The organism is Variovorax sp. UC74_104, from assembly GCF_044055375.1.
Lineage (GTDB): Bacteria > Pseudomonadota > Gammaproteobacteria > Burkholderiales > Burkholderiaceae_C > Variovorax.
In genome coordinates, this window is record NZ_CP171978.1 from 62237 (window position 1) to 117416 (window position 55180).

General features: G+C 67.8%; 54 protein-coding genes and 1 tRNA gene (2 of these 55 cut by a window edge). 28 read left to right on the plus strand and 27 right to left on the minus strand.

Annotated features, from left to right (window positions below; all coding sequences use genetic code 11):
* The 10 genes from ACHMXA_RS00245 to ACHMXA_RS00290 form a co-directional block, all read right to left on the minus strand.
* On the minus strand, positions 1 to 46 hold the start of the coding sequence (locus tag ACHMXA_RS00245; protein ID WP_395317580.1) for a hypothetical protein. 686 nt of this gene lie to the left of the window's left edge; the window shows 46 of its 732 coding nt (coding positions 1-46); the start codon lies at positions 44 to 46; the stop codon falls past the left edge of the window.
* Complete coding sequence (locus ACHMXA_RS00250; protein ID WP_395317581.1) at positions 36 to 1025, minus strand: stage II sporulation protein M; 990 nt, start codon at positions 1023 to 1025, stop codon at positions 36 to 38. Before ACHMXA_RS00250 ends, ACHMXA_RS00245 begins: the two co-directional genes overlap by 11 nt.
* A complete protein-coding gene (locus ACHMXA_RS00255; protein WP_395317582.1) occupies positions 1022 to 1762 on the minus strand; it encodes an RDD family protein in 741 nt (246 codons plus the stop codon). The genes ACHMXA_RS00250 and ACHMXA_RS00255 overlap by 4 nt, the downstream gene beginning before the upstream one ends.
* A 16-nt stretch (positions 1763 to 1778) precedes the next feature.
* A complete protein-coding gene (locus ACHMXA_RS00260; RefSeq protein WP_176668396.1) occupies positions 1779 to 2297 on the minus strand; it encodes an RDD family protein in 519 nt (172 codons plus the stop codon).
* Positions 2298 to 2369: 72 nt separating this feature from the next.
* Positions 2370 to 3377 (minus strand): FUSC family protein, encoded by a 1008-nt coding sequence (locus tag ACHMXA_RS00265; protein ID WP_395317583.1) that lies wholly within the window; start codon positions 3375 to 3377, stop codon positions 2370 to 2372.
* Positions 3377 to 3847 carry a MarR family winged helix-turn-helix transcriptional regulator gene (locus ACHMXA_RS00270; protein ID WP_395317584.1) on the minus strand — a complete coding sequence of 157 codons (471 nt, stop codon included), beginning with the start codon at positions 3845 to 3847 and terminating at the stop codon, positions 3377 to 3379. The genes ACHMXA_RS00265 and ACHMXA_RS00270 overlap by 1 nt, the downstream gene beginning before the upstream one ends.
* Positions 3848 to 3883: 36 nt before the next feature.
* The gene (locus ACHMXA_RS00275) at positions 3884 to 4624 is read right to left on the minus strand and encodes a DUF2242 domain-containing protein (protein ID WP_395317585.1); all 741 of its coding nucleotides are present in this window, start codon (positions 4622 to 4624) and stop codon (positions 3884 to 3886) included.
* Between the two features lie 95 nt (positions 4625 to 4719).
* On the minus strand, positions 4720 to 5382 hold the full coding sequence (locus ACHMXA_RS00280) for a nucleoside/nucleotide kinase family protein (RefSeq protein ID WP_395317586.1): 663 nt from the start codon (positions 5380 to 5382) through the stop codon (positions 4720 to 4722).
* Between the two features lie 64 nt (positions 5383 to 5446).
* Positions 5447 to 5968: an alpha-ketoglutarate-dependent dioxygenase AlkB family protein gene (locus tag ACHMXA_RS00285; RefSeq protein WP_395317587.1), complete on the minus strand. Its 522-nt coding sequence runs from the start codon at positions 5966 to 5968 to the stop codon at positions 5447 to 5449.
* A gap of 34 nt (positions 5969 to 6002) precedes the next feature.
* Complete coding sequence (locus ACHMXA_RS00290; protein ID WP_395317588.1) at positions 6003 to 7277, minus strand: Glu/Leu/Phe/Val dehydrogenase; 1275 nt, start codon at positions 7275 to 7277, stop codon at positions 6003 to 6005.
* A 285-nt stretch (positions 7278 to 7562) separates the two neighbouring features.
* Here ACHMXA_RS00290 and ACHMXA_RS00295 point away from each other — a divergent pair, with 285 nt between their 5' ends.
* Both ACHMXA_RS00295 and ACHMXA_RS00300 read left to right on the plus strand, forming a co-directional pair.
* On the plus strand, positions 7563 to 7988 hold the full coding sequence (locus tag ACHMXA_RS00295) for a hypothetical protein (protein ID WP_395317589.1): 426 nt from the start codon (positions 7563 to 7565) through the stop codon (positions 7986 to 7988).
* Positions 7989 to 8126: 138 nt separating this feature from the next.
* Positions 8127 to 8594 (plus strand): Lrp/AsnC ligand binding domain-containing protein, encoded by a 468-nt coding sequence (locus tag ACHMXA_RS00300; RefSeq protein WP_019657564.1) that lies wholly within the window; start codon positions 8127 to 8129, stop codon positions 8592 to 8594.
* A 111-nt stretch (positions 8595 to 8705) separates the two neighbouring features.
* Here ACHMXA_RS00300 and ACHMXA_RS00305 read toward each other — a convergent pair whose 3' ends face one another.
* Complete coding sequence (locus ACHMXA_RS00305; RefSeq protein WP_395321180.1) at positions 8706 to 9392, minus strand: YggS family pyridoxal phosphate-dependent enzyme; 687 nt, start codon at positions 9390 to 9392, stop codon at positions 8706 to 8708.
* A gap of 51 nt (positions 9393 to 9443) precedes the next feature.
* On the opposite strand from ACHMXA_RS00305, the gene ACHMXA_RS00310 reads away from it, so the two are divergent.
* The 3 genes from ACHMXA_RS00310 (at position 9444) to ACHMXA_RS00320 (ending at position 12742) form a co-directional block, all read left to right on the plus strand.
* Entirely contained in the window at positions 9444 to 10487 is a 1044-nt protein-coding gene (locus ACHMXA_RS00310; protein ID WP_126025783.1) for a type IV pilus twitching motility protein PilT, read from the plus strand.
* A gap of 136 nt (positions 10488 to 10623) precedes the next feature.
* A complete protein-coding gene (locus ACHMXA_RS00315) occupies positions 10624 to 11760 on the plus strand; it encodes a PilT/PilU family type 4a pilus ATPase (RefSeq protein ID WP_176668403.1) in 1137 nt (378 codons plus the stop codon).
* A 73-nt stretch (positions 11761 to 11833) separates the two neighbouring features.
* A complete protein-coding gene (locus ACHMXA_RS00320; protein ID WP_176668404.1) occupies positions 11834 to 12742 on the plus strand; it encodes an NAD(P)-dependent oxidoreductase in 909 nt (302 codons plus the stop codon).
* 54 nt (positions 12743 to 12796) lie between these two features.
* On the opposite strand, the gene ACHMXA_RS00325 is transcribed toward ACHMXA_RS00320, so the two are convergent.
* The 3 genes from ACHMXA_RS00325 to ACHMXA_RS00335 form a co-directional block, all read right to left on the minus strand.
* Complete coding sequence (locus ACHMXA_RS00325) at positions 12797 to 13615, minus strand: BON domain-containing protein (protein ID WP_395317590.1); 819 nt, start codon at positions 13613 to 13615, stop codon at positions 12797 to 12799.
* On the minus strand, positions 13612 to 14223 hold the full coding sequence (locus ACHMXA_RS00330; RefSeq protein WP_395317591.1) for an SIS domain-containing protein: 612 nt from the start codon (positions 14221 to 14223) through the stop codon (positions 13612 to 13614). Before ACHMXA_RS00330 ends, ACHMXA_RS00325 begins: the two co-directional genes overlap by 4 nt.
* An 86-nt stretch (positions 14224 to 14309) precedes the next feature.
* Positions 14310 to 14687 carry a YraN family protein gene (locus ACHMXA_RS00335; RefSeq protein ID WP_176668407.1) on the minus strand — a complete coding sequence of 126 codons (378 nt, stop codon included), beginning with the start codon at positions 14685 to 14687 and terminating at the stop codon, positions 14310 to 14312.
* Positions 14688 to 14760: 73 nt separating this feature from the next.
* Between ACHMXA_RS00335 and rsmI the strand changes: the two genes are divergently transcribed.
* Entirely contained in the window at positions 14761 to 15714 is a 954-nt protein-coding gene (gene rsmI, locus ACHMXA_RS00340) for a 16S rRNA (cytidine(1402)-2'-O)-methyltransferase (RefSeq protein WP_395317592.1), read from the plus strand.
* On the opposite strand, the gene ACHMXA_RS00345 is transcribed toward rsmI, so the two are convergent.
* The 7 genes from ACHMXA_RS00345 to ACHMXA_RS00375 form a co-directional block, all read right to left on the minus strand.
* Positions 15711 to 16439 (minus strand): glutathione S-transferase, encoded by a 729-nt coding sequence (locus ACHMXA_RS00345; protein WP_395317593.1) that lies wholly within the window; start codon positions 16437 to 16439, stop codon positions 15711 to 15713. The two genes, rsmI and ACHMXA_RS00345, sit on opposite strands and share 4 nt — an antisense overlap.
* 121 nt (positions 16440 to 16560) lie before the next feature.
* Positions 16561 to 17103, minus strand: a complete 543-nt coding sequence (locus ACHMXA_RS00350) for a hypothetical protein (RefSeq protein ID WP_395317594.1) — start codon at positions 17101 to 17103, stop codon at positions 16561 to 16563.
* Between the two features lie 11 nt (positions 17104 to 17114).
* The gene (locus tag ACHMXA_RS00355; RefSeq protein ID WP_395317595.1) at positions 17115 to 18953 is read right to left on the minus strand and encodes a LysM peptidoglycan-binding domain-containing protein; all 1839 of its coding nucleotides are present in this window, start codon (positions 18951 to 18953) and stop codon (positions 17115 to 17117) included.
* A 17-nt stretch (positions 18954 to 18970) separates the two neighbouring features.
* Positions 18971 to 21706: a type VI secretion system Vgr family protein gene (locus ACHMXA_RS00360; RefSeq protein ID WP_395317596.1), complete on the minus strand. Its 2736-nt coding sequence runs from the start codon at positions 21704 to 21706 to the stop codon at positions 18971 to 18973.
* A 960-nt stretch (positions 21707 to 22666) separates the two neighbouring features.
* Entirely contained in the window at positions 22667 to 22987 is a 321-nt protein-coding gene (locus tag ACHMXA_RS00365; protein WP_176668416.1) for an antibiotic biosynthesis monooxygenase, read from the minus strand.
* A gap of 40 nt (positions 22988 to 23027) precedes the next feature.
* On the minus strand, positions 23028 to 23819 hold the full coding sequence (locus tag ACHMXA_RS00370; protein WP_395317597.1) for an SDR family NAD(P)-dependent oxidoreductase: 792 nt from the start codon (positions 23817 to 23819) through the stop codon (positions 23028 to 23030).
* Positions 23820 to 23909: 90 nt separating this feature from the next.
* Positions 23910 to 24875: an alpha/beta fold hydrolase gene (locus ACHMXA_RS00375; protein WP_395321182.1), complete on the minus strand. Its 966-nt coding sequence runs from the start codon at positions 24873 to 24875 to the stop codon at positions 23910 to 23912.
* A 118-nt stretch (positions 24876 to 24993) separates the two neighbouring features.
* Between ACHMXA_RS00375 and ACHMXA_RS00380 the strand changes: the two genes are divergently transcribed.
* The 8 genes from ACHMXA_RS00380 (at position 24994) to ACHMXA_RS00415 (ending at position 35696) form a co-directional block, all read left to right on the plus strand.
* Complete coding sequence (locus ACHMXA_RS00380; RefSeq protein WP_176668419.1) at positions 24994 to 25920, plus strand: LysR family transcriptional regulator; 927 nt, start codon at positions 24994 to 24996, stop codon at positions 25918 to 25920.
* A gap of 182 nt (positions 25921 to 26102) precedes the next feature.
* Positions 26103 to 26456 (plus strand): cupin domain-containing protein, encoded by a 354-nt coding sequence (locus ACHMXA_RS00385; RefSeq protein ID WP_395317598.1) that lies wholly within the window; start codon positions 26103 to 26105, stop codon positions 26454 to 26456.
* A gap of 46 nt (positions 26457 to 26502) precedes the next feature.
* On the plus strand, positions 26503 to 27957 hold the full coding sequence (locus ACHMXA_RS00390) for an aldehyde dehydrogenase family protein (RefSeq protein WP_395317599.1): 1455 nt from the start codon (positions 26503 to 26505) through the stop codon (positions 27955 to 27957).
* A 79-nt stretch (positions 27958 to 28036) separates the two neighbouring features.
* Entirely contained in the window at positions 28037 to 29362 is a 1326-nt protein-coding gene (locus ACHMXA_RS00395; RefSeq protein ID WP_395317600.1) for an NAD(P)/FAD-dependent oxidoreductase, read from the plus strand.
* 11 nt (positions 29363 to 29373) lie between these two features.
* On the plus strand, positions 29374 to 30279 hold the full coding sequence (locus ACHMXA_RS00400) for a GNAT family N-acetyltransferase (protein WP_395317601.1): 906 nt from the start codon (positions 29374 to 29376) through the stop codon (positions 30277 to 30279).
* 48 nt (positions 30280 to 30327) lie between these two features.
* Positions 30328 to 31605: an NAD(P)/FAD-dependent oxidoreductase gene (locus tag ACHMXA_RS00405; protein ID WP_395317602.1), complete on the plus strand. Its 1278-nt coding sequence runs from the start codon at positions 30328 to 30330 to the stop codon at positions 31603 to 31605.
* 288 nt (positions 31606 to 31893) lie between these two features.
* The gene (locus tag ACHMXA_RS00410) at positions 31894 to 33402 is read left to right on the plus strand and encodes a diguanylate cyclase (protein WP_395317603.1); all 1509 of its coding nucleotides are present in this window, start codon (positions 31894 to 31896) and stop codon (positions 33400 to 33402) included.
* A gap of 209 nt (positions 33403 to 33611) precedes the next feature.
* Positions 33612 to 35696: a TonB-dependent siderophore receptor gene (locus ACHMXA_RS00415; protein ID WP_395317604.1), complete on the plus strand. Its 2085-nt coding sequence runs from the start codon at positions 33612 to 33614 to the stop codon at positions 35694 to 35696.
* Positions 35697 to 35851: 155 nt separating this feature from the next.
* Here the strand turns inward: ACHMXA_RS00415 and ACHMXA_RS00420 are convergent.
* Together ACHMXA_RS00420 and ACHMXA_RS00425 are read right to left on the minus strand one after the other, a co-directional pair.
* Positions 35852 to 35926, minus strand: a tRNA-Arg gene (locus tag ACHMXA_RS00420).
* Between the two features lie 43 nt (positions 35927 to 35969).
* Positions 35970 to 36644 carry a TetR family transcriptional regulator gene (locus tag ACHMXA_RS00425; protein ID WP_176668427.1) on the minus strand — a complete coding sequence of 225 codons (675 nt, stop codon included), beginning with the start codon at positions 36642 to 36644 and terminating at the stop codon, positions 35970 to 35972.
* Between the two features lie 178 nt (positions 36645 to 36822).
* Between ACHMXA_RS00425 and ACHMXA_RS00430 the strand changes: the two genes are divergently transcribed.
* From ACHMXA_RS00430 to ACHMXA_RS00445, 4 genes are all read left to right on the plus strand, one after another.
* Complete coding sequence (locus ACHMXA_RS00430; RefSeq protein ID WP_176668428.1) at positions 36823 to 38124, plus strand: efflux RND transporter periplasmic adaptor subunit; 1302 nt, start codon at positions 36823 to 36825, stop codon at positions 38122 to 38124.
* A gap of 18 nt (positions 38125 to 38142) precedes the next feature.
* A complete protein-coding gene (locus tag ACHMXA_RS00435; protein WP_395317605.1) occupies positions 38143 to 41310 on the plus strand; it encodes an efflux RND transporter permease subunit in 3168 nt (1055 codons plus the stop codon).
* Positions 41303 to 42745 carry an efflux transporter outer membrane subunit gene (locus ACHMXA_RS00440; RefSeq protein WP_395317606.1) on the plus strand — a complete coding sequence of 481 codons (1443 nt, stop codon included), beginning with the start codon at positions 41303 to 41305 and terminating at the stop codon, positions 42743 to 42745. The genes ACHMXA_RS00435 and ACHMXA_RS00440 overlap by 8 nt, the downstream gene beginning before the upstream one ends.
* Positions 42746 to 42865: 120 nt before the next feature.
* Positions 42866 to 43492, plus strand: coding sequence for a c-type cytochrome (locus ACHMXA_RS00445; protein ID WP_395317607.1), 627 nt, complete (start codon positions 42866 to 42868; stop codon positions 43490 to 43492).
* A gap of 56 nt (positions 43493 to 43548) precedes the next feature.
* Here ACHMXA_RS00445 and ACHMXA_RS00450 read toward each other — a convergent pair whose 3' ends face one another.
* From ACHMXA_RS00450 to ACHMXA_RS00460, 3 genes are read right to left on the minus strand one after another with little or no spacing between them, the layout of a single operon-like run.
* Positions 43549 to 44103 carry a DUF2946 family protein gene (locus tag ACHMXA_RS00450; protein ID WP_395317608.1) on the minus strand — a complete coding sequence of 185 codons (555 nt, stop codon included), beginning with the start codon at positions 44101 to 44103 and terminating at the stop codon, positions 43549 to 43551.
* A 4-nt stretch (positions 44104 to 44107) separates the two neighbouring features.
* On the minus strand, positions 44108 to 45133 hold the full coding sequence (locus tag ACHMXA_RS00455; RefSeq protein WP_395317609.1) for a YheT family hydrolase: 1026 nt from the start codon (positions 45131 to 45133) through the stop codon (positions 44108 to 44110).
* Between the two features lie 59 nt (positions 45134 to 45192).
* Complete coding sequence (locus tag ACHMXA_RS00460; RefSeq protein WP_395317610.1) at positions 45193 to 45645, minus strand: YybH family protein; 453 nt, start codon at positions 45643 to 45645, stop codon at positions 45193 to 45195.
* A 218-nt stretch (positions 45646 to 45863) separates the two neighbouring features.
* Here ACHMXA_RS00460 and rutA point away from each other — a divergent pair, with 218 nt between their 5' ends.
* The 6 genes from rutA to rutF are packed head-to-tail and all read left to right on the plus strand — an operon-like array spanning position 45864 to position 50200.
* The gene (gene rutA / locus ACHMXA_RS00465; RefSeq protein WP_395317611.1) at positions 45864 to 46976 is read left to right on the plus strand and encodes a pyrimidine utilization protein A; all 1113 of its coding nucleotides are present in this window, start codon (positions 45864 to 45866) and stop codon (positions 46974 to 46976) included.
* Between the two features lie 16 nt (positions 46977 to 46992).
* On the plus strand, positions 46993 to 47793 hold the full coding sequence (gene rutB / locus ACHMXA_RS00470) for a pyrimidine utilization protein B (protein ID WP_395317612.1): 801 nt from the start codon (positions 46993 to 46995) through the stop codon (positions 47791 to 47793).
* A gap of 37 nt (positions 47794 to 47830) precedes the next feature.
* Positions 47831 to 48223 carry a pyrimidine utilization protein C gene (gene rutC / locus ACHMXA_RS00475; protein ID WP_019657601.1) on the plus strand — a complete coding sequence of 131 codons (393 nt, stop codon included), beginning with the start codon at positions 47831 to 47833 and terminating at the stop codon, positions 48221 to 48223.
* 5 nt (positions 48224 to 48228) lie between these two features.
* Entirely contained in the window at positions 48229 to 49035 is an 807-nt protein-coding gene (gene rutD / locus ACHMXA_RS00480; RefSeq protein WP_395317613.1) for a pyrimidine utilization protein D, read from the plus strand.
* Entirely contained in the window at positions 49032 to 49628 is a 597-nt protein-coding gene (locus ACHMXA_RS00485) for a malonic semialdehyde reductase (protein ID WP_395317614.1), read from the plus strand. The genes rutD and ACHMXA_RS00485 overlap by 4 nt, the downstream gene beginning before the upstream one ends.
* A 14-nt stretch (positions 49629 to 49642) precedes the next feature.
* Entirely contained in the window at positions 49643 to 50200 is a 558-nt protein-coding gene (gene rutF, locus ACHMXA_RS00490; RefSeq protein WP_395317615.1) for an NADH-dependent FMN reductase RutF, read from the plus strand.
* 42 nt (positions 50201 to 50242) lie between these two features.
* Here the strand turns inward: rutF and rutR are convergent, their stop codons facing one another.
* Positions 50243 to 50947, minus strand: a complete 705-nt coding sequence (rutR, locus tag ACHMXA_RS00495) for an HTH-type transcriptional regulator RutR (protein WP_395317616.1) — start codon at positions 50945 to 50947, stop codon at positions 50243 to 50245.
* Positions 50948 to 51174: 227 nt separating this feature from the next.
* Between rutR and ACHMXA_RS00500 the strand changes: the two genes are divergently transcribed.
* From ACHMXA_RS00500 to ACHMXA_RS00515, 4 genes are all read left to right on the plus strand, one after another.
* Positions 51175 to 52176 (plus strand): isopenicillin N synthase family dioxygenase, encoded by a 1002-nt coding sequence (locus tag ACHMXA_RS00500; RefSeq protein WP_395317617.1) that lies wholly within the window; start codon positions 51175 to 51177, stop codon positions 52174 to 52176.
* 23 nt (positions 52177 to 52199) lie between these two features.
* The gene (locus ACHMXA_RS00505; protein WP_093079022.1) at positions 52200 to 52586 is read left to right on the plus strand and encodes a VOC family protein; all 387 of its coding nucleotides are present in this window, start codon (positions 52200 to 52202) and stop codon (positions 52584 to 52586) included.
* 72 nt (positions 52587 to 52658) lie between these two features.
* A complete protein-coding gene (locus ACHMXA_RS00510; RefSeq protein ID WP_395317618.1) occupies positions 52659 to 53765 on the plus strand; it encodes a BMP family ABC transporter substrate-binding protein in 1107 nt (368 codons plus the stop codon).
* A 25-nt stretch (positions 53766 to 53790) separates the two neighbouring features.
* Positions 53791 to 55180, plus strand: the 5' portion of a protein-coding gene (locus tag ACHMXA_RS00515; RefSeq protein WP_395317619.1) for an ABC transporter ATP-binding protein. 137 nt of this gene lie beyond the right edge of the window; 1390 of the gene's 1527 nt are visible here — the first part of the coding sequence; its start codon is at positions 53791 to 53793; its stop codon lies beyond the right edge, outside the window.

A 55180-nucleotide genomic window follows, 5' to 3' on the forward strand; every position in this document is an offset into this window, starting at 1 on the left:
CCATGGGCCGCGGCCGCAGCGCGATGGCGAGGCCGTCAACCTGCATCGTCGTCTCCCCGCTTCGCACTGGCGCGCGGCCGGCCCTGCCAGCCCAGGTAGGCCAGCACCAGCACCCAGCAGGCGCCGCCCACGCCGTACTTCACCGCCGGCGCGATCCAGCGCGCCGATGACCAGAACGCCTCGACCGCCGCGGCGGCCAGCAGCAGCCCGATGACGCCATAGACGATCACCACCGCATGGCGCGCCGCCAGCCGCAGCGCCTCGAGCCGCGTGTGCCGCCCCGGCGCCACCCACGAATAGCCGAGCCGCAGGCCCGCCGCGCCGGCCAGCACGATGGCGGTGAGCTCGAAGGCCGAGTGCGTGACCACGAAGGAGAGGAAGTTCCGGGCATGCCCCGCCCCGATCAGGTAGCCGCCCACGGCACCGATCTGCACCCCGTTGAACACCACCACCGCCGCGCTGCCCACGCCGGCGAAGATGCCCGCCGCGAAGCAGCGGAAGCCGATGCCGATGTTGTGCATGATGTAGAAGCCGAACATCTGCCAGTCGTCGCCCGCGCTGCGCGTGCGGCCCAACGACTCGGCGCTGTCGCTGTACATCGAGTCGAACTCCTGCACCGAGTTGGCGTCCAGCAGGTGCAGGATGAAGCCCGGGTCGCGCCAGGCCGCCCAGCCCGCCATCAGCAGCGGCAGCACGAACATCAGCGCGGAGACCAGCAGGTAGGCGCGATGGGCCCGCACGGCCTCGGGAAAATCGACCAGCGCGAGCCGCGCGAAGCGCGCGAGGCCGTAGTCATGCCGGCGGTAGATCAGCCGGTGCGCGCTCTGCGTGAGGCCCTGGAGCCGCTGCGTGAGATGGATCGGATAGGCGCGCGCCTGCGCCAGCGCGAGGTGCTCGCACACGCGGCGGTACAGCGTGGCAAGCCGGGCGCCGTCGAACTTGCGCTTGGTCTCGGCCACCCGGATGACGGCCTCGAGCTCGGCCCACAGGGGTGCGTAGGCGGCCTCGAAATCGAGCGGTGTCATCGCGCCGCCCTTCCCTGCGCATCGGCATTGGCGCCGGCACCTGCACCGGCGCGCCGGCCCAGCACCCACTGCGCCACGCCGAGCAGGCGCTGCGACGCGGAGGCGCCGGTGGCGTCGGGGCCCAGCACCGGCTCGGCGACGCGGGCGAGTTCGTCGAAGCGCTCCGGCGTGAGGCGCGTGGCGCGCCCCGCCCACGAGACGATGGCCATCTGCTCGCGCGCCGACAGCGGCCGCGCGGGCGCCTGCGGCTCGGCCGGCGGCAGGCTGCCGTGCAGGCTCACCTGGTCGCTGAACACCACCAGCGTGCCGGCGGCCAGGTCGCCCAGGCGCTTGCTGTCGTGGCGCCACAGCATCGACACGATGCCCGCGCCATAGAAGGAAGGAACGAAGTCGGCCGCGCGCAGCAGGTTGCGCGTGAGCGCGGCGGCGGGCGTGACGGGCAGGCCCGAGTCCATCACCACGCGCAGGCCCATCACGCGCTTGCCGGGCGTGGCCGCCGCGCGCGTGAGTTCGAACACTACCGGGTAGAACCACTCCAGGCAGAAGTAGGCGATCAGCAGGATGCCGAAACCCATCTTGCCGAGCATGCCGACGGTGATGGAGATCGCGACGAAGATGCCGAGCCGGATCGCGAAGTCGATGAGGTAGGCCAGCCCGCGCGCGACCAGCCCGGCCGGACGCAGCGAGAGCGCGATGCCTTCGGGGGTCTCGGCGGTGTAGAGCGTGTCGAGGCGCACTGCGGTCGCGCCCGGCTCAGGCTTGCAGCACGACGGTGTCGGCGATCTGATCGTGCAGGCAGCGGCGCGACGCGCGGAAGATGAAGAGGCAGTCGATCAGCACGTAGATGGGTCCGAGCAGCGGCCAGATGCTGGTGAAGAACAACGGGCCGTCGCGCAGCGCGAGGATGCGGCCGATCTGCGCGCGCGAACCGTCGGGCCGCGCGATGCGGATCTTGAACAGCGCCTTGCCGATGGTCTGGCCGCGGGTGGCCAGCAGGTAGCCGTGCAGCACGAGGTAGAGGACGACGCCGGAAGCCGCGCTGGAGATGCGCGGCTCCCACATGCCGAGGCCGTCGTCTTCCCAGAGATTGATGGGCGTGAATGTCGCAAGGAGCCAGATCGCCGCGATGGAAATGCCCGCGTCGAGCATCGCCGAGAGGAAGCGCGTGCCCCGCGATGCGAGCTCACCCGGCTGCGCGCCGCCGGGCGGCACCACGTCTTCCACATGGGATTGCGGAGGCGCGTAGCGCGCGTCCTGCGACTTGTCTTCCATGCCCGTCCCTCTCCGAAACGAATGAATTTTCGGAAGATTCTAGGACGTTCGATGTCGGCGGCGGCTGGAGGACTACGCCGGCGGGCGGGCGGCGATGACCGCCTGCAAGCGCCGCAGGTCGTCGAGCAACAGGTTCAGCGGCGCGGCCAGCAGCGCGTTCGATGCCTCGTGCCGCGACGAAGCCTGCGCAGCGCAGCGGGCCAGTTCGCCCAGGTCGTGAGGGGTGGACTGGCCCGCGAGCGCGTCGGCCATGCCGGCGATGGCCGCACCCGCCGCGCCTGCCGCTTGCGACACCTCGGCCTGCGCCCCAGGTGCCAGCCGCAACACGCGGTCGAGCACCGTGGCGTCCTGGAAGATGCGCGCCGCCAGCCTGGCCTTGTCGCGATAGCTGCCGCCGGTGCCGCCGCGGCGCCACCACCGGGCCTCCAGGTCGGCGCTGCCGGCCAGCGCGGCCAGGCGGCCCAGCGACGCGCGCGTGCCTGCCTGGATGCGCTCGATCTCCGCTGCATCGGTCGGCCGCCGCGACGCGGACACGCGCCTGCCGATGCCGCGCAGCAGCGCCGCGCAGCCCTCGTCGAAGCGCATGCCCGCGTGGTACTCCGACATCACCGTCGAGACCACCAGCGCCACGCCCACGCCGATGCCGATCTGCGCCAGGCGAAGCAGCGCCACCTGCAGCGCCGAATGGCCCGGAATACCGCCCGCCGACAGGATGATCAGCGCCGCCACGGGCGCGCTGCGCATGCCCGGCACGGACGCGCTGGCGAACGACAGCAGCATGACCAGGCCGAGCGTGGTCGCGAGCATCGGCGCGCCATGGTGATGCAGATAGACGCCGGCAAGCCCGACGAGCGCGCCGGCGGCGGTGCCGCGCACGCGGTCCCACCCTGCGTCGAGCGTGGAGCCGGCGCTGGGGCGCATGACGATCAGCACGCTCATCACGGCCCAGAAGCTCTCGGGCAGATGCAATGCCGTCGCCACGCCCCAGGCGATGGCGACGGCGGCCGCAAGCTGCGCGCCGGAGCGCCAGCGGCCATGCCGCCAGGGAGCGGCGAGGCGCTGCAGTGCGCTCGTGCCCATCATGACCCCGTAGTCTTCGCGTTACCGCCGAGCGCGGCCGAGATGCCGTCGATCAAGGCGCAGGCCTGCTGCAGCAGGGCGCGCTGGTCGGCATCGAGCGTGGCGCCGATCGCCTCGGCCAGCGCCGCCTCGCGCGTGCGCATGATCGCCTTCAGCCGGCGCGTGCCCTCCGCGGTGAGCGACAGCAGCCACTGGCGCCCGTCGCCCGGATGCGGCGCGCGGCCGATCCAGCCCTCGGCCTCCAGCTCGGCCAGCAGCCGCGTCAGCGACTGGAGCTTGACGCGCTCCAGCCCCGCCAGCGTCGTGGGCGTGCAAGGCCCATGCTGATGGAGCTGCCCCAGCACGCTGAGCTTGGCCACGCTGGGGCTGTCCGCCGCGGCACTGCCGCTTCGCAGTTGGCGGGCGAGCAGCGACACCGAGCCGCGAAGGCGAGAGGCGCATTGCGCCGGATCCGGGATGGTGGAAGCCATGCCCGGATTGTAAGACGTGTCTTGGTATCTGGAGCTTCAGCCCCGGTTAGGAGACGAAGTCACGGGATAGGTGACGGCGGGCGCCGGATCGGAGGCGGGCGCCGGTGCAGGCGACGGCGCGGTCGCCCCGGCCGGCGAGGCGACCGGCGTCTGCTCGGGCTTCGCCGCGGCCTCGTCCTGCGCTTCAGGGCCCGGGCCTTCGAGGAAGCGGTCGAGCAGCGCGAAGAAGCGGTCGTAGAAGCGCTCGTCGGTGAGCGTCTCGCTCGCCACCTTCACCATCGCGTCGTCGCTGCTGGTGAACGGCAGCGACAGCGAGCCGATCGCGCCCACGCCCAGGCTCGCCGAGTTGTTCACCTTCTTGAGCCCGTAGCGGTCCTGCAGCGCGGTGGCAAAGGCCACGGTGCTCCTGCCCGCCTTGCCGCTGCGGGTGCTTTCGCGCGCACAGACCACGCGGAACTCCACCTCCACGTGCACCTCGGCGGCCGGCTGGAAGCTCTTGCGCCCCGTCACGAGGTCGGAGTTGGCCGCCGTGATCATGTAGCCCTGGCTCAGCAGCGCACGGCGCGCCGCCTCGCAAGTTTCGGCCTCGGTGGCCTCGTAGTCGCGGGTGTGGGTGTTGGTGGAACTGAAAGCCTCGGGCTCGTAGCTGGCCTGGCGGGAAGCGCTGCCGCAGCCGGCGAGCAGGACAGCGGCGGACAGCAGGCCCGCGGCGAGAACCGATGTACGGACTGGCGTACGGCCCGGAGCAGGGATGGCGGACAGGGAATTGGAGTGCATGGACGGCATGAAGCGGCGAATGCTAACCGGCGGCCTTGCCGGCAAGCCTTCGAGCGCGCCGATGCACGCGCGTTCCCTCCAGGCCGTCGAAATTTTCAGGACCAGGGCAGCACGTGGTGCGCGCGCACCCGCGTCGCCGCGATCAGCCGGGCGTTCGGCGCGTCGGTGCTCTCCACCCAGGCGCGCGCCTCCTCGGCGCTGCGGCCGAACTGCTGGTGGCGGCGCACCAGGCGCTCCTCGCGCACCGCGTCGTCGATGTCCACGTACCAGACCTCGTCGAGCATCGCCGCCGCGCCCGCCCACGGGCCGGCGTCGTGCAGCAGGTAGTTGCCCTCGGTGATGACGAGTTGCGTCGAAGGCAGCACCGCGATCGCGCCGGCGATCGGCTCCTCGATCTCGCGGCGGAACTCGGGCGCATAGACGATGCCGCCGTCGGGCCGCTGCTCGCGCAGCCGCTGCAGCAGCGCGACGTAGCCTGCGCTGTCGAAGGTGTCGGGAGCGCCCTTGCGTCCGGCGCGACCCAGCCGTTGCAGCTCGACGTTGGCAAGGTGGAAGCCGTCCATCGGAACCACCTGGGCACGGTCCGCACCCACCGCCTGCAGCAGCGCCGCCGCGAGCGTCGACTTGCCCGCGCCGGGCGCGCCGACGAGCCCCAGCAGGCGGCGCTGCCCGGTGGCCATCAGGGCCTGCAGGCGGGCGGCGCTTTCGGGGGGGAGTTGAGGAAGCGGAGGAAAGGTCTGCGCGGGGGTGGTGGTCATGCCCCCGAGCGTAGCTTTTCCTTGAGTCAAAAAAGCATCGGCGCGCGTCGAGACGGCAGCGCTGTCACTTCAGGATCGAACGAAACGTCAGGCTGATGCGCTCTCGCACGCCTTCGGTCTTGGGAATCGCATGAAGCCAGTCCCGCTGAACCGCGTCCGACATGTAGAGCAGCGAACCGTGAGGAAGCGGGTAGTCGAAGCGCAAGCTGCTGTCGACCTTGCTGCGATATGCGATCGACCGCGTGGCTCCGATCGACACGATGGCGACGCCCGTACCGGGTGCCAGCGCCGTGGTGTCGTCCGAATGGAAACCCATCGACGACGCGCCGTCGGCATAGTGGTTCAACAGGCAGTTGTTGGGACGAAAGCCGAGCCTGGCCTCGATCCGGCCGCACAGGACCGCCAATTCGGAGGGGATCGGCACCGCCTCGTAGGCCATCTGCGAATAGTCGTACGGCACGCCGAAGCTGGCGGTCTTGCGTGCACGCATGCGCTCGTCCCACGCCACCGCGGACCGAAGCCATTCGAGAAGGGCATCGGGCGACGCGACGAACGCGGGATCGAGCTGGATGGGCGGGCCAATCATGGGCCCGCAGGATACAGGGACCGTCGCTTCGCGATCAGGGATACAGGCCGCGTTCCTGGCGAGCCATCAGGATGCGCTCGCAGGCCACCGCGTACGTCGCGGTGCGCAGCGTGATCTTGTGCTTGTCGGCCGTGTCCCAGATCTGGTTGAGCGCGTTCATCATGATGCGGTCGAGGCGCACGTTGATCTCGTCCTCGTCCCAGAAGAAGGACGAGAAGTCCTGCACCCATTCGAAGTAGCTCACGGTCACGCCGCCGGCGTTGCAGATCACGTCGGGCACCACCAGCACGCCGCGCTCGGCGAGGATGTCGTCGGCCTGCGGCACGGTCGGGCCGTTGGCGCCTTCGAGCACCAGCTTGGCGGTGGTCTTCTGTGCGCGCTCGGCGGTGAGCTGGCCTTCGAGAGCGGCCGGAATGAGGATGTCGCAGGGCGTGTTCCAGAAGTCCTCGTTCGACACGATGTCGCCGCCGGCCTTGAAGCCGACCACGCCGTCGGTGCGCGAGATGGGCACGAGCTTGGCGAGGTCGAGGCCGTTGCTGTTGACGATGGTGCCGGTGTGGTCCTGCACCGCGACGATCTTGGCGCCGGCTTCGGCGAAGAGTTCTGCCGCGACGGAGCCCACGTTGCCGAAGCCCTGCACCGCAATGCGCGCACCGCGCAGGTCCATGCCCAGTCGGCGAGCCGCCTCGCGGCCGGTGACGAACACGCCGCGGCCGGTGGCCTTCACGCGGCCCAGCGAGCCGCCCAGGTGCAGGGGCTTGCCGGTGACGACGCCGGTGGCGGTGCCGCCGACGTTCATCGAGTAGGTGTCCATCATCCACGCCATGATCTGCGCGTTGGTGTTGACGTCGGGTGCGGGGATGTCGGTGTGGGGGCCGATGATGATGCCGATCTCGCTGGTGTAGCGGCGGGTGACCTTCTCGAGCTCCTGCGGCGAGAGCTTCTTCGGGTCGACGCGGATGCCGCCCTTGGCGCCGCCGTACGGCAGGTTCACGGCGGCCGTCTTGATGGTCATCCAGGCCGACAGGGCCATCACTTCTTCGAGCGTGACGTCAGGGTGGAAGCGGATGCCGCCCTTGCCCGGGCCGCGGCTCATGTTGTGCTGCACGCGGTAGCCCTCGAAGTGGGCGATGCTGCCGTCGTCCATTTCGATGGGCACGTCGACGATGAGCGCGCGCTTGGGGCGCTTGAGGGTTTCGACCCAGCGGGCCAGCGGGCCGAGGTACGGCACGACGCGATCGACCTGCGAGAGATAGGTGCCCCACGGGCTGTTGGCTGTAGGACTGACGAAGGAGAGTTTTTCGCTCATATGCGTTCCCTTGTTGGTTTGTGAGGGTGGCCGCAACGATAGACCTCCGCCGCGCGTTGCGCCATGGCTTATGCGCGCCGCGGAGGCGGTTATGCAAGAGAGGTTGGTAGGCCTGCGATGCCGGCATTGCGCCGATGCAATCGAGCGATAGATAGATGCGTGCATCGCCAGATGACAGAAACGTCATCGACGGGTCATCGACCCGCGGATGCGCTTCTTAGAGTTGGCCTCACCAACCAGGACGAACCCAGCAACCAACGTCACACATCAAGGAGTAGCAACAGAATGAGCAAGCAAGCATCCGCCACCCGCCTGATCGGCACCGCCGCCCTCGCTGCCCTGCTGGGCACGATCGCCGCGCCGAGCTTCGCCGGCAACTACGCCGAAGGCGATCCGCGCCCCGCGCCGCTGGCCTCTTCGACGACGCGCGCCGCGGTGACCGCCGACGCGGTGCAGTGGCTGAAGACCGCCCCCACGCAGGGCTACACCAGCGGCTACCAGCAGGAGCCCGCCGTGGTCTCGGCCAACAGCCGTGCCGCCGTGGAGGCCGACACGCGCCTGTGGATCCAGTCGGGCCTGGCCGCCCGGCAGGCCGGCGAAGCCGGCGCCGATTCGATGAAGCCCGGCTATCGCGAAGCGGCCGCCGAGTACGCGAGGCTGCGCGCGAGCCCGGCCTACGGCGCGCTGGTCGACCAGACGCAGCTTCGCTGACGGCAAACGGGACGCACGGCGGCCCCTTGGCCATCCGAGGGTAGGCCGCCGGCAGTTCCTTGGTTCTATCTCCTACGACCGGAGGTCATAGGCCGCATCTTTTGCCACGATTCGATGCCCGAGCCGGATAATCCTCCGATGCTCGACCTGGACCGCATCGATCTGCGCCTTCTGAAGATCCTTCAGGAAGACGGCCGCATCACCAACCTCAAGCTGGCGGAGGCGGTGGCGCTCTCGCCCACCGCGGTGCTGGCGCGGGTGCAGCGGCTCACGCGCGACGGCTTCATCCAGGGCTACGAGGCGCGGCTCGATCCGCACAAGCTGGGCCGCGGCTTCACCGTCTTCGTCGAGGTGCTGCTCGACCGCACCACCCCCAACGTGTTCGACCAGTTCAAGGCCGCCGTGCAGGTGCGCGACGAGATCATGGAATGCCACATGGTCGCCGGCGGCTTCGACTACCTGCTCAAGACCCGCATGGCCGACATGGCCGCCTACCGCGAGTTCGCCGGCACCGTGCTGTGGCAGCTGCCCGGCGTGCGCGAGACGCGGACCTACGCGGTGATGGAAGAAGTGAAGAACAGCGCGCGGCTGCCGCTGGGGGTGTGAAGATCATTGACGCCAGGAATACCGCGGAACCGGCTTTGCTGGGCCGCAGGTATTGCCCCCTGCAAGGGGGTTGGCGAAGCGACACGAAGTGCGCGAAGACTGGGAGCGTGCCTATCTCGCGCCGAAGATCGCCGTGCCGACGCGCACCATCGTGCTCCCCGCGCTGATGGCCGCCTCGAGGTCCGCGCTCATGCCGAGCGACAAGGTATCGAGCGCGATGCCCGCGTCGCGGATCGACTGGTACACCGCATGCGCGCGCAGGCACAGCTCGCGCTGCGCTTCGAAGCCGGTCGCCGGCTCGGGGATCGCCATCAGCCCGCGCAGCCGAAGTTGTGGCAAAGCCGCCACAGCGCGCGCCAGCGCGAGCGCCTCTTCCGGAGGCACGCCGGACTTGTTGGCGCCGCCGTCCACATTAACCTGAAGGCATACATTCAGCGGCGGCAGATGCGCCGGCCGCTGGGCCGAAAGACGCTCGGCGATCTTCAATCTGTCGATGCTGTGGACCCAGTCGAAGTGCTCGGCCACAGGCCGCGTCTTGTTGCTCTGCAGGGGCCCGATGCAGTGCCATTCGAGGGAGGAACGCAGGTCGGCCAGCGCTTCGATCTTGTCCAGCCCTTCCTGCACGTAGTTCTCGCCGAAGGCCGACTGGCCCGCCGCGTGCGCCTCGCGCACCGCATCCGGTCCGAAGGTCTTGGACACCGCCAGCAGGCGCACGCCGGCCGGGTCGCGGCCGGCCGTTACACATGCCTTCGCGATCCGGTCGTTTACTTGCTGGAGGTCGTCGCCAATCATCGTCATAATCGTCCAAAATCGTATCAAAACGTCACGAAACCCGAGCCGAGGAGCCCCGTGGACATCACCCAACTGCTGGCGTTCAGCGTCAAGAACAAAGCCTCCGACCTGCACCTTTCCGCGGGCCTGCCGCCCATGATCCGCGTCAACGGCGACGTGCGCCGCATCAACGTGGACGCGCTCGACCACAAGGGCGTGCACGCCATGGTGTACGACATCATGAGCGACACGCACCGCAAGCACTACGAAGAGTTCCTGGAGGTCGACTTCTCCTTCGAGATCGACGGCCTCGCGCGCTTCCGCGTGAACGCCTTCAACCAGGCGCGCGGCGCGGCGGCGGTGTTCCGGACCATTCCCTCGAAGATCCTCACGCTCGAGCAGCTCAACGCGCCGAAGATTTTCGGCGAACTGGCGCTCAAGCCGCGCGGGCTGGTTCTGGTGACGGGCCCCACGGGCTCGGGCAAGTCGACCACGCTGGCGGCCATGATCAACTACCTCAACGAGAACGAGTACGGCCACATCCTCACGGTGGAAGACCCGATCGAGTTCGTGCACGAGTCGAAGAAGTGCCTGATCAACCAGCGCGAAGTGGGGCCGATGACGCTGTCGTTCTCCAACGCCCTGCGCTCCGCCCTGCGCGAAGACCCTGACGCCATCCTGGTGGGCGAGCTGCGCGACCTGGAGACCATCCGCCTGGCCATGACCGCCGCCGAGACGGGCCACCTGGTGTTCGGCACGCTGCACACCTCTTCGGCCGCCAAGACCATCGACCGGATCATCGACGTGTTCCCGGGCGAAGAGAAGGAAATGATCCGCGCCATGCTCTCGGAGTCGCTGCAGGCCGTGATCTCGCAGACGCTGTGCAAGACCAAGGACGGCCAGAGCCGCGTGGCGGCGCACGAGATCATGCTGGGCACGCCGGCCATCCGAAACCTCATCCGCGAGGCCAAGGTGGCGCAGATGTACTCCACCATCCAGACCGGCCAGGGCTCTGGCATGCAGACGCTGGACCAGAACCTGACGGAACTGGTGCGCCGCAATACCATCTCGGCAGCAGAAGCCCGAGGAAAAGCCAAGATCCCAGAGAATTTCCCGGGCTAGTCATGAGGCCCCCCGGCTTTTCACTTCGCTGCGCTGCGTGTAACTCCACCCCCCATGGGGGAGGCGCGGCCGCCTTGGGGCGGCCCGGCGGTCGGCCGCCAGCAGGTTCTATCTAAACAGATCAAGGAGCGCTCTCATGGAACGCGATCAAGCCAGCCAGTTCATCAACGACCTGCTCAAGCTCATGGTGAGCCGCAACGGCAGCGACCTGTTCATCACCGCCGACTTTCCGCCGGCCATCAAGGTCGACGGCAAGGTCACCAAGGTCTCGCAGCAGGCGCTGGGCGCGCCGCACACGCTGGCGCTGACCCGCTCGATCATGAACGACCGCCAGACGGCCGAGTTCGAGCGCACCAAGGAATGCAACTTCGCGATCTCGCCCACCGGCATCGGCCGCTTCCGCGTGAACGCGTTCGTGCAGCAGGGCAAGGTCGGCATGGTGCTGCGGACCATTCCCGCCAAGCTGCCGACCATCGACGGCCTGGGCATGCCGCAGGTGCTGAAGGAGGTGTCGATGACCAAGCGCGGCCTGTGCATCCTGGTGGGCGCCACGGGCTCGGGCAAGTCGACCACGCTGGCGGCGATGATCGACTGGCGCAACGAGAATTCCTTCGGCCACATCGTGACGGTCGAAGACCCGGTCGAATTCGTGCATCCGCACAAGAACTGCGTGGTGACGCAGCGCGAAGTGGGCATCGACACCGACAGCTGGGAAGCCGCGCTGAAGAACACGCTGCGCCAGGCGCCCGACGTGATCCTGATGGGCGAAATCCGCGACCGCGAGACCATGGAGCACGCGGTGGCCTTCGCCGAAACCGGCCACCTGTGCATGGCCACGCTGCACGCCAACAGCGCCAACCAGGCACTCGACCGGATCATCAACTTCTTCCCCGAAGAGCGCCGCGCCCAGCTGCTGATGGACCTGTCGCTGAACCTGCGTTCGCTGGTCTCCCAGCGGCTGGTGCCGACCGAAGACGGCCTGGGCCGCGTGGCCGCGGTCGAAGTGCTGCTGAACACGCCGCTGATTTCCGACCTGATCTTCAAGGGCGAGGTGGGCGAGATCAAGGAGATCATGAAGAAGAGCCGCAACCTGGGCATGCAGACATTCGACCAGGCGCTGTTCGACCTCTTCGAGAGCCACTCGATCAGCTTCGAGGACGCCATCCGCAATGCCGACTCGGCCAACGACCTTCGCCTGCAGATCAAGCTCAACAGCCAGCGTGCACGCAGCACCGACCTGGCTGCGGGCACGGAGCACTTCGCGATCGTCTGAGGCCGCGGGGGCTGCGGGAGGCCGGTGTCCGCCGGACGGCACCTGCGGCGGAATGGCCTTAAGCTGTGGCCCCATGAGCAGCATCAACCCCCGCACCTACGAATCCATCCCCGCGCAGACGGTGGCCTTCCTCGGCCTCGGCGTCATGGGCGGCCCGATGGCCGGCCACCTCGCCAAGGCCGGCCACAGCGTCACGGTCTACAACCGCACCGCCGCCAAGGCGCAGGCCTGGGCCGACGAATTCGGCCCGCCCGGACGCCATGCCACCACCCCGCGCGAAGCGGCGGCCGGCGCCGACATCGTGTTCTGCTGCGTCGGCAACGACGACGACCTGCGCTCGGTGGTCCTGGGCGACGACGGCGCCTTCGCCGGCATGAAGAAGGGCGCGGTGCTCGTCGACCACACCACGGCTTCGGCCGACGTGGCGCGCGAACTCTCGAAGGCCGCGCAGGCGCTGGGCCTGCATTTCATCGACGCGCCCGTCTCGGGCGGCCAGGCAGGCGCGCAGAACGGCGCGCTCACCGTGATGTGCGGCGGCGACGCGGCGGTGTTCGAACGCATCAAACCGGTGGCCATGGCCTTCTCGCGCGCGGTCACCCTGCTGGGCGAGAGCGGCGCCGGCCAGCTCGCGAAGATGGTGAACCAGATCGCCATCGCGGGCCTGGTGCAGGGCCTGTCGGAGGCCATCGCCTTCGGCCAGCGCGCGGGCCTGGACATGGAAGCCGTGCTGGGCGTCATCAGCAAGGGCGCGGCCCAGAGCTGGCAGATGGAGAACCGCGGCAAGACCATGATCGAAGGCAAGTTCGACTACGGCTTCGCGGTCGACTGGATGCGCAAGGACCTGGGCCTGGTGCTCGACGAAGCCAAGCGCAACGGCGCGCGTGTGCCTGTGACGGCGTTGGTCGACCAGTTCTATGCCGACGTGCAGCAGGCCGGCGGCCGGCGCTGGGATACCTCGAGCCTCATCACGCGGCTCAAGTGACGCAATGAAGAAAGCCCGCATCAGCGGGCTTTCCTGTCTTGGCGTGGCGGTTCTTCAGCGCACCGGCGAGGTCGTCACGCCGCTCGAGGAAGGCGTCGGCGTGGACGAGCCCGAAGCGGGCAGCGGCTCCATCGGCGGCAGCGGCACGCGCGAAGTGGAAGACGAGGAGGGCGTGGACGGCGCTGCCGAAGTCACAGGCGCCGGCCCCGTGCCGCCGCGCTGCGCAGCGGCCTGGTTCGCCGCCTGGCTGGCTGCCAGATCGGCCTCGCTCACGACCTCGACCACGCGCACAACCTTCACCACGCCCGACACGCCGCGCGTGATCTCGGTGGCGCGATCGGTCTCGCGGCGCGTGGCGATGCCCATCAGGTAGACCACGCCGCGCTCGGTCACCACCTTGAAGGAGTTGGCGAAGATGTCCTTGGCGTCGAGCAGCGAGGCCTTCACCTTGCCGGTGATGTAGAGGTCGTTCGAGCGGTCTTGGAAGGTGCTGGAAGAGCCCACGGTCAGCTCGTTGACCACCGAGCGCACGTTCACGATGCGGCTGACTTCGTCCTCGACGCGGCGGCGGTCGGCATCGCTGCCCACGGCGCCGGTCAGCAGCACCTGGCGGTTGAAGCTGGTGACGCTCACGTACATCTGGTCGTTGGCGATGTCGCGCACGCGGGCCGCGGCACGCAGCTCGATGCCCTGGTCGTCCAGTTGCGCGCCCGAGCTGCGGCGGTCGGTGGCCACCATGCCCACGCCCACCACGGCCGCGCCGCCGACAACGAGCGGCACGCAGGCGGAAAGACCCGTGACCAGTGCGGCGCCCAGGGTCAGGGCAAGGGCGAAACGTTGGGTCGATGTCGTCGTCATGGTCGTCAAGGTCATGAGGAAGCTTCCTGTTCTCCGAGTAACTGGGCGTCCACGCCGTCGCACAGGCAATGCAGCGCGATCTGGTGGATCTCGTGGATGCGCGCCGCACGCTCGTGCGGCACGCTGATCTGGACGTCGGTCTCGCGCAGTGCGCGGCCGATGGAACCGCCTGCGCCCGGCGCGGTATTGCCGAGCAGCGCGACGACGGTCATGTCGCGCTCGTGCGCCGCGGTCACGGCAGCCAGCACCGACGCCGACTGGCCGCTGATGCTCAAGGCCAGCAGCACGTCGCCGGCCTGGCCGAGCGCGCGCACCTGGCGGGCGAAGCGGTCGGCATCCGCGGCTTCGGCGCCGTCGGCGGCGGGGTCGGTGGCATCGCCGGGCAGCGCGATGGCACCGAGCTCGGGCCTCTCGCGCTCGAAGCGGCCCACGAACTGCGCGGCGAACTGGGCCGCCAGCAGGCCCGACACGCCGGCTCCGCAGGCGAGCACCTTGCCGCCGCTGGTCACGCACGCCAGGATGGCCTGCATCGCTTGAGAGATGGGTTTGCTGAGGACCGGCCCGGTCTGGTACTTGAGGTCGGCACTGTCGATGAAGTGCTGCTGAATCCGTTGCTCGAGCATGGGGCGGGATGATAACTGGGGCCTGTGAAACAAGACGTTCGAGTTGTGGAGCCTTCATCGAGGCTTCAGTTCCCTCGAGCTCGCCGTCAACCAGCGTCGAAGGCTGCCTGCAGCCACGTGATTTTCTCTTCGACCAGCACCACGTCGAAGCGGCACGGCGGCACCGTGCGCAGCCGGCTCAGGTAGTTCTGCGCGGCGAACACGATGCGCCGCCGCTTCGCTGCGGTGATGCTCCCGCCCGCGCCGCCGTGCGTGCCGGTGCTGCGATGGCGCACCTCCACGAACACCAGCGTGCCCGCGGGCGACGGGCGCGGATCGCGCATGATCAGGTCGATCTCGCCGCCGCCGCGCCCGGGCGTCCGATAATTGCGGGCGAGCAGCACGAGGCCGGCGTCCCGCAGGTGGTCGAGCGCGGCGTCTTCCGCCGCATCGCCCCGATGCTTCGTAGTGGTGTCGGTCTTCATGGCCCTCCCTGTCCGCGGCCTGCTTGCGATCTCTTTTTTTCTGACTTCTTGTTCGTTCCGACGGAGAAACCCCTTGGCTTCACTCGCCCCTGCTTCTTTCGGCGCCGCCCTAGCGGCCGCGCACGACGCCGCGGGTGCGCAGCATTATCCGCAAGGCACGCTCTACGTCGTCGCCACGCCCATCGGCAACCTGGCCGACATCACCTTGCGCGCGCTGCACGTGCTGCAACTGGTGGACGCCATCGCCTGCGAGGACACGCGCCACACGCAGGCCCTGCTGCGCGCCTACGGCATCGACCGCCCCGGCTCCCGGCTGCTGGCGGTGCACCAGCACAACGAGGCCGAGGCCGCGCAGGCCGTGGTCGCGCGGCTCGCGCAGGGCGAGCGCATCGCCTACGTCAGCGACGCGGGCACGCCCGGCGTGAGCGACCCCGGCGCGCGCCTTGCAGCCGCCGTGCGCGCCGCGGGGCAGCGCGTGCTGCCGCTGCCGGGCGCCAGCAGCGTGACCACGCTGATAGGCGCCGCGGGGCTGGTGGCCGAGGGCGGCGGTGACGGCAATGCCAGCAGCAGCGCCTTCGTCTTCGCGGGATTCCTGCCGAGCAAGTCCGGCGAGCGCGACACGGCCGTGCAGGCGCTGTCGCAGGAGCCGCGCGCGGTGGTGCTGCTGGAGGCCCCGCATCGCATCGAGAACCTCGCGCGCGCTCTGTCCACGCTGGGCGAGCGCCGCGTCACCGTGGGCCGCGAGCTCACCAAGCAGTTCGAGGAAATCGCCACCGTCGCCGCAAGCGCGTTGCCCGACTGGTTCGGCGCCGACCGCGACCGCACGCGCGGCGAATTCGCGCTGGTGCTGCACCCCGTGGCCGTGAGCGGCGACGGCGGCGCGGAAGGCGAGCGCGTGCTGCGCCTGCTGCTGGCCGAACTGCCCGTGAAGACGGCCGTGAAGCTCGCGGCGGAGATCAGCGGAGCCCCGCGCAATACGCTGTATGACGCCGCGCTGCGCATCCGCGGCGAGGCGGAGCAGGACTAGCCGTCCAACTCGGCGTAGCGCCTGAAGATGCCGTCTTCGTTGAACGCGATACGGCGCGGGCTCTGCAGATAGTCTTGCACGCGCTGGCGCCGCCGCACATTGGCGTGCAGCTTCTCGACCGCGGGCGTGGCAGCCAGCGCACGGGCCGTCGCCTTCGGGAAGGCATATCGCAGGCCGTCCACGAGTTGGAACAGCGACAGGTCCGCATAGGTCAGCGTGTCGCCCACCAGATGCTGCGTACCTGCGGGATTGCGCTGCAGCACCCGCTCAAACCAGCCGAGGAACTTCGGAATGCGCTCTTCACGAAAGGCCCGTGCGCGCAGCATCGCCGCGTCGCGCTGCTCATCGTAATAGGCGCCGACCGAGATCGGATGATGCGTGTCATGCGCCTCCGCCACCGCGTCGGCAATCGTGAGCTGGATCTGGTGCACCCACAGCCCGTCGGACTCGCCCACCCCCGACAGGCCCAGCCGCGGCCCGAGGTACAGCAGGATCGCGGCCGTCTGCCCGACCACGATGTCGCCATCGACGAGGAACGGCGGCGCGAAGGCAGGGCGCGCGGCTTCCGGGTCGTCCAGCCGCTCACCGAGAGCGGATCCGCCGCCGCCCTCGCCCTCGGGCAAGCGCGCCACGTCGACATAGTCCGCGCCGGCAGCTTCGAGCGCGAGCCGGACGAATTCACCTCGGCCCTGGATGGTGGGCCAGTAATGGAGTTGGTAGGGCATGCGGGAGATGGTGGCATGGGAGGGGAATGGGGGCAATCACGGGCTTCGCAGTGCGGGAACAGACCTAGCCATCAGCACCCCGGGCGTTCCGTGATCAAGGTAGAAGTTCAGATCCCCACGCTCAAGGAGCTCGAGTGATTGGAGGAAGAAGCGAGCAGAAAGCACGCTCGATTTCTTTCGTTTTGGCAGACGCCTTAAAAGCTTGAGGGTAAGTTTTGACGCTTCTCGCCCCAACCGTGAAGCTCATCATGCGGAAGGATTTTTCTCCGTCATAGAAAACGATTCCATCCAATCCATCGCGCACATTTCTCTCTGGATGCCTGAAGGAGCGCAATGCCCGGCTTAACGCAGGGAAGGATTCCGTGTTGCGCTCGATAAAAACCTTTCGAAGCAAATCATCTGGAATTTTCAATACGAGATTATTGAAGTACAGGATTGAATCATTGTTTTTCCACTGAATTCCACAAATCGAATCAATGCGATCGCCATTCGCAAACTCCTTGATTTTTTCGGCTAACTCTCGATTGTCAGGATCAGATCCAAGACTACTCCATGCAACAAAATGATCACTTCGCGCCCCGGCGAAAGAATCCATCGAGAACAGAATAAAAAATGCCAAGGCAACGACAATCTCAATTCGTTTCCAAAAATGAGCTATCTTCATCTCATTTCCTTTCAGTTGGTTCTCGGTTCCGGCTTTTTCCCCTTCTTCTCGGGAGGAACACCGATTATTTTGTTCAACGCATCCACGTCCATTGATTCCAAGCCAGGACTCGCAAGATCTCTTTTGGCTTGTTCGTAATAGGAAACAGGAACGAAATACTTCAGATAGCTTTTGCTTTTGATTGTTTTTTTATTCCTCCTTCCACTCTTTTCCATCACCTCAACCACTCTTTCGGCATCCATGTTGAAAGGTGAGAACTTGATGCGATCGTCTTGATTTCCACCGAGCAGGATCAGATTTTTTTCACCCGCCTTCCCGTACGCAAAGCCAACGTGATAGCCGTGCCCGTTCCTGCGCGTTGCAAGCGCGATCGCGCCGTATATCGGTTTCTCCAACTCCACGAAAAGCGGATTCCGCATCTTCCTTCCCTCATCCATTTCATAAAAGCCATGAGCTCTGCCGAGCGTGGCACGCCGATCCCAAAATCCCATGTTGTCTACCGGATAGCCAGCTTTCAACAAGCACCAATTGGCAAAGGCAGCGCACCACGCTCTTTGGGAAAGAAATTTCGATCCATCCCCTATCTCGACGTGATAGTCGATTTCCGCCTCTAACACTTCTTCTGTCTTGCCATATCTGATCTTCGCTTCAGCGATGGCGATAGACATCCACGGAGCCCTTCCCGGCACAGGATTGATCAGCGCCAGCACCTTCCCTTCGCCTTCCTTCGACCGCTCCGAGTCCGATGACCTGATTCCGGTCGGCACGGGAGGCGGTGGAGGAGAAACTGCTTTTGGCCTCGATGGCACTGCCGGGCTTGCCGGTGCACTCGCAGCCAGTGGCTTGGCAGTGGCCATGGCGGGAGGAGCAGTCGAAGTCCTGGGGTCCGGCTTGGTCTTGCCGCTCCCCACAATCAACAGCACCTCCCCCGGATAGATCCTGTCGTGCTCCCGCTTGTTGGCCTCCTTGATGGCTTCCACGCTGGTGCGATACAGCTGCGCGATCTTCCAGAGACTGTCGCCCGGCTGTACGACATAGCTCATGGGCTTTCTCTGCCCATGGGTCGAGCTGTTGATCTTTTCCGAGCCGGCGACGCCCTTCCACCTCTTGAATTTCGCCAGGAGGTTGAAATCCTTTCCGACGTCGCCCTGGATGGTTCCGACCGTCACGGCCTTCCTGCTCTTCGGATCCGCCACCTTGACGTGCACGGCTGAGTTGTCGGCCGGGTGAATCACGGGAGGGAATCGCCCTGCGGCATCGGACTTGACCGTTTCCTCCCTGTCTCCTCTTTGCAGAACGATCTCCGCGCCGGGCAATGGCTGGCTGCCGTCAGTCGCGTTGATCCTGCTCACGGCAACCCAGGTTTCCTTCCTGGTCCCGGCGTTGGCGTGAAACCCCTCGATCTCCGCGATGCTGTTCACGATCTTTTCGAGTTCGGCGTCGCTGCACTCGCCGATCTTTCTGCCGGCTGGAATGCCGCTGGTCTTGAGCAGATCGCGTATGTATTTCTCTGTGTCGTTTTCCTTCTTGGGGGCATAGACGGGAATGGCTTCGGAGATCGTCCTGTCGCCATGCAGGCGCTTCAGGTTTGCCTTCAGTTCCTCCCGGCCGGCGCCTTCATCGGGAAAGATCAGGAAGGTCCTGCCCGATCTGGTGGTGGCGAATCCGATGTAGCCCTTTGCTTTCCTGGGTGCAGGCACGCCGTCGACCTTCCTGGCAGTCAGGTCGCCGGGATTGTTGATACGCCATGGCAGCGTTCCGCCCGAGCGCAGCAGGTGACGGCCGTCTTCGCAGATGAATTCGGCGACTTCGATGTTGGGGTGGTAGGTTGCGGATATCAGTCTGGGCATGCTGGTGTTTCCCTCGCTCAAGCGAAGCCGTTCAGATGGGCTTCGACGGCGGACTCGGAAAGAAAGTGGCCGGGGTCGAAAGCACCTGCAGCCGATGCGTACATGGAGTCCTCGGCTCCCGGCGACTCGGTCTCGCCGTCGTCATCGGCCCGGGCATCGTCTTCCGCGCTGTCTGGCTCGGTGCGAATCGTCGGAACGGGCGTCCAGTCCCAGGCTTCTTCTCCCACCACCAGCACTGCCTCGTCCGGCGTTTCGAACGCGACGCGGGGCAATCGCCCGTCGTCGGGAATGACGCCTTCGGCCAGCGTCTGGCGCTTCTCGCCGAGGATCCGGTAAGGCAGCCCCGACATGCCCACGTGCTTGAAGATCTCGTCGCTGCCGAGGGGCGCGAAGCGCACGCTGTACTTGTCGTCGTGGCTCACGCCTTCCATGCGCCGGCGCTTGGCCATGTCCATCGGCCCTGCGTAGCTGTGGGTGGCCGCGTGCTCGCGCCAAAGGCCCTGGGTGCCGTGAACGATGCCCGAGGCGCTCCACCTGGAAAAACTACCCCCGCCGTTGACGACGATTTCTTCCTTGGCGGTGATGCTGATCCTGTCGGACTCCAGCTTGATATCGAGCCTGGCCAGCAGGTTGATGCTGTTCTGCAGTGCGACGATGTCGATGCCGGCCGTGGCTGCGGTCAGGCGGATTGCTTTGTATGCGAAAAGGCGCACGGCCTCTTTCACGCTCACCAGAAAGCTCCTGCCGGCGCTGATGCTGGTGTGTCCGCCGCTGCTCAGCGCGTTGTGCATGATGCTGGCGATGTGGGTGGCACCTGCCGCCGTGCTCTGGATGCCGGCCGCACTGGCGAGAACGAGGTGCGGTTCGCAGAGTTCAGGGAAATCTCCCTGCCGCGAAGGGCGGCCCTTGATCGCGTCGTTCTGTTCCTTGAGGGCCTGCGTGACCGCGTCTTGGTCGCCCGCTTCGTGCGCCTTCGCCTCCTGCGCAGTCTGGCTCTGGCGTTCATGCAGGTCGCGCGCAGCCGTCAGGCGTGCGACTGTTTCCCCAAGATCGGTGATGTGCGCATCGGCTCCAGGCCTCGGCTCGGTGCTGAGCAGCAAGCCCCTTGCGGCGCGCACCGCGGCATGCCCATCGGTACGCAGCTCGGCGCCCTCGCCCCGGTCGTCCTTGCGGCCTGCCGTGTCGTCGATGCGCCCGATGTGGCCGAGGCTCAGGCTGCTGCTGAGATGGTCGCTCTTGAGTTGTGCCTGGATCTTTCCGGGCTGATCGTCCAGCACCAGGTGGTTGCCGCGCGATCCGCCTGCTGCACCGGTATTCAATTCGCGGCTGCGGAGGCCCAATAGGTTCTGCTGGTCGGGCAGCCGCCACGCGGGCATGTTCTCGGCGTTGAACACACGGCCGGTGATGATGGGACAGTCGGGGTCGCCGCCCAGGAAATCGACGACCACCTCCTGGCCCACGCGCGGCAGCGCAGGCGCCCCGAAAGTCTCTCCGGCCCAGGCCATGGACACGCGGATCCAGCAGCTGGAATTCTCGTTGCGTTGCCCGATACGGTCCCAGTGGAACTGCACCTTCACGCGGCCGTACTGGTCGACCCAGATCTCTTCGTTCTTCGGTCCGACAACGATGGCGGTCTGGGGTCCGCGGGTGCGGGGCTTGGGCGTGATGCGCGGCGGGCGCCACGCATGGCTCACGGGCTGCGCCTCGAAGCCAAAGCGCTGGACGGAGCCTTCGCCGGCATCGGCGCCTTCGGTGGCCCGGAGGTTCTCCCTCAACTCGTAGTCGACGGCAATCAGAAGGTGCTTGCGGTTCTGATCGTCCCTCGGGTGGCCCGCCAGCTCGAAGATGCAACCCGGCGCGAGCTCTCGCCTGTTGGAGCGACCGCTGGCAACGCTGCCGCCGCTGAGTTGCTCTTCGATGCGGGTGCGTGCGCAGGCCTCGCCGTCGTCGTAGTGCCTGTAGCCGCCGGGCCATTCGTACAGCTCGATGTCGTCGTGCGCGTGGCCGGTGCGCAGCTCCCGTCGGCTGGAGAGATCCGCCTTTGGCTTGAGCGGGTCGTAGTCGTTGGTGAAGTGCAGGCCGGAGCGGACTTCTTCGCTCGTGCGCCATTCATGGATGCGTTCGTTCGAACCATCGCCGCCCCCGGTCATTCCCGCCTTCTCCAGCGGATGAAACCGCACCGTCTCCCCTCCAGGCAACGGATCGTGCGAGCCCGACACGTCATCCGCAAACACCAGCACCTGCCGCTGCGCCTCATGCCGGAAGTAGTAATAGATGCCCTCCAGCTCGCACAGCCGCGAGACAAAGGAGAAGTCGCTCTCGCCGTACTGCACGCAGTATTCCCACACGCGGTACTCGCGGGCCAGCCGCTTCTCCACGGGGTAGCCGTAAGCTTCGAGCACGTCGATGACGATGTCCGGAACGGTCCTGCCCTGGAAGATGCGGAAGTCGCTGCGCCGCGTCGCGAGCCACAGCCACGGGCGCAGCCTCATGCGGTAGAAGCTGTGCCGTGCGTCCTCCCCGGCCAGGCCGAAGGATGCGACGACACCGCCCAGGTAGCGCGTGCCGCCGCTCTCGGTCTGCATCGCCACGGTGGCGGTCTTGCCGAGCAGCGCTTTCGGATCGACGTTGTTGCTGCTGCCCAGCAGCTCCACCTCGAAATCGTGGAGCTGGCTCAGCGCCTCGCGGCCGGTCAGCCGGTGGAACTGCAGCGCTTCCCCCAAGGGGGTCTGAATGGAAACCCGGCGCGTCATCGCACCACCGCGGACGCAAACGCAACGGCGCACGGCGCCGGGCGAACATGCCGGCACGTGCCATCGAAGATGGACATGGATCCTCCCTGAAATCGCCGCTCTGATCGGCGGCATGTTTCGTCGGAGTATCCGGGCGCGCACGGCCTTCCATCCGGCAGCGGCGAGATGGCACGCGGATTCGTGAACGATTGCGCGTGCCGGCCGTGCCACGCACCCGCCCTCGACAGCCGGGGTGTCGAATGTTCACAGGTCGATGCCCGACGAGCCGGTCGTTCGCGATTTCCGGCAGCCGGCTGGCGCGCGTGGCCGCGGTCGGCCAGCTTCCGCTTCTTATCTACTTACTCTGTTATTTAAAGATAGTAGTAGTAGATAAGGGTAAACCCGCGCTGTGGACAGCGGCGTTTTTTCCTTTCGCGACAAGGACTTGCGGTCCCCGTACCACTGTGCGTGTGCCTGCTTCCGGCCTGCAACCGGAAATGGAACAACATCCTGGAAGTCGCTCCGGCTGTGGATAAGGCCCCACTTGTTCCGGAACTGTCCCCAGAGTTGTCTCGGCGAAGCATTCGGAATGCAGGGAGCGGTCAGCGCAGGCTTGTACCTGTCCCCGGGGACGCTCGATGTCGCGGACGGCATTCTGAAAATCGAACTGGACGGTCCCGGCCGCACGCTCCCGTTCGACGGCGAGGTGCAACAGGGCGATGGTCGCGATCAACACCGCCATGGCGAGCAGGAGCCAGAACTCCCCTCCCGGCGGCTGTGGATGCTGATGGCCTCGTCGATTGCGACTGCTCATGTGTGTTCCTCCGAATTCCTACCGCCAAACCGAAGAAGCACGCAGTGTGTGTTTTTCGCGCCGGCTAGCACGTCGGACAAAGCTGGCGGGATTTGTATGCCGCTTCCGATGCTCCCCCTTCCGCCGGTCCGCCGGTCCGCGCTCGACCGGCGCGGGCGCAGAAACCTCTAGCGATCCACGACGATGCGATGAATCTGGATCCTCTCGGGCAATTCGATCAACAGCTCCTTGTCCCGCGGAAGGTGGTGGACGGTCAGCGGATCGCCCTTCGTGAAGGCGGTCATCGATTCCATGTCGGGCCAGTAAGAGATGGTCGTGAACCAGGTCTCGTCCTCGCGGTCCTCTCGCAGTAGCTGGACGCCGAGCGCGGTCCTTTCCAACGGCGGTACGCCCTCGGCGCGGTTGTAGGCTTCGTACTCGTCGGCAACTTCGGGCCGGGTTCGGCCTCGCCAAATGCGGGCGATAGCGGGCTTGGGCTTGTTGGTCATGGTGGTCCCACTTCCTGGCAGGCGGCCTCGAGGCTCCGCGTCAGAAGGCGCTCTTGACGACACCGCCGTCGACGCGCAGTGCCGCTCCCGTGGTCGCCGATGCGAGCGGACTTGCCACGTAGGCCACGAGCGAGGCCACCTCCTGCGGCGAGGCGAAGCGCTTGATCAGCGACGTGGGGCGGACGTGGTCGAAGAACTCCGCCTCGACCTGTTCGAAGCTCTTGTCGCTCGATCGCGCCATGCCTTCCACGAAGTCGCCGACGCCGCGCGATTTCGTCGGGCCTGGCAGCACGCTGTTCACCGTGATGTTCGTGCCGGCAACCGCTTCCGCGAGCCCGCGCGAAACCGCGAGCTGCGCGGTCTTCGTCATGCCGTAGTGGATCATCTCGGTCGGAATCTGCACCGCGCTTTCGCTCGAGATGAAGATGATCCTTCCCCAGTTCGCGCGCTTCATTTCGGGCAGCACCAGGCGCGCGAGGCGCACACCGCTCAGCACGTTGACGTCGAAGAAGCGCTGCCAGTCTTCATCGGGGATGTCTTCGAAAGCCTTGGCCTCGAAGATGCCCAGGTTGTTGACGAGGATGCCGATGCCGGGGTTGCGGCGCACGACCTCCTCGGCGGCGTCGGCCCGGCTCAGGTCCGCGGCGTGGCCGGTCACCGTGCCATGCGTCTCCAGTCGGATGCGCTCCACCGCCTCGTCGACCGCCGCCTGCGACCTGCCGTTGACGATGACGCTCGCGCCCTCCTGGGCCAGGGTGTGCGCGATGGCGTAGCCGATGCCGGCCGTGCTGCCGCTGACCAGCGCCAGCTTGCCATTGAGTTGAAGGTCCATATCCGTTCTCCTTGTCGGTTCGAAGTCCGTGTCCGTATCCGTGTCCGTGAAGATTTGCCACCCGTGCCGTCGGGAGGCGAGTCGGGCCCGTCAGCCCTGGCCCAGGAAGTCGATCAGCGCCGGGATGACCTGGCCCGGCGCCTCTTCCATCAGCCAGTGCCCGGACCCCTTGACGATCACGCCCTGCACGTTGGTCGCCACCATCCTGCCCTGCTCGATCAGGAACGTCCCGCCCGCCTTTTCGCCGGAGAGGACCAGCATCGGCATGGGCAGCGGCGTCTTGCCCAATTCCGCGAACTCTGCCGCATCCTGCTCGAAGGCCTTGAAATATTCAAATCCCGCACGCATGCCGCCAGGTTGCGCGTAGGCCTTTGCATAGAACCGGCGATCGGCCTCGGGCACCGAATGCTTGGGGTCCGCCGCGAAGTCATTCCAGAAATGCTCGAAATAGATGCGCTCGCGCCCGCTCACGAGTGCCAGCGGCGTCGGGCCGTGGAAGTGGAAATGCCAGAGGTCGCGAAGGAGCCAGACGTTCTGCCATGCGCCGATGCCGGGCAGGAAGGCGTCCATGAGCACCACCTTGTCCGTCTCCGAAGGAAACTGGGCAGCGTACGCGTAGGCCACCATCAAGCCGATGTCATGGCCCACGATGCTGGCGCTGCGAATGCCCAGCGAGCGGACCAGCTCATGGATGTCGACGGCCATGTTCTTCTTTCCGTAGCCCGTCTCCGGCTTCGACGAATTGCCGGCCCCGCGAAGATCGGGCACGACCACCGTGTGCGTCTTGGCGAGCAGCGGCATCAGCGGATTCCACATGTGCCCCGTTTCGGCGTAGCCGTGCAGCAGCACGACGGCCGGGCCGGAGCCGCCGATGCGGTAGTCGATGCGGGTGCCGTTCACCTGCGCGCTGCCTGCGCGGAAGCCCGGGACGGCGTCGATGGCCGGTGCGGCATGCGCCGGGGCACCCATGGCAAGTGCGGCGCCGACCGCGGCCGCGCCAGCAATCAACGTCCGGCGGACAGGGCTGGGAAGGGAGGTGGGCTGGGTCGGGGTCATGCTGAGCTTCCTTTCTGTGTTTCGAGGTGACGCAAATTTATGATTCAGCTTCACTTCCAGAAAGAGCCCAAAGATGGTTTACTCATTCAGCTTTCCTGAATGATTGGAGCCAACCGCCATGGACCGACTGCGTGCTTACGAGGTGTTCGTCACGGTGGTCGCGCGGGGCAGCTTCACCAAGGCGGCCGACGCGTTGGACACCTCTCCGGCCAACGTGACGCGCTATGTCAACGAGCTGGAAGCCCACCTGCGCACGCGGCTGATCAACCGCACGTCGCGGCGCCTCTCGCTCACCGAGGGTGGTGAAGCGCTGTTCGATCGCGCGAAGTCGATCCTCGAGGAAGTGGCGGAGACGGAGGCGCTGGCCACCACCGCCTCGCTCCAGCCGCGCGGGCGCCTGCGCATCAACGCGCCGCTGAGTTTCGGCAGCATCGTGCTGGCGCCTTTGTGGCCGAGGTTCATGGCGAAGTATCCCGACGTCGAGCTGGACATCGCGCTCATCGACCGCGTGGTCGACATCGTCGAAGAGGGCTATGACCTGGCCATCCGCATCTCGCGGACCACGTCGGGCAACCACATCGCGCGCCGCCTGGGCCGCTCGCAGAACCTGGTGTGCGCCTCACCCGAATACCTGGCGACTCATGGCATGCCCGAGGTCCCGGCGGACCTTTGGCGGCACCAGTGCCTGGGCTACACGTACGGCGCCACATCCGACGAGTGGCAGTTCGCAGGCCCCGACGGGACGCTGGAGTCCGTGCGCGTGCGCTGGGCGCTGCGGGCGAACAACGGCGAAACCGCCCGTGCCGCGGCGCTCGCTGGCGTCGGCGTGATCTGGCAGCCGAGCTTCGTGATCGGAGAGGACTTGCGGGCCGGTCGATTGGTCGAGGTCATGCCCGGCTTTCGCATGCCTCCCATCGACATCCTGGCGATCTACGCAAGCCGGCGCCACCTCAGCGCGAAGGTGCGGGTGATGGTCGACTTTCTGGTGGAGGCCCTGCGAGATCCGCCGTGGGAAGAAGGCGAATCGGCGGCCATCGGCAAGTGACCCCGCTGCCGGCCCGAGGCACCGGGGGCGCAGGTTTCGATGGAACCCGGCGCCGCGGCACGATCCACCGAGGGCCCCCCGCAAACGCACATTTCACGCTTTTCTCCCTGCATCGTTCAGCATCAATGCGGCAGCGTTTTCCTTAGCATTGATCGGCATTGAACCCGCAAGAAAGGCTTTCGATGTCCAGGCTTCTCATCCCCTTCGAACTCGACAAACTCGGCGAGCCCCGTGAATACCGTCCGCCGGCGGAACGCGTCGTCGAAGGCGACATCGTGTGCCGCAACTGGGACGTCGACAGCGCGAAGGACGGAACGGTGCGCGCCGGCGTGTTCGAGTCGACGGTGGGCGTCAATCACTCCATCAAGGGGCAGACGTGGGAGTTCTGCCTGATCCTCTCCGGCGTGGTGGAGATCACCGAGCAGGGCCACGCGCCCATCACCTACCGGGCCGGCGACTGCTTCATCATGAAGCCGGGCTACGTCGGCACGTGGCGCACCATCGAGACCGTGCGCAAGGTATGGGTGACCGCTTGAGCCGCGTTGCCCCTTCACAGCCGAACCACGCGTGGAGTGAAGCCCGATGACGGCACCTGACAACGGCAGCAACAGCGACGGCGACGGCGCGCGCTCCTTCTATATCGACGGACGCTGGCAGGCCCGCGCCGAAGCCCCGGGCATCGCGGTCGTCGATCCGTTTTCCGAAGCGGTGGCGGGGCATGTCGCGGCCGGCTCCGCGGCGGACGTGGACCTGGCGGTCGCCGCGGCGCGCCGCGCCTTCGGTTCGTTCTCCAGGAGCACGGTCGGCGAGCGCGTGGCGCTGCTGGGCCGGATCCTCGCGCTGCTGGAAGAGCGGGCGGAACAGTTCGCACAGGCCATCACGACGGAGATGGGAGCACCCATCGGCTTCGCGCGAGCTGCCCATGTGCCGTTCGGAATCGCCCACGTGCGCGCACAGATCGAAGTGCTGGAGCGATACGAGTTCCTCTCCCAGAAGGATTCCTTCGCGATCGCCAAGGAGCCGATCGGCGTGTGCGCGCTGATCACGCCCTGGAACTGGCCCCTGTACCAGATCACCGCCAAGGTCGCGCCGGCGATCGCCGCCGGCTGCACGGTCGTCCTGAAGCCCAGCGAGCTGTCGCCGTTCAGTGCGCGGCTCTTCGCGCAGGTGATGCACGACACCGGCACGCCCGCCGGCGTCTTCAACATGGTGGGCGGCACGGGGGAGGTGGTCGGTGCGGCACTGGCCGCGCACCCCGACGTCGACATGATCTCCATCACCGGCTCGACGCGCGCCGGCGTTCTCGTGGCCCAGGCGGGCGCCGTGAGCGTCAAGCGCGTCGTGCAGGAACTGGGCGGCAAGTCGCCGAACATCTTCCTCGACGACGCCGACTTCAGGCAGGGCGTGGCGAAGGGCGTGCTCGCGGGCATGCGCAACGCGGGCCAGTCGTGCAGCGCGCCGACGCGCATGCTGGTGCCTGCATCGCGGCTGGCCGAGGTGGAATCGCTGGCCGCGGAGGCGGTCTCCGGCATCGTGGTCGGCGACCCGCGCGACGAGAAGACCTCGATGGGCCCCATCGCCAACGCCGCGCAGTACGCACGGGTGCAGTCGATGATCGCCAGCGGAATCGACGAAGGCGCCAGGCTGGTCTGCGGCGGCCCGGGCAGGCCCGAGGGCCTGGCGCACGGCTACTTTGCGCGCCCGACGGTCTTTTCGGATGTGACGCCCGGCATGCGCGTGACGCGGGAAGAGATATTCGGCCCCGTGCTGGTGCTGATGCCCTATCGCGATGAAGCAGAGGCCATCGCCATCGCCAACGACACGGTCTATGGACTCGGCGCAGCCGTGCAGTCCGCCGATCGTGAGCGGGCGCGGCGCGTGGCATCGCAGCTGCGCGCGGGCCAGGTGCACATCAACTACCCGGCATGGAACAGCCACGCGCCGTTCGGCGGCTACAAGCGCTCCGGCAACGGCCGCGAGTACGGCGTGCACGGGCTCGAGGAGTACCTCGAGACCAAGGCGATCGTCGGCTACTGACGCCGCCTGCGGGAATCGACCGCCATCGCCGCCGCGCATGCCTTCAAGTTTTCATTGACGCTCAAGGGACATACCGAGAATGCCTGCGCCTCTATCCGCCGTCGAGTCCAGTCCCGAACTGCCGACACATGCCGACGTCGTCGTGATCGGCGGCGGCATCATCGGCGTCTTTGCCGCGTACTACATGGCCAGGCGCGGCATGAAGGTCGCGCTGGTCGAGAAGGGGCGCGTGGGCGCCGAGCAATCGAGCCGCAACTGGGGCTGGTGCCGGCAGCAGAACCGGGACGCGCGCGAACTGCCGATGGCCACGAAGAGCCTGGACCTGTGGGAGCGATTCACCGAGGACACCGGCGAGGTCACCGGGTTCAGCCGATGCGGGCTGCTCTACCTCAGCAACAGCGAGAAGGAGCTCGACGGCTGGGCGCGCTGGGGCGAATTCGCGCGCTCCGTGAATGTGCAGACGCGCATGCTGACCGCGGGCGAAGCGGCGGAGCGCGGCCGCGCGACCGGCAAGCCGTGGAAGGGCGGCGTCTTCGCGCCGACCGACGGCACCGCGGACCCTTCCCGAGCAGCTCCGGCGGTGGCGCGCGCCTTCATGAAGCTCGGCGGCACCGTGCACCAGGGCTGCGCGGCGCGGGGCCTCGAAACCGAAGGCGGCCAGGTCTGCGCGGTGGTCACCGAGAGCGGAACGATCCGCACCAGGGTCGCGGTGCTCGCCGGAGGCGCCTGGGCGTCCTCGTTCTGCCGCCAATACGGCATCCGTTTTCCCCAGGCCGCGATCCGGCAGACGGCGCTGTCGGTGGCCACCGCAGGCAAGGACATTCCCGCGGCGCTCCACACGACCGGCGTGTCCATGACGCGCCGCGCCGACGGCGGCTACACGCTGGCCATCAGCGGCCGGGGGCGCGTGGACCCGACGCCGCAGCTGCTGCGTTTTGCGCCGCAGTTCCTGCCGATGTTCCAGCGGAGATGGCGCAATCTCGCGCCCGGTGGACTCGAAGGCATCCGCTCGGGCCATGAAGGCCGCGCCCGATGGCGGTTCGACGAGATCACGCCGATGGAGCGCATGCGCATCCTCGACCCGAGGGCGGACGCTCCGGTTGTCGACCTGACATACAGGCGCGCGGTCGAACTGGTGCCGGCGCTGGCGGGCAGTTCGGTGACCGCCGCCTGGGCCGGCTACGTGGACAGCACGCCCGACGGCGTCCCCGGCATCGGCGAGATGCCGGGCCTGCCTGGGCTCGTGCTGGCAGCCGGCTTCAGCGGCCACGGCTTCGGCATCGGCCCGGGCGCCGGGCACCTGATTGCCGACATCGTCGGCGGCACGCCCCCTCTGGTCGATCCCCGCCCCTACCACCCGAACAGATTCCTCGCCTCGGCGCGCGGGAAGGTGGCCGACTTCTAGGAATCGCCACGATGTCCGAGCCCTCCCGCGGCCTGAACGCACCGGCGCGCAGGATGCCGCCGCCGCAATTGATCGCGCTGCGCGAGGCGCATCTGGCGGATGCGGTCAGGCTGTCCGCCGCATTGGACTGGCCGTATCGCGAGGCCGACTGGCGCTTCGCTTTCGATCTCGGCCAGGGCTTTGCGGCGCAGGCCGGCGGCCGCCTGGTCGCCACGGCGATGTGGTGGCCCTACGGCCGGACGCATGCCTCGGTGGGCATGATCATCGTCGACGCGCGCATGCAGGGGCAGGGCCTGGGGCGCGCCCTGGTGAGCAGCCTGCTCGACGCTGCGCGCGACCGCACGGTGCTGCTGAACTCCACGAAGGAAGGGCTCCCGCTCTATGCGCAGTTCGGGTTCGTCGCCCGCGGCCGGGTGTTCCAGCACCAGGCTGCGATGGACGGCACGGTCGCCCTGGCCGCCGCACCCGTGCCGGCGGGCGTGCGTCCGATGCACGCGGCGGACGCCGGCAAGGTCCGGCAACTGGATCTCGCCGCCACGGGCATGGACCGGACCGCGTTGCTGGATGCGCTGTTCGGCGCGGGAACGACGATGGTCCTCGACCGTGGGACCGGCGCGTCGGCCTACGCCTGCATGCGGGAGTTCGGGCGCGGCCTGGTGATCGGTCCGGTGGTCGCGTCCGGCGCAGATGCCGCGGCGGACGCAACGGGCCTCATCGCCGCGCTCGCCCGCCTGGCCCGCGGCCGGTTCCTTCGCATCGACGTGACGGATGCCGCCGGCCTGTCCCCATGGCTGGAGAAATCGGGCCTGCCCTGCGTCGGCAGCGCGGTGGCCATGGTGCGCGAAACCCGGGCGCACCCGGTCGATTCCCGTGCGACCGCACGCCTGTTCGCCCTTTCCAACCAGTCGTTCGGCTGACCTTCATCTCCCCCTGCATGCGTCTTCGCGGGCGCTGGAAGTTCGTTCATGAAACTGATGCCCTATTGGCTCGATACCGCCCCCAGGTTCACCGGAGGGCAGACCGATGCACCCGCCGGCAGCGTCGATGTCGCCGTGGTGGGCGCAGGCTTCACCGGGCTGTCAGCCGCCATCGCACTGGCGAAGAAGGGGGCGAGCGTCGCGGTGTTCGAGGCCGCGACAGTGGCCAGCGCCGCCTCCGGCCGCAACGGCGGGATGTGCAACAACGGCTTCGCGCAGGACTACTGCGCGCTGGCGGGCAGGCTGGGGCGAGAGCGCGCCAACATGCTCTATCGCGCGTTCGATGCGGGCGTGTGCAAGGTGGAGTCGCTGATCGCCGAGGAAGGCATCGACTGCGACTTCAAGCGCGTCGGCAAGCTCAAGCTGGCCGCCAAGCCGGAGCACTACGACAAGCTGGCGCGTTCGCAGGCGCTGATGGAGAAGGAATGCGACCCCGACACCCACATGCTCACGCGGGCGGAACTGCGCAGCGAGATCGGCTCCGATCGATATTTCGGCGGCCTGGTCTTGCGCAAGAGTGCAGGCATGCACGTGGGCCGCTATGGCCACGGCCTGGCCGTGGCGGCTGCCAGGCGCGGCGTGCGCATCCATGAGAACACGCCCGTCACCGGCCTCGAACGCCAGGGCGGCTCGGCGCATCGGGTCGACACGCCCCGCGGCAGCGTCCACGCCCGGCAGGTGCTGCTGGCGACCGGCACCTCGGCCGTGGGGCCGCTGGGCTGGATCCGCCGCCGCATCGTTCCCGTCGGGGCATTCATCATCGTGACCGAGCCGCTGCCGGTCGAGGTGCTCGACCGCCTCACGCCGCGGCGGCGCATGACGACGGACACCAAGAACTTCGTCAACTACTTCCGCGTCACGCCCGATAACCGCCTCCTGTTCGGCGGCCGCGCGCGTTTCGCGGCGAGCAACCCCGCGTCGGATGAAAAGAGCGGCGCCATCCTGCAGCGATCGCTCGTGGAGCTCTTCCCCGAACTCAGGGACACCCGCATCGACTACTGCTGGGGCGGCATGGTGGACATGACGCGCGACCGCCTGCCACGCGCCGGAGAGCGCGACGGGCTCTTCTATTCCATGGGCTACAGCGGCCACGGAACCCACATGTCGACCTACATGGGCGCGATCATGGCGGAGGTGCTGGACGGCCGCGCCGACCTCAATCCATGGCGCGACTTCGACTGGCCGGCGATCCCCGGCCATTTCGGCAAGCCGTGGTTTCTTCCCATCGTGGGCGCCTACTACCGCTTCCAGGATTGGGTGCGCTGAACGCCTCGGCGACGCCAAGGGCCAGGGGCTCGCTGGCTCGTTGCCACCGCGCAGGCAGGCAGGTAGTGGATTAGTTCAACAAACCCCGTCACGCATATAAACGAACGACTGCGTGACTCGGCCTGCTGGCCGCGGGAAATTCCGCGCGAAAGCGGCAAGCGGGGACGTGGCTCGTGCGCGAACGAGGGGTGGGCACGTCCCGAATTCGCGTCCCCGCTCCCGGGCGACCTCGAGCCCTGCAAGCACGCATCGAGCAGCCTGCGACATCCATCGGTCAAGCAATACGCCATGCCCCCTCGTCCTCGCGCCCAGAGGCTCGCCACACTGGCGGGCCACCATCCCATGATCGTCGGCGCACTGGGGACAGTGTTGACCCTGATCGTGCTGTTCATCAGCGCCCTCACGCTCTGGAAGGACCGGGAAACGGCCGTCGAGCATGCGCACGGCATGTCGAGGAACGTCGCGGCCGTCCTGTCCGGCAACATCTCGCGCACCATCGAGTCGGCGGACCAATCGCTGCTCATGCTGATCGCCGCACTGGACAAGCCCGCCATCCGCAACCTCGACCCGGAGGTCCGGCACGAACTGCTGTTCGGCTCGACGCTGTCCGCCCGCTATGTCACCGGCATGGGCGTCACCGACGACAAGGGCCGACTCATCGACGGCTGCTGCTCCAGCACGCACCGGTGGGATTTCGGCGACCGGGACTACTTCACCGTGCATCGCGACTCTCCCGAGGTCGGCCTCTATGTCTCGAAGGCCTATCGCGCACGCTCGCGCGGGGGCGTCGAGGCCATCGCGCTGAGCCGCAGGATCAATCGGGCGGACGGCGCCTTCGCCGGGACTGCGCTCGTGGCCATCGACCTCGAGTACTTCAGCCAGCTGCTCGACAAGCTCAATATCGGCCCGCATGGCGTGGCATCGATCGTGCGAACGGACGGAACGCTGGTCGCGCGGACGCCGGCCATGGTCGACTACAGCTTCAAGGAGTCGCCGACCTTTCCTCGCATGCTGGATCGGGAGTCCGGCTTCTACGCGGCGCCGTCGGCCATCGACGGAACGCTTCGCCTGTACACCTTCCAGCGCGTACCCGGGACGCCGTTCATCGCGGTGGTCGCACCCGCCATGGACGACGCGCTGGCCCCGTGGAAGAAGCTCTCGTGGATGGTGGGCCTCTCCTCGCTGCTGGTGAGCAGCGCCTTCTGCGGGGGCGTGTGGCTCCTCGCATTCGCACTGCGAGGCCGGGTGATGGCCGAGGAGCACCTGAGGGAGCTGACCCAGACCGACTCGCTCACGGGCCTGAAGAACCGGCGCGCACTCGACGCGGCGCTGGAGAACGAGTGGGACCGGCTGCAGCGCAGCGGCAGTTGTCTCTCGGTGCTCTTCGTGGATGCGGACAACTTCAAGCGATACAACGACGAGTACGGCCATGCCCAGGGCGACGTCGCGCTGCAGCATCTCGCGGCCTGCATCGCAAGTCACGTCCGCCGGCGCGGCGATCTCGCGGCGAGGTATGGCGGGGAAGAGTTCGTGGTGGTCCTGCCCGACACGGACGAATCGGGGGCCATGCAGGTCGCCGAGGCCATACGCGCCGAAGCCGAGGGCACCCGTCTTCGCAGCGGCACCCAGGACCTGCCGCCCGTGACCGTGAGCATCGGGTGCACCACGGTTCGCCGGTCGAATCACACGTCGCTCGAGGCGCTGACGAAGGCAGCGGACGTCGCGCTCTACCGCGCCAAGGCCAGCGGGAGAAACGGCATTGTCTGGATGGCTGTCGAGCCTGCGCCCCGGCCGTAGCTTCGTCAAAGCCGGCTCAAATGTGACCATCGTGTAAATGAGAGTTGTTTTCATTGGGTGCTAGGATTCGCGCCCCGGCTTCGAGCCTCCCGCCAGGCTTCCAGCGCCTGGCGAAGCTTCTTCTCTCCCCTCCTCGCGACATCCTCTCCGTGCTTTCTTCTCCAAGCTCTCCCTCCCGTTTTCCCCGCGCCGCATCCGCCCTCGCCGCCATGCTGGCGCTCACGCCCGGCTCCGACCTGTTCGCGCAGGAGGCGGCCGACGCCGACACCTCCGCCACGCTCAGGACGATCGAAATCCAGGAACGCTCCGAAGGCTCGGCTTCGGGCTATGCGGGCCCTCGCGGCGGCACCGCCGCCACGCGCACCGAGACCCCGCTGATCGAAGTACCGCAGGCAGTGCGGGTGGTGCCGCGCCAGCTGATCGAGGACCTGGGCGCGACGCGGCTGGGCGACACCATCGACTACGTCAGCGGCATCGCGCGTCTCAACGACTTCGGCGGCACCTGGGACAACTTCGCGATCCGCGGCTTCAGCAACACGGAAGGCGGCTCGCTGCTCAACGGCTTTCCATCGGGCCGCGGCTATGGACCGCAGCGCGACGTGGCGAGCGTCGAGCGCGTCGAGTTCCTGAAAGGCCCGGCCGCCGCGCTGTACGGCAGCAGCGAGCCCGGCGGCACCATCAACGTGGTCACGAAGAAGCCCCAGTTCACCGCCGCGCACACCGTCGGCGTGGAGGTCGGCACGCTGGGCTTCCGGCGCACGACGCTGGACACCACCGGCCCGATCGGCACCAGCTTCGCCTACCGGCTCAACGCGGTGGCCGAGGACGGCGCGAGCCGCAGCAGCCTGATCGACAGCCGCAAGCAGGTGCTTGCGCCGGCGTTCACCTGGACGCCCGACAGCCGCACGGTGGTGCAGTACGAGGCCGAGCTCGTCCGCATCCGCGCGCCGCTCGATCGCGGCGTGATCCAGATCAACGGCAACGTCGGCGTGCTTCCGCGCGATCGCTTCCTGGGCGAGCCCGACCGGGGCAACATGCACATCGAGGGCGACACCCATCAGCTGACCGTGGACCGCGAGCTGGGCCAGGGCTGGCGCGCCCGGGTCGGCACCTCCTACCGCGAGACCCGCTACTTCGGCGACGCGGTCGACCTCAACAGCACGTTGCGGGCAGACAACCGCACCCTCAATCGACGGGACAGCTGGCGCAGCCTGCCGTCGCGCGACACGGCGGTGCAGGCCGAGGTCGAGGGCAAGTTCGCCACCGGCGGCATCGGCCACACGTTGCTGGCGGGCGTGGAATCCTGGAGGCTCTTCATGGGCCAGTACGGCGACTACTCGAGCGTGGCCACGGCGCCCTACGCGATCGACATCTACAACCCGGTCTACGGCCGGGCCCGGACCGCGCCGCTCTCGCCCCTGTTCAACACGCGCGACAGCCAGCGCGCCACCGGCGTCTTCGTGCAGGACCAGATCGACCTGTCGCCGCACTGGAAGCTGCTGGCCGGCGTGCGCTTCGACCGCTTCCACCAGGACTACGAGGACCTGCTGGCGCGCAAGACCACCGTCCAGAGCCATTCGGCTACGTCGCCGCGCGTGGGCATCACCTACCTGGCCAACGACCGGCTGTCCTTCTACGCGAGCGCGGGCAAATCGTTCCGGCCCAATTCGGGCGGCGACGAGAACGGCAACGCGTTCGCGCCGCAGTCCGGGCGCGCGCTGGAAGCGGGCGCCAAATGGCTTTCGGCCGACGAGCGCCTGAGCGCCACGATGGCGGTGTTCGACATCCGCAAGAGCAACGTGCTCACCCGCAGCCCGACCAACGCCAACTTCAACGTCGCCGCCGGGCAGGCGCGAAGCCGCGGCTTCGAGGCCGACGTGGCGGGGCAGCTCGATGCCCACTGGCGCCTGACGGGCAACCTGGCCTATACCGACACCGAAGTCACCCGCGACAACAACCCCGCCATGCTCGGGCGCAGGCTGGCCAACATTCCGCGCGTCAGCGGCGGCCTGTTCGCCATCCGCGAGGACAGGCTGCTCGACGGCCGCTACGGCATCGGCGGCGGCCTGGTGCATGTGGGCGAGCGCACCGGCAACGCCACCGACACCTACAGGCTGCCGGCCTACACGACCGTGCGACTGACCGCCTACTGGCAGATCAACCCGCGCGTCCGGCTGACCCTGGACGTGAACAACCTGTTCGACAAGACCTTCTACGTCGCCTCCTGGAACAACCTCACGGTGCTGCCCGGCATGGGCCGGCAGGTGGTGGCGGGCCTGCAGGCGAAGTTCTGACGGCGCGCCCGTCTCATCACGATCCCCGCCCGGGCAGCGGGGTGATTTCCTCCAGAAGGGTCGAGCCAAGCGCTCGCGTCGCCACCCCGGTCGATACCCGAGGGCGGGGAAAAAACAAAAAGCCGGACACCTTTGCAAGTGTCCGGCTTCTTAATTGGTCCCGCCGCCAGGAATCGAACCTGGATCTCAGCCTTCGGAGGGCCGAATTCTATCCGTTGAAATACAGCGAGGAATCTGGGTCCGGCATGCACCGGAGCCACGCATTATCGCCTATCAGGCGACGACGGTTTCGGCTTCGTCCTCAACGGGTGCGCCCGGCGACGGCCGGACGAAGCCCAGGCCCGCCAGGTAGACCCTGAAGGTGCGCCTGCCGGTGGGCACCAGGTCGAAGGCCTGGGGGTCGAGCAGCCAGTTCTGGATGAGCCCGCTGATCAGCGCGTGCAGCCCCTGCGCGGCCACATGGCCCGGCACCGGCAGCTTGATGCGGCCGCGGCGCGCGGCCATGCGCAGGGCTTTCTCGAAATCGGTCACGCAGGCGTTGCGTGCGTCCAGGTGGCGCTGCTGCACCGAGGCCATGTCGTGCGTGTACTCGACCTTGTGGGTGGCGATGTCGAACACGCGGCGCACCTGCGGGTCGGTGGTCATGAGGGTGAGCGCGTGCACCATGCCCTCCTCGATCTCGGCCAGCGGGTCCTCGACGTTGGGAGCGGTCGCGGCCGCCCTCGGCGTGGTCTCCAGCGGCAGGATGACGCGCTCCATCATCGCGTTGAAGAGATCGGCCTTGTCCTTGAAGTGCCAGTAGATGGCGCCGCGCGTCGCGCCGGCCTGCTGCGCGATCTGCTGCAGCGTGGTCTGCGAGACGCCTTGCGCCTGAAACAGCAGCTCCGCGGCATCGAGCAACCGATGCCGCGTGGCCAATGCTTCTTCCTTCGTACGACGTGCCACCAAGTCTCCTGATTTGTAAAGGCAACGCCCTCTATGTATCGTGGGGCCATTGCCTGGCTGTCACTATACATCCATGAATGTATGTAAACTAGCCGGCTTCCCCGATGGCCGACCTGGCTGTACAGGTTTCCGGTTCGCGCCGCGAGCCCGCCATCTCCCGTCTTCGCATCAAAGGAATCGCATGCCTCTCCTGCATGTCTCGCGCCAATCGTCCTTTTCGCCGCGCCTCGCGACCGTGGCCGCCATCGTCCTGCTGGTCCTCGCGGGCTGCGGCAAGAGCGATGCGCCCGGAGGTCCGGGCGGCGGAGGCGGTGGCGGCGGTCATCCCGCGCCAGAAGTCGGCGTGGTCGTGGCCACGCCGACGGACGTCGGACTTGTTACCGAACTGCCCGGCCGCCTCGAGGCCTCCCGCATCGCCCAGGTCCGCGCGCGCGCGTCGGGCATCCTGCTGAAGCGCGAATTCCGCGAAGGCAGCGACGTGAAGGCCGGCCAGCTGCTGTTCCGCATCGACCCGGCGCCGCTGGTGGCCGCCACCCAGAACGCGCAGGCCACGCTGGCCCGCGCCGAAGCCAACGCCGTGCAGGCCAAGGCCCTGGCCGAGCGCTACAAGCCGCTGGTCGAGGCCAATGCCGTGAGCAAGCAGGAGTACGCGACCGCCGTGGCCTCCGCCAAGCAGGCCGAGGCCGACGTGGCCTCGGGCCGCGCGGCGTTGCAGACCGCCAAGATCAACCAGAGCTATGCCGACGTGACCTCGCCCATCGCGGGCCGCATCGGCCGCGCCCTCGTCACCGAGGGCGCTCTGGTGGGCCAGGGCGACGCCACCGAGCTCGCCGTGGTGCAGCAGATCAACCCGCTGTACGTGAACTTCACGCAGTCGGCCTCCGACGCCATGAAGCTGCGCCGCGCCGTGGCCGCCGGCCAGTACAAGCGCGCGAGCGGCGAGGAGGCCGCGACCATCCGCGTGGTGCTCGAAGACGGCACCGACTACCCGCTCGAAGGCAAGCTGCTCTTCTCCGACCTCACGGTCGACTCCACCACCGGCCAGGTAACGCTGCGCGCCGAAGTGCCCAATCCCAAGGGCGAGCTGCTGCCCGGCCTGTATGTGCGCGTGAAGCTCGAGCAGGCCCAGGCCACCAACGCGATCACGGTGCCGCAGCAGGCCGTCACGCGCACGCAGCAGGGCGACACGGTGTCGGTGGTCGACAAGGACGGCAAGATCAGCAAGCGCACCGTCAAGATCAGCGCCGCCAAGGACAACCAGTGGGTGGTGCTCGACGGCCTGAAGGCCGGCGAACAGGTGATGGTCGACGGCTTCCAGAAGCTGCAGATGATGCCGCCCGGCACGCCGGTGAAGGCCGTCCCGTGGACCAAGCCGAACCCCAACGGCGGCGCGCCCAAGCCCGCCGCCGAGGCAGCCGCGCCCGCGGCAGCCGCCTCCGCCGAGAAGGCTCCGGCCGACAAGGCCCCGGCCGAGAAGAAGTAATCAGGAGCGCGCCCGCAAATGGCCAAATTCTTTATCGACCGACCGATCTTCGCCTGGGTGATCGCACTGTTCATCCTGGTGGTGGGCGGCGTGTCAATCACCCAGCTGCCGATCTCGCAGTACCCGCCGGTGGCGCCTCCCGCCATCGTGATCAACGTCGCCTACCCCGGCGCCTCGGCGCAGACGCTCGAGGACAGCGTGCTGTCCGTCATCGAGCGCGAGATGAACGGCTCGCCGGGGCTGATCTACATGGAATCGGTGGCCCAGGCCGACGGCACCGGCTCCATCACGATCAGCTTCGAGCCCGGCACCAACGACGACCTCGCGCAGGTGGACGTGCAGAACCGGCTGTCGCGTGCGACGCCGCGCCTGCCCTCCGCCGTGACCCAGCAGGGTGTGCGCGTGGACAAGTCGCGCAACAACTTCCTGATGTTCGTGATGCTGTCCTCGGACAACCCGAACTTCGACCCGGTGGCGCTCGGCGACTACGCCGCGCGCAACGTCGTGCCCGAGCTGCAGCGCGTGGTCGGCGTGGGCCAGGCCCAGCTCTTCGGCTCCGAGAACGCGATGCGCGTGTGGGTCGACCCGGCCAAGCTGCAGGGCTTCAACCTGTCGGCGACCGACGTCAACAACGCCATTCGCGCGCAGAACGCGCAGGTGGCCTCGGGCACGCTGGGCGACCTGCCCAACATCCCGGGCCAGGCCATCGCGGCCACGGTGACGGTGAACGGCCAGCTGGCCAACGTCGAGCAGTTCAAGAACATCGTGCTGCGCGCCAACACCGACGGCTCGACCGTGCGGCTGAAGGACGTGGCGCGCGTGGAGCTCGGCGGCCAGTCGTACGCCACCTCGGCGCGCCTGAACGGCGTGCCCGCGGTCGGCGTCGGCGTGCAGCCCACGCCCAACGGCAACGCGCTGCAGTCGGCCAAGGCGATCCGCGCCAAGATGGCCGAGCTCGAGCGCTACTTCCCGCAGGGCGTGAAGTGGGCCATTCCGTACGACAGCTCGCGCTTCGTGCAGATCTCGATCACCGAAGTGGTCAAGACGCTGCTGGAAGCCGTGGCGCTGGTGTTCGTGGTGATGTTCCTGTTCCTGCAGAACTGGCGCTACACGATCATCCCCACCATCGTGGTGCCGATCGCGCTGCTGGGCACCTTCGCCTCGCTGCTGGCGCTGGGCTTCTCGATCAACGTGCTGACCATGTTCGGCATGGTGCTGGTGATCGGCATCGTGGTGGACGACGCCATCGTGGTGGTGGAGAACGTCGAGCGCATCATGAGCGAAGAGGGGCTCTCGCCGCTCGAAGCCACGCGCAAGGCCATGAGGCAGATCTCCGGCGCCATCATCGGCGTGACGGTGGTGCTGATCTCGGTGTTCGTGCCGCTGGCCTTCTTCGCGGGCTCCACCGGCAACATCTACCGCCAGTTCTCGGCGGTGATGGTGGCCTCGATCGCCTTCTCGGCCTTCATGGCGCTGTCGCTCACTCCGGCGCTGTGCGCCACGCTGCTCAAGCCGGTGGAGGCGGGCCATCACCACGAGAAGACCGGCTTCTTCGGCTGGTTCAACCGCGGCTTCTCCCGCACGGCCAAGGGCTATGAAGGCGTGGTCGCGCGCATCCTGCGCCGCGCCGCGCGCTACCTCGTGATCTACGTCGCGATCATCGGCGCGGTGGTGTTCACCTACACCCGCCTGCCGAGCTCCTTCCTGCCGCAGGAAGACCAGGGCAACATCATCGTGAACGTGCAGCTGCCGCCTGGCGCCACGCAGGAGCGCGCGCTGTCGGTCATGCAGCAGGTCGAGGGCTTCATCCTGAAGCAGCCCGAAGTGCAGAGCATGGTGGGCGTGATGGGCTTCAGCTTCTCGGGCCAGGGCCAGAACGCGGGCCTTGCCTTCGTGACGCTGAAGGACTGGGAAGAGCGCAAGGACCCGGCCCACTCGGCCAGCGCGCTGGCCGGCCGTGCCTTCGGTGCGCTCTCGGGCATCCGCGACGCCTTCATCTACCCGCTGAGCCCGCCGCCCATTCCCGAACTGGGCAACGCCAGCGGCTTCAGCTTCCGCCTGCAGGACCGCTCGGGCGCGGGCCACGACGCGCTGATCGCCGCGCGCAACCAGCTGCTGGGCATGGCCTCGCAGAGCAAGGTGCTGGCGCAGGTCCGCCCCGACGGCCTGGAAGACGCGCCGCAGCTGCAGATCGACATCGACCGCGACAAGGCCAACGCTCTGGGCGTGAGCTTCGACGCGATCAACGCGACGCTGTCGACCGCGCTGGGTTCGAGCTACATCAACGACTTCCCGAACCGCGGCCGACTGCAGCGCGTGGTGGTGCAGGCCGACGCCCCGGCGCGCATGCAGCCCGACGACCTGCTCAAGCTGAACGCCAGCAACACGCAGGGCCAGCCGGTGCCGCTGGCGTCCTTCGCGTCCACCAAGTGGGTGACGGGCGCCACGCAGACGGTGCGCTACAACGGCTATCCGGCGATCCGCATCAGCGGCGACGCGGCCCCGGGCCACAGCACGGGCGCGGCGATGGCCGAGATGGAGAAGCTCGCATCGCAGCTGCCCGCCGGCTTCGGCTACGAATGGACCGGCCAGTCGCGCGAGGAAAAGCTCGCCGGCTCGCAGGCCATCATCCTGTACGGCTTCGCGATCCTGGCGGTGTTCCTCTGCCTGGCCGCGCTGTACGAGAGCTGGTCGATCCCGCTGTCGGTGATCCTGGTGGTGCCGCTGGGCGTGCTGGGCGTGCTGGTGGCGACGATGCTGCGCGCGTATTCGAACGACGTGTACTTCCAGGTGGGCCTGATCACCATCATCGGCCTCTCGGCGAAGAACGCGATCCTGATCATCGAGTTCGCGAAGGACCTGCAGGCCCAGGGCAAGGGCGTCATCGAGTCGGCGCTGGAAGCCGCCCACCTGCGGTTCCGCCCGATCGTCATGACCTCGCTGGCCTTCGGCCTGGGCGTGGTGCCGCTAGTCATCGCCTCGGGCGCCGGCTCCGCAAGCCAGCGCGCCATCGGCACCGGCGTGCTCGGCGGCATGGTGACTGGCACCGCGCTGGCCGTGATCTTCGTGCCGGTGTTCTTCGTGGTGGTGCGCAGCCTGTTCAAGGGCAGCAAGCGCCAGCACGAAGCCGACAAGCGGCATGCCGAAGCCGCCGGCATCTCCGCCGAGGAAACGAAACATGATTAAGAAATTCATTCCCACCGCACTGGCCGCGTCGATGCTGCTGGCCGGCTGCTCGCTGATCCCGACCTACGAGCGCCCCGCCGCGCCGGTGCCCACCACCTACCCGGGCGATCCGGCCCAGCCGCAGGGCGAGGCCGCGGCCAACCTGCCCTGGCAGGACTTCTTCACCGACCCGCGGCTGGCGGGACTGATCCGCACGGCGCTCGCGAACAACCGCGACCTGCGCGTGTCGGTGCTCAACATCGAGCAGGCGCGCGCGCAGTTCCAGATCGAGCGCTCGAACCTGTTCCCCGCGCTCGGCCTGACGGGCACGGGCTCGCGCTCGAGCCCCAACGCCTACCAGGCGATCGACCCGAGCCAGGGCAGCGTGGCCTCTTCGTACAGCGTCAACTTCGGCTTCACGGCCTGGGAGCTGGACTTCTTCGGCCGCATCCGCGCGCTGAAGGACCAGGCGCTGGCGCAGTACCTCGCCACGGACGAGACCCGCAAGGCGGTGCAGATCAGCCTGATCGCGTCGGTGGCCAACGGCTGGCTCACGCTGCTGGCCGACGACGAGCTGCTGGAGATCACGCGCCAGACGATGGTCACGCGCGAGGAGTCTGTGCGCCTGACCAAGATGCGCTTCGACAACGGCGTGTCGTCGGAGCTCGACTTCCAGGCCGCGAACTCGCTGCTGGAAACGGCGCGCGCCTCCTATGCGCAGCAGCAGCGCACCCGCGCGCAGGACGAGAACGCCCTCGCCCTGCTGCTGGGCGCGCCCGTGCCTGCCGACGCAACGGCCGGTGGCGCCAAGGGCCTGGAGGGCATCAAGCCGATGCCCGACGTGCCGGCCGGCCTGCCCTCCGACCTGCTGGCCGAGCGGCCCGACATCCGCTCGGCGGAGCAGCAGCTGATCGCGGCCAATGCCAACATCGGCGCGGCGCGCGCGAACTTCTTCCCGCGCGTGTCGCTGACCAGCTCGATCGGCACCGCGAGCAGCGAGTTCTCGGGCCTGTTCGACCGCGGCTCCAAGGCATGGTCTTTCGCGCCCACGGTGACGCTGCCGATCTTCGACGCAGGCCGCAACATCGCCACGCTCGACTCGGCCAAGGCCGGGCGCGAGATCGCGGTGGCGCAGTACGAGAAGTCGATCCAGACGGCATTCCGCGAAGTGGCCGACGCGCTCGCAGGCCGCGCCACGCTGGGCGAGCAGGTGCGCGCGCAGCGTGCGCAGGCCGATGCGGAGGCCGTGCGCTTCAAGCTCTCCGACCTGCGCTACCGCAACGGCATCGCCAGCGCGCTCGACCTGCTCGACGCGCAGCGCTCGCTGTTCACGGCGCAGCAGTCGGCGGTGACGACGCGCCTGCTGCAGCTGCAGAACCAGGTCACGCTGTACAAGACGCTGGGCGGCGGCTGGGCCACGCGCGACGCCGGCGACGCTGCGGGCGGCAAGGGCTGAGACAGACGCCAAGGCGTCCCATAAGGGAGGTCCCTTGCCCCGGCCGGCAAGGGCTCTCTCTATAATCGCCGGTTGGTTAGGAAAAGCCCCCCGACGAGCCCCCGATAATTGAGGACGCGAATGAGCGCAGACCCGCATTACCAGGCCACAGAAGAAGCCCACACCGGGCCGATCAAGAACCCGAAGCAACTGCTGCTCGCGGTATTTTTTTCCTTCATTGTCCCGATCCTGATCATCGTGGGTCTTGTCTCCTACGTGGTCTCGGGCAACAAGCCCGCCGGCACCGCCGAGGGCGACAACATGGCGCTGTACGGCGTGACCAAGGAAGCGCGCGACCGTGACGTGGCCGAGCGCCTCAAGAAGGTCGGCAGCATCGAGATCCGCGACGCCAACCGTCCGCTCGCAGCCGGCGAGGCCGTGTTCAAGGCCCAGTGCGTCGCCTGCCACGGAGCGCCCGGCATCCCTGGCGCCCCTCACCTGAACGACGCAGCAGCCTGGGGCCCGCGCATCGGCCAGGGCTACGCAACGCTGCTCGAACATGCCCTGAAGGGCAAGGGCGCCATGCCTCCACAGGGCGGCGGCGACTTCGAAGACCTCGAAGTGGGCCGTGCAGTGGTCTACATGGCCAATGCCGGCGGCGCCAAGTTCCCGGTGCCCGATCGCCCCGCTGCAGCAGCCGCGGCGCCCGCCGAAGGCGCTTCCGGCGCGGCTCCTGCCGCAGCGGCGGCCAGCGCGCCGGCCAAGTAAGCGTTTTCCCTGATCAGCAGAAAAAGAAAGCCGGCCCAGCGCCGGCTTTTTTGCATTCAGCCGCGCGAAACGGCTTCGGCGTGGCGTTCGGCGGGGCTCAGCACGTGACCGAAGCGCACGGGCAAGGTGCTGGCTTGCACGTTCTCAGGCGTCCACAGCCCCCGCTCCACGGCTTCCGCCGCGATGCCCACGTCCTGCGTGTGCACCAGCCCGAGCCCCAGCGGCGAGGCCAGATAGAGCCGGCCTTCCTCGTCGAGCAGGCAACCCGACACCGTGGCTGCCGCTCCCGTATGGGCGGTGACGGTGAAGCCGCCGCTCGCATCTTCGGCCACGCGCCACACCAGCGGCGACGCCTCCAGCTCCACGTACACCCGCTGCGGCCCGTTCTGGAAGAACCACTGGCCCTCGTCGTCGTGCTCGTAGTTGCGGTGGATGAATTCGATCAGCTTGTCGTGCCGCAGCATCGAGCCCTTGGCCGCACGGAACGGGCCCATGGCCTGAGTGCGGTCGTCGCGCATGTACCAGTTGCCGCGCGCGTCCAGGCCGAGCCAGCCGTAGCAGTGCGGCACGTTGGGCCACTTGGCGAGCGCCTGTTTGACTATGTCGTCCATCGCGTCATTCTCTTCCCGGCGACAAGCCCCCACCGTCAGCGGAAACGCCGCCGTGCAGCTGCAGCCAGCCGCCGACCTGTTCCGGCATGCCCCGCACATGCCCCGGCGGCAGCCCCATCGGAAAGCCGACGTGCCCGCCGTGCTCGGGCTGCCACAGCGTGACGTGCGAGCCCACCTCGCCGGGCTTCGGCAGGCTGTATGCCGGGATGAACGGATCGTTGCGCGCGTTCACCACGAGGGCCGGCACGCGGATCGAGGCGAGGTGCGGCTTCGCCGAGCCCCGCGCCCAGTAGTCGTCGGCATCGCGAAAGCCGTGCAGCGGCGCGGTGAAGACGTTGTCGAACTCGTAGAGATTGCGCGACGACACCAGCCGCTCGCGGTCGAACAGGCCCGGAAACTGCGCCAGCTTGGCCAGCGCCTTGGGCTTCATGGTCGAGAGGAACATGCGCGTGTAGACCAGCTTGTTGAAGCCCCGGCCGATGGCCTCGCCGCCCGCCGCGAGGTCGAGCGGCGCGCAGACCGAGGCCACCGCACTCACCACGCCGGAGGCGGTTTCGCCCGCTTCGCAAGCCCATCGCATCAGCGCATTGCCGCCCAGCGACACGCCCGCAGCCAGCACCGGCCCGCCGCCCTTGCGCGCGTGCTGCTCGCGCATGCGCGCGAGGATCCAGCCGATCTCCTCGAAGTCGCCCGAGTGGTAGGCGCGCGGCGCGAGGTTCATCTCGCCGCTGCAGCCGCGGAAATGGGGCACCGCGAAGGCCATGCCGCGCGATGCCGCGAAGGTGGCGAAGGCTTCGGCGTAGTGGCTGCGCGAGGAGCCCTCGAGTCCGTGGAACAGCACCAGCAGCGGCCTCGCGCCGGGCATCGGGGCATCGACGAAATCGACGTCGATGAAGTCGGCACCGTCCGGCGTCGACCAGCGTTCGCGCCGGTAGACCGGGGCCGGCCCGTCGAAGCGCCGGGCATAGAGCGCAGCCCAGATGGTCTGCAGGTTGCCGCCGGGCAGCCAGGGCGGCGCGGCGTAGTCCATCGACTGAAGAGAAGTTCCGGCAACGGCAGCCGGAGAAAAGGAAGCGGCGGGAGAGAGCATCAATGCAGGACCTGGGGCGGATCGTTCGCGTCGTCCGGCTCGCGCGCGGTGCCGGGGCTCGCGTGGTGCGCCACCATGCGCCAGCCCTGCGCGGTCTTGTGATAGACGTTGGTGGCCAGCACGAAGGCATGGCGCGGGCCCTCGGCGGTGAGCACCTCGATGCGCTCCAGCACGTTGTGCACCGCGCTCGCGAGCGACTCGATCTTGCGCACCCGCGCAGGCATCGCATGGATCGCGCCGTTGCCGAACATCTGCTCGAAGGCCGCGCGGATCGCCACGGACCCTACGAGCCTCGGGCCGCCGGGGTGCACGCAGAACACCTCGTCCTCGTCGGCCCAGCAGGCCATCAGCGCGTCGATGTCGCCGCGCTGCAGCGCTTCATAGAAGGCCGCCTCGACGTCGTCGGCGGTGCCGCCGATGGCCGCGGCGGCACGGAGTGGGGTCTTGGGCATGGCGTGATTTTGCCGCGCGCTCCATGACGCGGGCACTGCACCGCTTTGGCTCCGGCCGCACCGCGGTGCCGCAGCCGGGGCAAAGCTTCTGCTCCGTTTTGGACCAAATGGTCAAAACGACGGCGTCTAATTTTCATAAGCCGTTGATTTGAAAGGATTTATCCAACTGGCACGCCGTATGCATGAAGCCTCCCGAACCCGCAACAGGAGCCCTTCCAATGAACGTCGGCATCTTCATTCCCATCGGCAACAACGGCTGGCTGCTTTCCGAGAACGCACCGCAGTACAAGCCCAGCTTCGAGCTCAACAAGCAGATCACGCTGAAAGCGGAGCATTACGGCGTCGACTTCGCGCTGTCCATGATCAAGCTGCGCGGCTTCGGCGGCAAGACGGAGTTCTGGGACCACAACCTGGAGTCCTTCACGCTCATGGCCGGCCTCGCCGCGGTCACCAGCAGGATCAAGCTCTTCGCCACCGCCGCATCGCTGGTGATGCCGCCGGCCATCGTGGCGCGCATGTCGTCCACCATCGACTCGATCTCCAACGGCCGCTTCGGCCTGAACCTCGTCACCGGCTGGCAGCGGCCCGAGTACTCGCAGATGGGCATGTGGCCCGGCGACCAGTTCTTCGGCACGCGCTACCAGTACCTGTCGGAATACATCCAGGTGCTGCGCGACCTCTGGGGCAAGGGCTCGTCCGACTTCAAGGGCGAGCACTTCAAGATGGAAGACTGCCGCCTCAGCCCGCAGCCGCAAGCCGACATGAAGGTGATCTGCGCAGGCCAGAGCGACGCGGGCATGGAGTTCTCGGCCAAGTACGCCGACTACAACTTCTGCTTCGGCAAGGGGGTGAACACGCCCAAGGCCTTCGCGCCCGCGGCCGACAAGCTCATCGAGGCCGCCGCGAAGACCGGCCGCAAGGTCACGACCTACGTGCTGATGATGGTGATCGCCGATGAGACCGACGAGGCCGCGCGCGCCAAGTGGGAGCACTACAAGGCCGGCGCCGATCACGAGGCCATCGCGTGGCTGGGCCAGCAGGGCGCGGCCGACACCAAGTCGGGCGCCGACACCAACGTGCGCCAGATGGCCGACCCGACCTCGGCCGTGAACATCAACATGGGCACGCTGGTCGGCTCCTACGCGAACGTCGCGCGCATGCTCGACGAAATGGCCCAGGTGCCCGGCACCGAAGGCGTGCTGCTGACCTTCGACGACTTCGTGCAGGGCGTGGAGGCCTTCGGCGAGCGCATCCAGCCGCTGATGAAGAGCCGCGCGCACGTGGACAGCCCCGTGCCCTCGCAGGTCGAGCCCGAGCGCCTCGCGGCCTGATCGGAAGGAGCGCCACATGACCACTCCCGCACGCAACACCACGCTGAGCTCGAACACGCCCGTCGGCGCGCCGCGCGCCCCCGGTGCGCCCGCGCCGCTGATACTGCCCGCGCGGCCCGAACCGCTGGCGCTGCACACGAGCGACTCGGCACTGATCGTCGTCGACATGCAGAACGCCTATGCCTCCATCGGCGGCTACGTCGACTCGGCCGGCTTCGACATCTCCGGCGCGCAGAGCACCATCGCCAGCATCTCGCGCAGCATCGCGGCGGCGCGCGCGGCCGGCATGCTGGTCGTGTTCCTGCAGAACGGATGGGACGCGAACTACGTGGAAGCCGGCGGCCCCGGCTCGCCCAACTGGCACAAGTCGAACGCGCTCAAGACCATGCGCGCCAGGCCCGAGCTGCAGGGCAAGTTCCTCGCGAAGGGCGGCTGGGACTACGAGCTCATCGAGGAGATGAAGCCGCAGCCTGGCGACATCGTCGTGCCCAAGACGCGCTACAGCGGCTTCTTCAACAGCACCCTCGACAGCACCCTGCGCTCGCGCGGCATCCGCCACCTGGTGTTCACCGGCATCGCCACCAACGTGTGCGTCGAATCGACGCTGCGCGACGCCTTCCACCTCGAGTACTTCGCGGTGATGCTGGAAGACGCCACGCACGAGCTCGGCGGACCCGCCATCCAGAAGGCATCGGTCTACAACGTGGAGACCTTCTTCGGCTGGGTGTCCACGACGGAGCATTTCTGCAGCACCTTCGCGCCCTCCCTCACCACCCAAGCCGCTCAGCCCGCCAAGGCCGAAGCGGCCGTCGCCTGATTTCCCTTTCCACTCTCTTCGACAAGGACCCTCCACCATGCCCAAGCAAGCCATCATTCCTCCCGGCACCGGCGTTCCCATCGCTCCCTTCGTTCCCGGCACGCTCGCCGACGGCGTGCTGTACGTGTCGGGCACGCTGCCCTTCGACAAGGACAACAACGTGGTGCACGTGGGCGACGCGAGCGCGCAGGCCAGGCACGTGCTCACCACCATCAAGGGCGTGGTCGAGGCCGCCGGCGGCACCATGGACGACGTGACCTTCAACCAGATCATGCTCAAGGACTGGGCCGACTACGCGAAGATCAACGCGGTGTATGCCGAGTTCTTCCCCGGCACCAAGCCCGCGCGCTACTGCATCCAGTGCGGCCTGGTGAAGCCCGACGCGCTGGTCGAGATCGCGTCGATCGCGCACGTGGGCAAGAAGGCCTGAGCTTCATGAGCGCGCTGCACTACGAGGTGCACGGGCCGTCCGATGCAGCGGCCACGGTGCTGCTGTCGTCGGGCCTCGGCGGCTCGGCCGGCTTCTGGCAGCCGCAGCTCGGCGCGCTGATGGCCGCCGGCTACCGCGTCATCGCCTACGACCAGCGCGGCACCGGCCGCAGCCCCGCCACGCTGCCCGAGGCCTATGCCATCGCGGACATGGCGCGGGACGTGATCGAGATACTCGATGCGACGAACACCGCGCGGTGCCACTTCGCGGGCCATGCGCTCGGCGGCCTCGTCGGACTGCAGCTCGCGCTGGATGCGCCTTCGCGCATCGCGAGCCTCGCGCTCGTCAACGCGTGGTCGAAGCCCAACCCGCATTCGGCGCGCTGCTTCGATGCGCGGCTCGCGCTGCTGGGCGCATGCGGCCCGCGCGCGTACGTCGAAGCGCAGCCGATCTTTCTCTACCCCGCCGCCTGGGCCGCCGAGAACGCGCAGCGCGTGGCCGACGAAGTCGATCACGCCTTCGCGCACTTCCCGGGCGAAGCCAACATGCGGGCGCGCATCGCCGCGCTGCGCGCCTTCGACATCGACGCCCGCCTCGCCGACATCGCCGCGCCCGCGTTGATCGCCGCGGCCAAGGACGACACGCTCGTGCCCTGGACCTGCTCTCAGCGCCTGGCCGATGGCCTGCGCGACGTCACGCTCGACTTCGTGCCGCACGGCGGCCATGCCCACAGCGTGACCGAGGCGCAAGCCTTCAACCGCAGCCTGCTCGACTTTCTCTCGCGGGTCAGCGCACCCGCCGTTCCAGCATGACCTCCAAGAACACCCTCGACGACGCCGCGCTGTCGCTGCTCTTCACCGGCGCGCGCAGCCACAACGGCTGGACCGACGAGCCCGTCACCGACGCGCAGCTGAAGCAGATCTACGCGCTCGCGAGCCTCGGCCCCACCTCGGCCAACTGCTCGCCCGCGCGCTTCGTCTTCGTGCGCACGCCCGAGGGCAAGCAGCGCCTCGCGCCGGCCCTCTCCAAGGGCAACCTCGACAAGACCATGGCCGCGCCCGTCACGGTCATCGCCGCGTGGGACCGCAAGTTCTACGACAGGCTGCCTGCGCTGTTCCCGCACGCCGACGCGCGCAGCTGGTTCACCGGCAGCCCCGAGGCCGCCCACGAGACGGCCTTTCGCAACGCCAGCCTGCAGGCGGGCTACCTGCTGCTCGCGGCGCGCGCGGTCGGGCTCGACGCGGGCCCGATGTCGGGCTTCGACAAGGCGAAGGTCGACGCGGCCTTCTTCGAGGGTACCGACTGGACCGTCAACTTCCTCATCAACCTCGGCCACGGCGACGCGTCGAAGCTGTTCGGCCGCCTGACGCGGCTGGCCTTCGACGAGGCCTGCCTGCTGGCCTGAAGGAGTCATGCGAGATGCTGCACAACGCCATGGCCTCGAATCCCGCTTCATCGTCACCCAATCCCGCCCTGCTGCCGCAGGGCCTGCAGAAGGCCGACTACCGCAACGCGATGGCGCGGCTGGGCGCGGCGGTGAACATCATCACCACCGACGGCCCCGCAGGCCGCGCGGGCTTCACCGCATCAGCCGTGTGCAGCGTGACCGACGAGCCACCGACGCTGCTGGTGTGCCTGAACCGTTCGGCCTCGGTGTACCCGGCGTTCAAGGCCAACGGCGTGCTGTGCGTCAACGTGCTGGCAGCCGGGCACCAGTCGCTGTCCGCCCTCTTCGGCGGCAAGACGCCGATGGACGAGCGCTTCGCCGCAGCAAGCTGGAGCAGCAAGACCACCGGCTCGCCGGTGCTGGACGATGCAGCCGTGTCCTTCGACTGCCGCGTGGTGCATGCGACGAGCTCGGGCACGCACGATGTTTTTTTCTGTGAAGCCGTCTCCATCGCCATCGGCGGCGCGGCGCAGGGGCTGATCTACTTCGATCGGCGGTATCACGAGATCGCTGCGCCGCCATCCCACTGACCCGTTTTATCCCCTCTCCCCAAGGGGAGAGGGAGCAAGGCCTCAGCGCGGCACGATGCCCTGCAGCACGATGCGCTGAACGTTCTCCACCGCGCGCTCGAAGAAGGCCTCGTCTTCCAGCGTGTGCCCCGACAGCGCCTGCACCTGCACGCCGAAGTCCGCGTAGTGCTGCGTCATTGCCCACAGCGCGAAGATCAGGTGGTGCGGATCGACCGGCGCCAGCTTGCCCGCATCGATCCATGCGCGGATCACTTCCGATTTCTTCTCCACCAGCGTGCGCAGTTCGCGATCGAGTTCGTCGCGCAGCAGCGGCGCGCCCTGGATCATCTCCAGGCAGAAGAGCCGCGACGCATCGGGCCGGTCGCGCGAGACCACCAGCTTGCGGCGGATGTAGTCGCCGATGGCCTCGGCCGGATCCTGCTCCGCGCTGAAGCCGCGCAGCGGCTCGAGCCACAGCGCGAGCAGGTCGCGCAGCACGTTGACGTAGAGCTCTTCCTTGTTCGCGAAGTAGTAGAGCAGGTTGCTCTTCGACACGTCGGCGCGCGCGGCCACCTGGTCGATGGAGGTGCCGTGCAGGCCGAAGCGCGAGAACAGCCCCAGCGCCGCGCCGAGGATCGCGCTGCGCTTGTCCTCGATCTGGCGCAACCGGCGGTTCACCGCGGAGGCGCTGCGCACCGCCGGCTTCGCGCGCTTGCGCGCGGGGCTTTCCTTGCTGGCGTTCACGGCCAGTGCTTTGGTCTTCGGCATCTTTCCTCGTTCCTCCCTCGTTCGTTCAATCGCTCGATCGGTCGGTCCTGCCTCGGCAGGCGCTACGGCGCACCACTGTAAGGCCGTGGTGCATCGCCATGCGCCGCAACCGCCTTCGCGGCACGGCAATTCGCACCATGCTGACGCGACGAATGGGTTTTGTCCATTTGGTCCAACTGGCACAGACGTTGCATGGCGAAAGGCATGCCAAGCACGAGGAACCTGCCATGACCCTGCTTTCCGTACCCATCATCGATCTCGCGCCCTACTTCGCCGGAAGCGCCGAAGGCAAGGCGGAGGTAGCGAAGAAAGTCGACGAGGCCTGCCGCAGCATCGGCTTCCTCGTCATCACCAACCACGGCATCTCTGCGGAGCTGATCTCGCGCGTGTCGTCGCTCTCGCGCAAGTTCTTCGACATGCCGCTGGGCGAGAAGCGCAAGGTCGATCGTCCGCGCGAGGACGCGGTGCGCGGCTACAGCGCGGTGGGCGAGGAAGGGCTCTCCTACAGCCTGGAGGAAGCGGCACCGGGCGACCTGAAGGAGTCGTTCTCCATCGGCCCCTCGAACGTGCCGGACGACGACTACCACCGCGGCCCCGCAGCAGGCCCGCACTTCGAACCCAACAGCTGGCCGCCCATCGAGGGCTTCAAGGAAGCGTACGAGCAGTACTTCGAGGCGATGAGCGATCTCTCGCGCTCGCTGATGCGCGTCTTCGCGCTCGGCCTCTCGCTGCCCGAGACCTTCTTCGACGACAAGATCGACAGGCACATCAGCATGTTCCGCGTGCTGAGCTACCCGCCCCAGCGCGAGCAGCCTCTGCCCGGCCAGCTGCGCGCGGGCGCGCACAGCGACTATGGCAGCCTCACCATCGTGCTGCCCGACGACAAGGGCCTGCAGGTGTTCAACAAGGCCGGCCAGTGGGTGGACGTGCCGCAGGTCGAGGGCGGCCTGGTGGTCAACATCGCCGACCTCATGATGCAGTGGACCAACGACCAGTGGGTGTCCACGCTGCACCGCGTGATCAACCCGCCCTTCGAGGTGGCGAGCACCAACCGCCGCCAGTCGCTGGTGTTCTTCCACCAGCCCAACTACGACGCGATGGTCGAGTGCCTACCGAGCTGCCTCGCACCGGGCGAGCAGCCGAAGTACGCGCCCATCTCGTCGGGCGACCACCTCACCTCCAAGTTCGTCAAGCAGACGACCTTCGGCGGCACCAAGGTCGCGGCCTGAATCCTCGGAGGCGCCCGGATCACATGGCCCACCTGTCCTACGTCAACGTCTTCGCGAAGGACGTGGTCGCGCTCAGCGGCTTCTACCAGCGCGTGTTCGGCTTCAAGGAGATCGAGGCGATCCGCTCGCCCATCTTCCGAGGGCTGGACACCGGCAAGTCGAGCCTCGGCTTCAACGCGCTCGATGCCTACGAGCTGCTGCACCTGAGCGAGTTCTCCGACACGCGCGGCGTGAAGTTCCTGCTGAACATCGACGTCGACAGCCAGGCCGACGTCGACCGCATGGTGCCCGTCGCTCTAGAGGCCGGCGCCACGCTCGTGAAGCCGCCCTACGTCACCTACTACAACTGGTACCAGTCGGTGCTGCTCGATCCCGAGGGCAATGTGTTCCGCATCAACTTCATGATGTGACGCGCACTGCGACCACTTCATCTTTCGTCTCCGTTCTTCCCTCCGTCAAAGCCTCTACTCAAAGGTAGTTCCATGCAGCTGCGCACCCTCACTCCCAGCCTGGGCCTCGCGATGACCATCGCGGCCGGAGGCGCGTCCTTCACCACGCTGACCGCTGCGGCCGCCGACGGCTTCACGCTGAAGGACAAGCCGAAGATCGCGATGCTCTACTTCGGCCCCAAGAACGACGGCGGCTGGACGCAGGCCTTCGACGAGGCCCGCGTGAAGATCGAGAAGGAGATCGGCCAGAAGATCCAGTTCGTGGAGAACGTGCCCGAGGACGCGTCGGCCATCAAGCCCGCGGCCGAGAAATTCATCCAGCGCGGCGCCAACATCGTGATCGGCACCGCCTTCGGCTATTCCGACAGCTTCAAGGACCTGGCCGCCAAGTACCCCGACGTGGCCTTCCTCAACGGCTCAGGCACCACCAACGGCAGCAACCTCGAGTCGTTCTACGGCCGCACCTACGAGAGCCAGTACCTCTGCGGCATGGCCGCCGGTGCCGCATCGAAGACCGGCAAGCTGGGCTTCGTCGCGGCCAACCCCTTCGGCGTGGTGAACTGGACCATCAACGCCTTCGCGCTCGGCGCGCAGAAGATGAACCCCAACGCCACCGTCAACGTGATCTACACCGGCGCGTGGAACGACCCGGTGAAGGAGCGCGCAGCGGCAGCCGCGCTCATCGACCAGGGCGCCGACGTGATCGGCCAGCACGTGGACAGCCCCACGCCGCAGATCGTCGCGCAGGAACGCGGCGTGTACGGCACCGGCCACCACCGCGACCTGCGCCAGTTCGCGCCCAAGGCCACGCTGTGCTCCTCCGTATGGGTGTGGGACCGCTTCCTGACGCCGGAGCTCAAGAAGATCATGGCCGGCGGCTGGAAGCCCGCGCAGTACGGCGCCTTCATCGAGATGAAGGACGGCGGCACCGACATCGCCGGCTTCGGCCCGGCCGTGCCCAAGGACAAGGCCGCGCTCATCACCGCCGAGCGCGACGCGATCATGAAGGGCAAGCAGGTCTACGCCGGCCCGCTCGCCGACCGCGACGGCAAGGAGCGCGTGGCCAAGGGCGCCGTGCTTTCGGACGCCGACCTCTGGAAGATGGACTGGTTCGTCAAGGGCGTGGTCACGCAGAAGTAGGCCCGCAAACAAGGCAAGGCCGCACATGCCCAACGCGCTCGAACTCACCGGCATCCGCAAGACCTTCGACGGCTTCGCGGCACTGACCGACGCCCACTTCGCAGCGCGCTGGGGCGAGGTGCACGCGCTGCTCGGCGAGAACGGCGCGGGCAAGTCGTCGCTGATGAACATCGCGGCCGGGCTCTACGCACCCGAGGCCGGGCAACTGCTGGTGGACGACAACGCGGTGCGGTTCGCCGGGCCGCGCGACGCGGCGAAGCATCGCATCGGCATGGTCCACCAGCATTTCAAGCTGGTGCGGCCTTTCACGGTGGCGCAGAACATCCTGCTCACCGCGCCGCCGCCGGCGGAGTTCCAGAGCCACGGCGAGCGGCTGCGCGAGATCACGCGCGACATCCGCAACAAGGCGGCGGAGCTGGGCTTCGACATCGATCCGTCGAAGCGCGTCGATGCGCTGTCGGTCGCCGAGCAGCAGCGCGTGGAAATCCTCAAGGTGCTGCTGGCGGGCGCGCGCATCCTGATCCTCGACGAGCCCACGGCCGTGCTGACCGACCAGGAGGCCGCGCGCCTGCTGCAGACGGTGCAGGGCCTGGCGCGCAAGGGCGCGGCGGTGGTGCTCGTCACGCACAAGATGGCCGACGTGAAGACCTACGCCGACCGAGTGACGGTGATGCGCGGCGGACGCACGGTGGCCACGCTGAAGCCGCAAGAAGCATCGGTCGCCGAGCTGGTGAAGCTCACGGTGGGCGAGTCGATCGCCGCGCAGGGCTTCCAGCCCTCGGCGGCGCCGCGCGGGCCGGTGCGCCTTTCGGTGCGCGGCCTGCGCACGCCCGCATCGCCCGAGGGCCGCCGCGTGCTCGACGGGGTGGACCTCGACCTGCATGCGGGCGAGATCTACGGCCTCGCCGGCGTGGGCGGCAACGGACAGGGCGAACTGGCGGGCGCGATCATGGGCCTGGAAGGCGAGCCCACCGAGGGCGAGATGCGGCTCGAAGGCCATGGCGACCTCAAGACCATGCCTGCCTCGGTGCGCCGGAGCATCGGCATCGCGGCCATTCCCGCCGACCGCTACGGGCTCGCGCTCGCGGGCGGCCTCTCGGTGGCCGAGAACTACGCCATCGGCCGCGTGCATACCGGCCGCTACGGCCCCGTGTGGCGCCTGCGCCGCGGCCGCATCCAGGCTGACACGCAGGAAGCGGTGCGCGCCTTCGACGTACAGGGCGTGCGCTCGGTCGCGCAGAAGGCCGCGCTGCTCTCGGGCGGCAACGCGCAGAAGCTGGTGCTCGCGCGCGAGTTCGGCAAGTCGCCCACGCTGGTGCTCGCGCACAGCCCGAGCCGCGGGCTCGACGTGCGCGCCAGCGCCGAGGTGCACGCCAGGCTGCGCGCTGCACGCGACAGCGGCGCGGCGGTGCTGC

What these genes read in the sequence shown, in the direction of transcription:
- ACHMXA_RS00385 (WP_395317598.1), top strand. Translation starts at nt 26,103, where the DNA reads ATGTCCAGGCTTCTCATCCCCTTCGAACTCGACAAACTCGGCGAGCCC.
- ACHMXA_RS00435 (WP_395317605.1), top strand. Translation starts at nt 38,143, where the DNA reads ATGGCCAAATTCTTTATCGACCGACCGATCTTCGCCTGGGTGATCGCA.
- ACHMXA_RS00350 (WP_395317594.1), bottom strand. Translation starts at nt 17,103, where the DNA reads ATGAAGATAGCTCATTTTTGGAAACGAATTGAGATTGTCGTTGCCTTG.
- ACHMXA_RS00260 (WP_176668396.1), bottom strand. Translation starts at nt 2,297, where the DNA reads ATGGAAGACAAGTCGCAGGACGCGCGCTACGCGCCTCCGCAATCCCAT.
- ACHMXA_RS00375 (WP_395321182.1), bottom strand. Translation starts at nt 24,875, where the DNA reads ATGACCCCGACCCAGCCCACCTCCCTTCCCAGCCCTGTCCGCCGGACG.
- ACHMXA_RS00460 (WP_395317610.1), bottom strand. Translation starts at nt 45,645, where the DNA reads ATGCCCAAGACCCCACTCCGTGCCGCCGCGGCCATCGGCGGCACCGCC.
- ACHMXA_RS00370 (WP_395317597.1), bottom strand. Translation starts at nt 23,819, where the DNA reads ATGGACCTTCAACTCAATGGCAAGCTGGCGCTGGTCAGCGGCAGCACG.
- ACHMXA_RS00285 (WP_395317587.1), bottom strand. Translation starts at nt 5,968, where the DNA reads ATGATTGGCCCGCCCATCCAGCTCGATCCCGCGTTCGTCGCGTCGCCC.
- ACHMXA_RS00410 (WP_395317603.1), top strand. Translation starts at nt 31,894, where the DNA reads ATGCCCCCTCGTCCTCGCGCCCAGAGGCTCGCCACACTGGCGGGCCAC.
- ACHMXA_RS00395 (WP_395317600.1), top strand. Translation starts at nt 28,037, where the DNA reads ATGCCTGCGCCTCTATCCGCCGTCGAGTCCAGTCCCGAACTGCCGACA.
- ACHMXA_RS00455 (WP_395317609.1), bottom strand. Translation starts at nt 45,133, where the DNA reads ATGGACTACGCCGCGCCGCCCTGGCTGCCCGGCGGCAACCTGCAGACC.
- rutR (WP_395317616.1), bottom strand. Translation starts at nt 50,947, where the DNA reads ATGCCGAAGACCAAAGCACTGGCCGTGAACGCCAGCAAGGAAAGCCCC.
- ACHMXA_RS00500 (WP_395317617.1), top strand. Translation starts at nt 51,175, where the DNA reads ATGACCCTGCTTTCCGTACCCATCATCGATCTCGCGCCCTACTTCGCC.
- ACHMXA_RS00505 (WP_093079022.1), top strand. Translation starts at nt 52,200, where the DNA reads ATGGCCCACCTGTCCTACGTCAACGTCTTCGCGAAGGACGTGGTCGCG.
- ACHMXA_RS00405 (WP_395317602.1), top strand. Translation starts at nt 30,328, where the DNA reads ATGAAACTGATGCCCTATTGGCTCGATACCGCCCCCAGGTTCACCGGA.
- ACHMXA_RS00270 (WP_395317584.1), bottom strand. Translation starts at nt 3,847, where the DNA reads ATGGCTTCCACCATCCCGGATCCGGCGCAATGCGCCTCTCGCCTTCGC.
- ACHMXA_RS00275 (WP_395317585.1), bottom strand. Translation starts at nt 4,624, where the DNA reads ATGCACTCCAATTCCCTGTCCGCCATCCCTGCTCCGGGCCGTACGCCA.
- ACHMXA_RS00415 (WP_395317604.1), top strand. Translation starts at nt 33,612, where the DNA reads ATGCTGGCGCTCACGCCCGGCTCCGACCTGTTCGCGCAGGAGGCGGCC.
- ACHMXA_RS00390 (WP_395317599.1), top strand. Translation starts at nt 26,503, where the DNA reads ATGACGGCACCTGACAACGGCAGCAACAGCGACGGCGACGGCGCGCGC.
- ACHMXA_RS00335 (WP_176668407.1), bottom strand. Translation starts at nt 14,687, where the DNA reads ATGAAGACCGACACCACTACGAAGCATCGGGGCGATGCGGCGGAAGAC.
- ACHMXA_RS00355 (WP_395317595.1), bottom strand. Translation starts at nt 18,953, where the DNA reads ATGCCCAGACTGATATCCGCAACCTACCACCCCAACATCGAAGTCGCC.
- ACHMXA_RS00320 (WP_176668404.1), top strand. Translation starts at nt 11,834, where the DNA reads ATGAGCAGCATCAACCCCCGCACCTACGAATCCATCCCCGCGCAGACG.
- ACHMXA_RS00445 (WP_395317607.1), top strand. Translation starts at nt 42,866, where the DNA reads ATGAGCGCAGACCCGCATTACCAGGCCACAGAAGAAGCCCACACCGGG.
- ACHMXA_RS00485 (WP_395317614.1), top strand. Translation starts at nt 49,032, where the DNA reads ATGACCTCCAAGAACACCCTCGACGACGCCGCGCTGTCGCTGCTCTTC.
- ACHMXA_RS00280 (WP_395317586.1), bottom strand. Translation starts at nt 5,382, where the DNA reads ATGACCACCACCCCCGCGCAGACCTTTCCTCCGCTTCCTCAACTCCCC.
- ACHMXA_RS00250 (WP_395317581.1), bottom strand. Translation starts at nt 1,025, where the DNA reads ATGACACCGCTCGATTTCGAGGCCGCCTACGCACCCCTGTGGGCCGAG.
- ACHMXA_RS00305 (WP_395321180.1), bottom strand. Translation starts at nt 9,392, where the DNA reads ATGACGATGATTGGCGACGACCTCCAGCAAGTAAACGACCGGATCGCG.
- ACHMXA_RS00360 (WP_395317596.1), bottom strand. Translation starts at nt 21,706, where the DNA reads ATGACGCGCCGGGTTTCCATTCAGACCCCCTTGGGGGAAGCGCTGCAG.
- ACHMXA_RS00290 (WP_395317588.1), bottom strand. Translation starts at nt 7,277, where the DNA reads ATGAGCGAAAAACTCTCCTTCGTCAGTCCTACAGCCAACAGCCCGTGG.
- ACHMXA_RS00265 (WP_395317583.1), bottom strand. Translation starts at nt 3,377, where the DNA reads ATGGGCACGAGCGCACTGCAGCGCCTCGCCGCTCCCTGGCGGCATGGC.
- ACHMXA_RS00380 (WP_176668419.1), top strand. Translation starts at nt 24,994, where the DNA reads ATGGACCGACTGCGTGCTTACGAGGTGTTCGTCACGGTGGTCGCGCGG.
- ACHMXA_RS00295 (WP_395317589.1), top strand. Translation starts at nt 7,563, where the DNA reads ATGAGCAAGCAAGCATCCGCCACCCGCCTGATCGGCACCGCCGCCCTC.
- rutB (WP_395317612.1), top strand. Translation starts at nt 46,993, where the DNA reads ATGACCACTCCCGCACGCAACACCACGCTGAGCTCGAACACGCCCGTC.
- ACHMXA_RS00440 (WP_395317606.1), top strand. Translation starts at nt 41,303, where the DNA reads ATGATTAAGAAATTCATTCCCACCGCACTGGCCGCGTCGATGCTGCTG.
- ACHMXA_RS00365 (WP_176668416.1), bottom strand. Translation starts at nt 22,987, where the DNA reads ATGACCAACAAGCCCAAGCCCGCTATCGCCCGCATTTGGCGAGGCCGA.
- rutF (WP_395317615.1), top strand. Translation starts at nt 49,643, where the DNA reads ATGCTGCACAACGCCATGGCCTCGAATCCCGCTTCATCGTCACCCAAT.
- ACHMXA_RS00315 (WP_176668403.1), top strand. Translation starts at nt 10,624, where the DNA reads ATGGAACGCGATCAAGCCAGCCAGTTCATCAACGACCTGCTCAAGCTC.
- rutC (WP_019657601.1), top strand. Translation starts at nt 47,831, where the DNA reads ATGCCCAAGCAAGCCATCATTCCTCCCGGCACCGGCGTTCCCATCGCT.
- rutA (WP_395317611.1), top strand. Translation starts at nt 45,864, where the DNA reads ATGAACGTCGGCATCTTCATTCCCATCGGCAACAACGGCTGGCTGCTT.
- ACHMXA_RS00430 (WP_176668428.1), top strand. Translation starts at nt 36,823, where the DNA reads ATGCCTCTCCTGCATGTCTCGCGCCAATCGTCCTTTTCGCCGCGCCTC.
- ACHMXA_RS00510 (WP_395317618.1), top strand. Translation starts at nt 52,659, where the DNA reads ATGCAGCTGCGCACCCTCACTCCCAGCCTGGGCCTCGCGATGACCATC.
- ACHMXA_RS00400 (WP_395317601.1), top strand. Translation starts at nt 29,374, where the DNA reads ATGTCCGAGCCCTCCCGCGGCCTGAACGCACCGGCGCGCAGGATGCCG.
- ACHMXA_RS00345 (WP_395317593.1), bottom strand. Translation starts at nt 16,439, where the DNA reads ATGCCCTACCAACTCCATTACTGGCCCACCATCCAGGGCCGAGGTGAA.
- rutD (WP_395317613.1), top strand. Translation starts at nt 48,229, where the DNA reads ATGAGCGCGCTGCACTACGAGGTGCACGGGCCGTCCGATGCAGCGGCC.
- ACHMXA_RS00330 (WP_395317591.1), bottom strand. Translation starts at nt 14,223, where the DNA reads ATGCTCGAGCAACGGATTCAGCAGCACTTCATCGACAGTGCCGACCTC.
- ACHMXA_RS00325 (WP_395317590.1), bottom strand. Translation starts at nt 13,615, where the DNA reads ATGACCTTGACGACCATGACGACGACATCGACCCAACGTTTCGCCCTT.
- ACHMXA_RS00450 (WP_395317608.1), bottom strand. Translation starts at nt 44,103, where the DNA reads ATGGACGACATAGTCAAACAGGCGCTCGCCAAGTGGCCCAACGTGCCG.
- ACHMXA_RS00300 (WP_019657564.1), top strand. Translation starts at nt 8,127, where the DNA reads ATGCTCGACCTGGACCGCATCGATCTGCGCCTTCTGAAGATCCTTCAG.